The organism is Gemmatimonadaceae bacterium, from assembly GCA_035533015.1.
Taxonomy (GTDB): domain Bacteria; phylum Gemmatimonadota; class Gemmatimonadetes; order Gemmatimonadales; family Gemmatimonadaceae; genus JAGWRI01.
In genome coordinates this window covers 1-56027 of the sequence record DATLUQ010000054.1, presented here as the reverse complement: position 1 = coordinate 56027, position 56027 = coordinate 1, and the positions used below count along the sequence as shown (strand labels likewise).

The following is a 56027-nucleotide window of genomic DNA, read 5'->3' as shown; positions in this document are numbered from 1 at the left end:
GCGGTCCTCGCACAGGGAGGCCTACTTGGACTGCCAGCGAGAAGCCAAACGCCACTAAGATTTTGTGACATTGCGGGGATTGCCGGGAGCGTCCCCGGGCCAGTAATCGGTCGGCCGCAAAGCGAATTGCGGTCTCGACCTCGCGGGGAAAATTGCGTGGAAAACCGAGGCGGATTTCGCCGTCCAACAGCGGCGCATCGCGGTGGGTCGTGGTCAGGCCACCGGTATCGCGGCCCCCTGCGACGACGGATGAAGAAGCGCGAAAGTGGCGCAACTCGCCGCATCGCGATGGGTGGGGTCCGTCTGACTTAAAATCCCTTGGGGGCAACCCCATCCGGGTTCGAGACCCGGCCCCGGCATTCCCATGTCACGACTACGTAACTCTCCATCGCGGGGTACCCCTTGCGGCCGCCGCGCGTATTTTTCGAAATGCCGTCGTTCCTCGAACTCCGTCAGGCCGGCGCATCCGCACTGGCCTTTGTGCTGCTGAGCACTGTCCCCGTCGCGCCTGCCGTGGCCCTGACGCCGACGCCCAAACCGTCCGCGAAACTCCCCAAGCTCTGGTCGGGCGGCGCCCTGGCCAACGCCAGCATCTTCTTCGGCAACACGCAGCAACAGGTGCTCGGCGCCGATGGCAGGTTGGCCCGGGTCGACTCCGCGCTCGGCGTCAGTGCCGAGTTGCAGACCCAGTACGGCGAAGCCTCTGTCCAATCGGGTCCCCGCACGGTCATCAAGCGGCTCTGGCTCGGCACGGTGGCCATGACCTTCCGCCCCCTCGCGCCCTTCTCGAGCTTCGTCACCACGACCTTCGAGTCGAACCTCGAGAAACGCATCGCGTCCCGGTACAGCCTGGGCGCGGGCGCCAAATGGAACATCCAGCAAACCCCCGCCAGCGCCGCGAGCCTCAGCCTGTCGCTGTCCGCGGAGCAGACCACCCCGCTGGACAGCAGTGTCCACTTTCCCGACGAGCGGATCGCCCGCTTTTCCTGGCTGGCCAAGTACCACCACGCCTTCGACGACCGGGTGCAGATTACCCACGCCACGTCCTGGCAACCGAGCGCCACGGGAGTCTCGCAGTTCCTGGTCAGTTCGAGTACGGAACTGCGGGAGAAGATGAACGGGACGGTCTCGCTTTCGCTGGCCTTCACCGACAACTACGACAGCGGGGCCCTTGCCCGCGGCGCCCACTCGTACAACGACGGCCAGATGCTGTTCGGGATAGCGGCGGGGTGGTAGCTCCCGTGGCGCCTCCAACCTGATAAGTTTGGCGGATGACCGACGTCGTCGCCCTCGCCGCCGAATTGCTGGCCATCCAATCGACCAGCGGCGCCGAATCCGGCGCCGTCGACTTCGTTTCCCGCTGGCTCGTGGCCCGCGGTTGGAACGTGGAATTGCAGGAAGTCGCGCCCGGACGCGCGAACGTCTGGGCAGCGCGGTCGGGTCAGGGCGTCACCCTGTCCACGCACCTCGATACCGTGCCACCCTACGTGTCGCCGCGGCTCGAAGGCAACCGCCTCTATGGTCGCGGCGCCTGCGACGCCAAGGGCATCGCCGCTGCCATGATGGTCGCGGCCCAGCAGCTCGCCGACGAAGGCGAGCACCGGGTGGATCTGCTGTTCGTGGTGGGCGAGGAGAAGAACTCCGACGGCGCGCGCGCCGCCAACCATCTGCCCGCCACCAGCAACTGGCTGATCAACGGCGAACCCACCGAGAGCAAGCTCGCCAGCGGCGCCAAGGGCTCGCAGCGCGTCATCATCCGCACCCGCGGGCGCGCCGCACACTCGGCGTACGCGCACCTGGGCCAGTCGGCCATCGAGCCCATGCTCGGTCTGCTTGCGACGATTCACGATCTCGAACTCGCGTCCGATCCGGTGCTCGGCGCCAGCACGTTCAACATCGGCACCATTCACGGCGGGACCGAGGCCAACATCGTTCCCGCGCTGTGCGAGGTGGAGATCATGTTCCGGCTCGTGGGCGACGTGACGCCGTTGCGCGCCCAGGTCGAACGATGGGCCAAGGACAGGGCCGAACTCGACTGGGGATCGCACATCCCGCCGCAGCGCTTTCACACGCTTCCTGGATTCGAGACGGCGGCGGTTTCCTACACGTCTGACATCCCGCTCCTCGATCGGTGGGGAACGCCATTGCTCTATGGGCCAGGATCGATCACCGTCGCCCATACGCCCGACGAATTCGTGGACGTCGCGGAACTCCGCGGTGCCGTCGACGCCTACGCGCGCATGACGCGCGCGCTCCTGCAGTCCTGACCCGCCGCCCATGACCTCCGCTCCCTCGCAGAAGCGCCGCGTGGCCATTCTCGGCGCCACCGGCGCCGTCGGCCAGGCCTTCGTCCGACTGCTCGCCGATCACCCCTGGTTCGAGATCGCCGCGCTCGCTGCCTCGGAGCGTTCGGCCGGGAAGTCCTACGCGGAAGCCGTACGTTGGGTGGGCGACGATGCGCCGCCGGCCGGCGTGGCGGGCATGCCGGTGCTGCCGTGCGACCCAGCGGCGCTGGACGCCGAACTGGTGTTCTCGGCGCTCGATGCCACAGCGGCCGGCGAGGTGGAACCGGCGTTCGCCCGCGCCGGGCGCATCGTGTTGAGCAACGCCAAGAACTACCGGATGGAGTCGGACGTGCCGCTGCTCATCCCCGAGGTGAACCCGCACCACCTCGAGGTGCTGCCGGCGCAGCGCGATCGCCACGGCTGGACGGGGGCGATCGTCACCAACGCGAACTGCGCCTCCATTCCCGCCGCGATGGTCCTGGCGCCCCTGCACCAGAAATTCGGCGTGCGGCGGCTGTTCATGGCCACCCTGCAGGCCGTCTCGGGGGCCGGCTATCCGGGCGTGCCCAGCCTCGACATCCTTGGCAACGTCATCCCGTTCATACGCGACGAGGAGCCGAAGATCGAGATCGAGGTGAACAAGATGCTCGGCCACGTGAGCCAGGGCGCCATCCGGCCGGCGCCATTCGCCGTGACCGCGCACGCCAATCGGGTGCCGGTGGAGCACGGGCATACCGTCTGCATGTCGGTGGAGTTCGAGCAGAGCGCCGGCCCGGACGAGGTGAAGGCGGTGCTGCGCGAATGGACGGGCGCCGAGGAGGCCCGCCATCTGCCCACCTCGCCCGCGCGCGCCCTCGTGCTGCGCGATGAGCCCGACCGCCCGCAACCGCGGCGCGACCGGATGGAGGGCAACGGCATGGCGGTCGTAGTGGGCCGCGTGCGGCGCGATCCGGTGTTCCACGTGAAGCTGGTGGCGATGGCCCACAATATCATCCGCGGAGCGGCCGGCGCGTCGGTGCTGAACGCCGAACTCATGGCTGCGCGCGGGCTGCTCGGGCGGCCGTGATCGTCCTCAAGTTCGGGGGCACGTCCGTGGCCGATGCCGCGGCGATCCGGCGCGCCGCCGCGATCGTACAAACGCGGCGCGGGCGCGCGCCGATCGTCGTCGTGTCGGCGCTGGCGGGGGCCACCAACCTGCTGCTCGAGATCGCCGACCAGTCGGCGCGCGGACAGCTCATCATCGCCCTGCGCAGCGTCGAGGCGCTGCGCAAGCGGCATCTCGACGAAGCCGAAGCGCTGCTCGGCACCGGTCGCGAGGCCAACGACGTGATGGGCGAGATGAGCGCCATGTTCGACGAACTGGCCAGTCTGGCCGGGGCGCTCTCGGTGCTCGGCGATCTGACGCCGCGCAGCCAGGACGCCATCGCGGCCGTCGGCGAGCAACTCTCGTCGCTACTCTGCACCGCCGCGTTCTGTCGCGCCGGGCTGCCGGCCGCGCACGTCGAAGCTCGGCGCGTGATGATCACCGACGACACGTTCACCAAGGCCGAGCCGGACCCCGACGCGATCGCGGAAGCCGCGCAACGCGTGGTCGCGCCGGTGGTGCGCAATGGGGAGATCCCGGTGCTCGGCGGATTCATCGGGTCGTGCAGGAGCACCGGCGTCACGACCACGCTGGGGCGTGGGGGCGGGGACTACAGTGCGTCCCTGTTCGGCGCCGCGCTGCAGGCCGAGGCCATCGAGATCTGGACCGACGTGGACGGCATGCTCACCGGCGACCCGCGCGTCGTACAGGGGACGAAACTCATCGAGCGGGTGGGGTTCGACGAGGCCTCGGAGTTGGCCTCGTTCGGCGCGAAGGTGCTGCACCCGAGTACGATTGCACCCGCCGTGCGCTTGGGCATTCCCGTGTACGTGCTCAACGCGCGCCATCCGAAGTCACCCGGCACGATGATCACGTTCGACGCGCCGCGCCGGCCGGTCACGGCCATCGCGGGCAAGAGCGGGGTGAGCCTGGTGAAGGTGCGGTCGCCCCGCATGTTGCTCACCGAGGGGTTTCTGCGCACCCTGTTCGAGGTGTTCGAGCGTCACAAGACGTCGGTCGACGTCGTGGCCACGTCGGAGGTGTCGGTATCGCTCACCGTGGACGACGCGTCCCATCTCGACGCGTTGATCGTCGATCTGCGCGCGTTGGGCGACGTGGCCATCGAGCGGAATCGCGGCATCGTCGCCGTGGTCGGCGCCGGGCTGAGCGACGGCGGCCTGTCGATGTCGCGCGCGTTGCAGGCGCTGGGAGACGTGCGGGTGTACATGTTGTCGTTGAGCGCCACCGGCATCAACCTGACGATCGTGGTGGAGGACGATCAGGTGAACCCGGTGATGCGGCGGCTTCACGCCGAATTCTTCGGAGGGGGGAACGGGTCATGACGCGCCTGGCGATCATCGGCATGGGCAAGATGGGCCGGGCGGTGGAACAGCTCGCGCCGGCGCATGGGTTCGAGGTCGTGGCCCGCATCGACAAGTCGGGGGGCGACGCCCGCGAGGTCACCGCCGAAACGCTCAACGGCGCGGAGGTGGCGGTGGAGTTCACCACCGCGCAGGCGGCGCCCGAGAACATCCGCGTGGCCGCTGCCGCGCGCTGTCCCATTGTGGTCGGCACTACGGGGTGGAACGCGGAACGACCCGCCGTGGAGCGGTTCGTCCGCGAGGTCGGCGGCGCGCTCCTCGCGGCCCCCAACTTCTCGCTCGGCGTGGCGGCGTTCATGCTCACCGTCGAAGCGGCGGCCGGGGCCATGCGCCTCGCCCCGGGCTTCGACGTGCACCTCATCGAGACCCACCACGCGCAGAAGCAGGACGCGCCGTCGGGCACCGCGATCGCTCTTGCGCAGGTGGCGGCTGCCAAGCTCGGGCACGACGTGCCGATCACCAGCGTGCGCACCGGCTCGGTGCCGGGTATCCACGAACTCATATTCGACGCCCAGTTCGAGCAGATCCGCCTGGTCCACACGGCGCGCGACCGGCGCGTGTTCGCCGAGGGCGCCCTGCTCGCGGCCAAGTGGCTCGTCGGGCGTCGCGGCATCTACGCGCTGCGCGATGTCCTCACCGATACCGGAGGCTCGTCCACATGACCGCCGCCAGACTCACCGGGTGCGGCACCGCACTCGTCACCCCGTTCACCGCCGCCGGCGCGGTGGACCAGGAGGCGCTCCGCCGCCTCGTGGAATGGCAGATCGTCGAGGGAATCCATTTTCTCGTCCCCTGCGGATCCACCGGCGAGGCGGCGACGATGACGGTGGACGAGCACCGCCGCGTGGTCGAGATCGTCGTCGAGCAGGTGAACGGCCGCGTCCCCGTGGTGGCCGGTGCGGCGTCCAACGACACGAAGAAGGCGATTGCCCTGTCGAGAGAGATGGAGGCCGCCGGCGCGACGCATCTGCTGCACGCCTCGCCGATGTACAATAAGCCGCCGCAGCGGGGCATCATCGCGCACTTCGAGGCCATCGCCCGCGAGACCTCGCTCCCCATCGTCATCTACAACGTCCCGGGCCGCACCGGCAGCAACGTCGAGGCAAAGACCACGCTGGCCCTCGCCCAACACCCGAGCATGACGGCCGTCAAGGAAGCGTCGGGCAATCTCGGCCAGATCACCGACATCCTGGCCGCGCGGCCGGAGTCGTTCAGCGTGCTCTCGGGCGACGACGAGATGACGCTGGCCATCATGGCCGCCGGCGGCGACGGCATCATCTCCGTCGTATCCAACGCCACCCCGCGGCTCATGGCGCAGCTGTGCGAGCGCGCCGCAGCCGGCGACTTCGCCGCGGCGCGCGACGTCCACTTCACATTGCTGCCCTGGATGCGCGCCGCGTTCATCGAATCCAACCCGCTCGCCGCCAAGGCCGCGCTGGCCATGATGGGGCGCATCCAGAACGTGCTCCGATTGCCGCTCGTGCCGCTCGATGCCAAGCACGCCGCCGCCGTCCGCGCGGCCCTCGAACACGCCGGCGCGCTGCCCTGATGCCCACGCTCGCCGAACGGATCGACGAGTTGGCCGCCACGCCCGCGGGCATGGAACTCCCCGCGCACGCCCGCGACGTGGTGCGCGAGTTGCTCGACGCGCTCGAACTCGGCGCCGTGCGCGCGGCGGACCGCGACGCTGGCGGGCGGTGGCGCGCCGTGCCCTGGGTCAAGCGCGGCATCCTGCTCGGCTTCCGGGCCGGCAAGATCGCCGACATGTCCGTTCCCGAGGGGGCCGGCGTCCGCTTCAGCTTCGTGGACAAGGATACGTTTCCCGCGCGAACCTTCGCCCCCGCCGATGGCGTACGGGTGGTCCCGGGAGGCTCGAGCATCCGCCGCGGCACGTACGTCGCGCCGGGCGTGGTGTGCATGCCACCGATGTTCGTGAACGTCGGTGCGTGGGTGGGCAGCGGCACGATGATCGATTCGCACGCGCTCGTGGGATCGTGCGCGCAGATCGGCGAACGCGTGCACCTGAGCGCGGCCGCCCAGATCGGGGGCGTGCTCGAACCCGTGAACGCCAGCCCCGTGGTGATCGAAGACGACGTGCTGGTGGGGGGCAACTGCGGCGTGTACGAAGGCACCGTCGTGCGCGAGCGGGCAGTGCTCGCGGCGGGCGTGGTGCTCACGCGCGGCACGCCGGTGTTCGACCTCGTGCGCGAGACGGTGTACCGCGCCCTCGGCGACGACCCCCTCGAGATTCCCGCCGGCGCCGTCGTCGTGCCCGGAGCCCGCGCGGTCACGGCAGGGTGGGGGGCCGACCACGGGCTCGCGCTCCAGGCGCCGATGATCGTGAAGTACCGCGACGAGAAGACCGATCTCGCCACGGCGCTCGAAGCGTGGCTCCGGTGATCGGCCACCGCCAGCCATGAACGTTCGCGGGAGTGTCCGCGTCCCGGGCGACAAGTCGATCTCGCACCGCGCGCTCATCCTGTCCGCCCTCGGAGCCGGCACGTCGCTCGTGCGGGGCATCCTCGATTCGCACGACGTGCGCTCCACGGCGACGGTACTCCGCGCCCTGGGAGTGGACGTGCCCGCGCTCGGGCCGAGCATTGCCATCGCCGGCGTGGGCCCGGCCGGCCTGCGCTCTCCGCCGGGCGATCTCGACTGCGGCAACAGCGGCACCACGACACGCCTCATGGCCGGCGTGGCCGCGGCCCGTCCATTCACCTCCCGTTTCGTGGGAGACGAGAGCCTCAGCCGCCGCCCGATGCGGCGCATCATCCGCCCACTGGAGGCGATGGGTGCCCGCGTGCACTGCGAGCGCGGCGACGGCCTGCCCATGGTCGTGTATGGTGCGATGCTGCACGGCGTGGACTGGTACACCGAGGTGGCCAGCGCGCAGGTGAAGAGCGCCGTCCTGCTCGCCGGTCTCGTGGCCGGGGTGCCCGTGTCGGTGCGTGAACCGCTCGCCTCTCGCGACCATACCGAACGGATGCTCGCCGCGCGCGGCGTCCCGGTCCGTACGGGCGACCACGGGGTGTCATTGGAACCCGTGACCTCGCTTCCCGCCGCCGACGTCGACGTGCCGGCAGATCCGTCGTCGGCCGCTTTCTTCGCCGCCCTCGCGGCGATGGCGGACAGCGGCGAGCTGCTCCTGCGCGACGTCTGCGTGAATCCCACCCGCACCGGGTTCCTCCAACTGTTGCGCCGCATGGGGGCGCGCGTCGAGTTTGTCGAGGAGACCGTGCGTGGGGGGGAGCCCGTGGCCACACTCCGCGTGACCGCGGGCGCGCTCGTCGGAACCGACATCGGCAGCGACGAGGTCCCGAGTATGATCGACGAGCTGCCACTGGCCGCGTGTCTGGCCGCGCGCGCCGAGGGCACCACGCGCATCACCGGAGCCGGGGAGCTGCGAGTGAAGGAGAGCGACCGCATCGCGACCGTCGTGCAGAACCTGCGAGCCCTTGGCGTGGACGCCGAGGAGCTTCCCGACGGCATGGTCATCAACGGCACACGTGCGCCGCTCCGCGGGGCGGTGACCACGCGCGGCGACCACCGTATCGCGATGGCGTTCGGCGTGCTCGGTGCGTCCGACGGGGCCGAAGTGGAGATCGACGACCGCTCGTGCGTGGACGTGTCGTTCCCCGGGTTCTGGGGCCTGCTGGCTGGGGTGGTATCCGGATGAGCGTCGGGACGCCTCGATTGGTGATCGCCATTGATGGTCCGGCGGCCGCTGGCAAGTCGTCCACCGCCCGGTGGGTGGCCGACCGACTCGGCTTCCGGCACGTGGATTCCGGATCGCTCTACCGCGCGGTCACGGTTGCCGCGCTGGCGGCCGACCCGGCCCCCGAGGCCTGGAGCGAGACCGACGTGCTGACCCACGCCCCGAGGGTCACCCTCGAGCCGGCCGGTGGCGGTTCGTTCCTGCCGCTCATCGACGGTCGAGCGGTCGGCGACGAGATCCGCTCGCCTGAGGTGACGCGCGCGGTGTCGTTGGTGGCTCAGATGCCGGGCGTTCGGGCTTGGGTGAACGGGCAGGTGCGGAATGCGGCCCGGGACCACGACGTGGTGGTGGACGGTCGGGACATGGGGACCGCGGTGTTCCCCGAGGCGCTACTCAAGGTGTTTCTGGTGGCCGACCCGTGGGAGCGGGCCCGCCGGCGGCTGGTGCAGCGGCTGGGGCGTTCGCCCACCGACACCGAGGTGGCCGAGGAGACCGACCGGCTGGTGCAGCGCGACGCGAAGGACGCGACGCAGACCGTACCGGCGCGCGATGCCGTGGTGGTGGATACGACCTACATCACGCAGGAAGAGCAGGTGGAGCGGATCGTGGCGCTGGCCAGGGCCGTAACTCACCGCGAGGACGTCACTTCCGACGGTTGACGTCACGTTCTGTCCAAACTAGCTTATATGATTCGGCTCGGACCGCTATCAGTAGAAGATGGCGATCTGGCACTCGTTGTCGTCACCCTCAACCTCGCCGCGGCGAGCGACCCATCCGCGAATTTGGAGATTTTTCAATTCTTATGACCGAGCTCGATACCACCACAACCGGCAGTGTGACCACGCTGCGTGAGAAGCGCGATGCGCAAAAGGCGCAGCTGCGTCCGCTTGCCAACCGCCGTCCTGAACTGTACGACGAAGACGAGTACACCTCCGCCGACTACGAGCGGATGCTGGACTTGTACAACGGGACCCTGGCCTCGATCGAGGAAGGGGAGATCGTCAAGAGCAAGGTGCTCGAGATCCGCGACAACCTCGTCGTGCTCGACATCGGGTTCAAGTCCGAAGGCAGCGTGCCGCTCGAGGAGTTCAAGGACTTCCCCGACCTCAAGCCGGGCGACGAAGTCGAGGTCCTGCTGGAGCACCTCGAAGACCAGGAAGGCTCGGTCGTCCTGTCCAAGAAGAAGGCCGACTTCATGCGCGTGTGGGAACGCATCCGCGTGGCCTACGAGACCGACCAGCCGGCTGAAGGCACCCTGATCAAGAAGATCAAGGGCGGCGTGGTGGTCGACCTGATGGGCGTCGACGCGTTCCTGCCGGGATCGCAGATCGCGCTCCGTCGCGTGCCCAACATCGACGAGCTGCTCGGCCAGAAGTTCGAGTTCAAGATCATCAAGCTCAACAAGCGCCGCCGCAACATCGTGGTGTCGCGCCGCGTGATCCTGGAGACCGAGCGCGCCGGCAAGCGCGAGAAGCTCATGAAGGAGCTCCAGAAGGACCAGGTGCGAAAGGGCGTGGTCAAGAACATCACTGACTTCGGGGCGTTCATCGACCTCGGCGGCGTGGACGGCCTGCTCCACATCACCGACATGTCGTGGGGCCGCATCTCGCACCCCTCGGAAATGGTGCAGATCGGCCAGGAACTCGAGGTCAAGGTCCTCGACATCGACTGGACCCGCGAGCGCATCTCGCTCGGCCTCAAGCAGCTCCAGAGCTACCCGTGGAAGGACGTCGCCGAGAAGTATCCGGTGGGAACCCGCGTGACGGGCAAGGTTGTCTCGATCACGAACTACGGCGCCTTCATCGAACTGGAACCGGGCATCGAAGGCCTCGTCCACATCAGCGAGATGAGCTGGACGCGCAACGTCCGCCACCCGTCCAAACTGGTGTCGATCGGCGAGACCATCGAGGCGGTGGTGCTCAAGGTCGATCCGGGTGAGGAAAAGATCTCGCTCGGCATGAAGCAGACCGAGCAGGACCCGTGGATGGTGCTGCCGTTGCGCTACCCGGTGGGAACGCGCATCAACGGCAAAGTGCGCAACCTCACGAGCTTCGGCGCATTCGTGGAGATCGAGCCGGGCATCGACGGCCTCATCCACATCTCCGACATGAGCTGGACCAAGCGCGTGCAGCATCCGTCGGAAGTGGTGAAGAAGGGCGACGCGGTGGACGTGGTCATCCTCAACATCGACAGCGAGAACAAGCGGATCTCGCTCGGTCTCAAGCAGGCCGAAGAGGATCCGTGGCTCAAGATCGGCGAGACCTACCCGGTGGGCACGGAGCTCCAGGGCAAGGTCGTGCGTCTGATGGACAAGGGCGTGGTGGTCGATATCGGCAACGATATCGAAGGCTTCGTGCCGATCTCGCAGCTGTCGCCGACCGAGAAGGAGGTGAACAGCCCCGCCGACCTCGTCTACGAGACGATGAATCTCGATATGCGTGTGCTGGAAGTGGATCCCATTCACCGCCGCATCGTACTCGGCGTGACGAACATTCCCGAGGAACAGCCGCCGCGTCCCGAAACGCCGTCCAAGGTGCACACCGAGGACGAGGAAGTGGTGCCGGTGCCGGTGGACCTGAGCGCCGTGATCGAGGAAGAGGAGACGGTGGAAGCCGAGCCCAAGATCGAGGGCTGAGCCTCGGAATCGAGGTCGGCGCGCGACGCGCGGCGGGGTACTCCAGGGCAACTCCCCGCGCTTGATGTGCGGATGCTCCGGATGCGACCATAGGACGCCGCAAGAAGCGAAAGAACCAGGGGGGACTACACCGCCATCGCGGCTCGTTCGCGATCTCGATGGCGGAGTGGTTCCCCTTCTCTTCTTCATGGTAAGGCGTCCTTCCCCGCGGTTTCGATCCGGAGCATGCGCCAGATCCGGAGCCTCTGGTCCGCACGGCACGGCGCCCCGTTCTCTAAACGGGCTGAATGCGGGTGCACCGTTGCCCAGCCGCGGGCGCACCAGCGTCTGGAAGCTGCCGCATCCGCGAGCTACCTTTTGGCTCCATGACCATGCGTGACAAGCTCGACCTCCTGGAGAAGCGCCGCGCCGAGTCGGAACAGGGCGGGGGCGCCAAGCGCCTGAAGCTGCAGCACGACAAGGGCAAGCTCTCCGCACGCGAACGGCTCGAACTGCTCCTCGACGAGGGCTCGTTCGTCGAGTTCGATCGGTTCGTCACACACCGTTCCACCGACTTCGGGCTCGATGAACAGATCGTCTATGGCGACGGCGTGGTCACGGGCTACGGCCGCATCGAGGGCCGTCTGGTCTACGCCTTCTCGCAGGACTTCACCGTGCTCGGCGGCTCGCTGTCCGAAACACACGCCGAGAAGATCTGCAAAGTGATGGACCTCGCCGTGCGCAACGGCGCTCCCATGATCGGCCTGAACGACTCCGGCGGCGCACGCATCCAGGAAGGGGTGGTCTCATTGGGCGGGTACGCCGACATCTTCCTGCGCAATACGCTCGCATCGGGGGTCGTGCCGCAGATCTCGGCCATCCTCGGTCCATGCGCTGGCGGGGCCGTGTATTCGCCCGCCATCACCGACTTCACCTACATGGTCCGCGGCACGTCGTACATGTTCGTCACCGGGCCCAACGTGGTGAAGACGGTCACACATGAGGACGTGACCATGGAACAGCTGGGGGGCGCCGACACCCACGCCAGCACGTCAGGCGTGGCGCACTTCGCATTCGACTCCGAACCCGCCTGTCTCCAGGCCATCCGCGACCTGTTCCGGTTCGTGCCGTCGAATAATCTGGAGACGCCGCCGCGCGGGCCCGCCACGGATCCGCGCGACCGCCGCGACGAGGCACTGCTCGACATCGTGCCCGACAGCGCGAACAAGCCGTACGACATGCACGACGTGCTGCGCCGGGTGGTGGATGACGGCGAGTTCTACGAGGTGCAGCCCGACTTCGCCACCAATATCATCTGCGGGTTCGCCCACCTGGGTGGGTTCAGCGTCGGCATCGTGGCCAATCAGCCGGCCGTGCTCGCCGGCGTGCTCGATATCAATGCGTCGATCAAGGCCGCCCGGTTCATTCGATTCTGCGATGCGTTCAACATCCCCGTCGTGACCTTCGAGGACGTGCCGGGATTCCTGCCCGGGCTGACGCAGGAGCACGGCGGCATCATCAAGCACGGCGCCAAGCTGCTCTACGCATACTGCGAAGCCACGGTACCGAAACTCACCGTGATCACGCGCAAGGCCTACGGTGGCGCGTACGACGTGATGAGTTCCAAGCACATCCGCGGCGACTTCAACGTGGCCTGGCCCACTGCCGAAATCGCGGTCATGGGGCCCAAGGGTGCGGTGGAGATTCTATTCAAGAAGGAAATCGCGGACGCGCCCGATCCGGCGGCCGCCATGGACGCCAAGGTGGCCGAATACTCGGCCAAGTTCGCCAACCCGTACGTGGCGGCGTCGCGCGGCTACGTGGATGACATCATCGACCCGCGCGATACGCGACCGCGGCTGATCGACGCTCTGGAGACGCTTCAGACCAAACGCGACCGCAATCCGCCCAAGAAGCACGGAAACATCCCGCTGTGACCGCGCGTCGCCGCACGGCCGCTGCGGCGGCCGCTTCCGCACCTCACGCCGCGGCCGTTCCCGGGGCGCGTCCGTTCGCCAAAGTCCTCGTGGCCAACCGCGGCGAGATCGCCGTGCGCATCATCCGCGCCTGCCGCGAGATGGGCATCGGTTCGGTGGCCGTATACAGCGACGCCGACGCGCGCGCCCCGCACGTACGTGAAGCCGACGAAGCCGTCCATATCGGCGGAGCCGCGGCTGGCGAGAGTTACCTGCGCGGCGATCATATAATAGATGTGGCTGCTCGTGTGGGGGCCGAGGCCATCCATCCCGGATACGGCTTTCTGTCCGAACGTGAGTGGTTCGCGCGTGCCGTGCGCGATGCCGGTCTGGTGTTCATCGGCCCGCCAGCGGAAGCGATCGCCGCGATGGGCAGCAAGACTGCGGCGCGTCAGCTCGCGCAGCGGGCCGACGTGCCCATCGTGCCGGGCACCACCGATTCGGTAGCCGATGCCGACGCCGCCCGCACGGCCGCCGAGCAGTTCGGATATCCGGTGCTGCTCAAGGCCGCAGCGGGAGGCGGGGGCAAGGGCATGCGCGTGGTGCAAACGCCTGCCGACATGGGGGGGGCGCTCGATGCCGCGCGGCGCGAGGCGAAGAACGCCTTCGGCGATGACAGCGTGTACGTGGAGAAGTACATCGCGGGTCCGCGGCACGTGGAGATTCAGGTGCTGGCCGATCACCACGGCCGCTGCGTGTCGCTGGGCGAACGCGAGTGCTCGGTGCAGCGGCGCCATCAGAAGATGATCGAGGAAGCGCCGAGCGTGGCCGTGAGCCCCGAACTTCGCCGCGCCATGGGTGACACCGCCGTGCGCATGGCCCAGGCGGCCGGCTATCGCAACGCCGGTACGTGCGAGTTCCTACTCGACCCCGACGGGAACTACTACTTCCTGGAGATGAACACGCGCCTCCAGGTGGAACATCCGGTCACCGAGTTCGTCACCGGCATCGACCTCGTGCAATGGCAGCTCCGCGTGGCCGCCGGCGAGGCCATCCCCGAGTCGTTCGAGCGGCTCACGCCGCGTGGCTGGGCCATCGAGTGCCGCATCACGAGCGAAGACCCCGCCAACGGGTTCCTCCCATCCACCGGGCGGATCTCGTATCTGCATGTGCCGGCCGGACCCGGCGTACGGTGGGACGGCGGGGTGGAAGTGGGGAGCGAGGTCGGGCTGCACTACGATCCGATGCTTGCCAAGCTCATCGTATGGGGCGCTGATCGGAACGCCGCCGTGGCGCGCATGCACCGCGCACTGCTGGAGTTGGCGGTGGACGGCATCGAAACGTCGCGCGACTTCCACCTGCGCGTCATGGAAGACGAGGAGTTCCGGCGCGGGGCGATCGAGATCCAGTGGCTGGAACGCCGGCTGGCTTCGCTCACCCAGGCCGGGCCTCCGGCCGAAGGGGTGCGGGTGGCGGCGATCGCCGCGGCGCTGCTCGCCGAGCGGGACCGCCAGGCGCGGCGGCCCAACGGGGGCGCGGCCAGAGGGACAACGGACGCGGACTCGCCGTGGACGCGTGCCGCGCGGCTGGACGGCGGCCTGTGACGCCGGAGACCGTCGAACTGGACATCCACGCCATCGCCGCCGGCGGTGACGGCGTGGGGCGCGTGGACGGGCTGGTGGTATTCGCTCCGCGTACGGCGCCGGGCGATCACGTGCGGGCCACCATCGAACGCGGCAAGCGGTTCGCTCGCGCAAGTCATACGGAAATACTAACGCCATCCTCCGACCGCGTAGCGCCGGCCTGCCGGCACTACGACGGGGACGCGTGCGGCGGCTGCCAGTTGCAACATTTGAGCGATGGCGCGCAGCGCCGGGCCAAGGCGGGGATGATCCGCGATGCGTTCACGCGGATCGCCAAGCGTCCGCTCGACCTGCCCGAGGTGCGGCACGGCCGCTCGCCCTGGCGGTACCGCGCCAAACTCACGCTCGCCCTGCGTCGTACATCCGGCGGCTGGACCGGCGGCCTGCACCGGTTCGACGATTCGGCCGCGGTCTTCGCGCTCGACGACTGCCCCATTACCGATCAGCGAGTGCTGGCGGTGTGGCGTGACGTGCTCGCGCACGGCGTGTTGCTTCCCGACGCGCCATCGCTGCGCGGGTCGGTGCGCCTGCTCGGCGACGGGGCCGCGTTCGTGGTCCAGGGTGGCTCGGCGTGGGAGCGGGCTGCGGACCTGCTCGAGGCGGTCCCGTCGCTCGTGGCCGTCTGGTGGGTGCCCGAGGGAGACGGTGCCCTCGGCAAGCGGAGGTATATGGCTGGCCGCGGACCGGGTGAGGAGTACGGGGCGTCGTTCACGCAGGTCAACGCCGAAGTGGCCGAGATGATGCGCGCGCACGTGCTGGCCCTGGTGCGGTCGCGCGCTCCACGGCGCGTGGTGGACGCCTATGCCGGCGTGGGTGACACTGCAGAGCCGATCGCGCGCGAAGGAGCCCACGTAGTAGCCATCGAACTGGATCGCGACGCGAGCCGCGCGTGCGCGGCGCGGCTGCCGGCAGGGTCGCGTGCCGTGGCTGGAACGGTGGAGGGATCGCTCCCCGGGCTGTTGCCGGCCGATCTCGTGCTCCTGAATCCTCCGCGGGCCGGCGTGGCCGACGCGGTCACCCGGGCACTCGAGGCCGCGGTGCCACGAGCGGCATCGATCATCTACGTGAGCTGCGACCCCGCCACGCTCGCCCGCGACGTGGGCCGGCTGCCCTCCTATCGGGTATCGTCGGTCACGGCTTTCGATATGTTTCCGCAGACGGCGCACGTCGAGACCGTGTGCGAACTGCGCCTGGAGGGCACGCCGGCGTGAAGTACTTCGTGACCGTGAACGGCGAGGAGCACGAGGTGATGCTCGACGGGGAGGGAGTGCACGTGGACGGCCGCGACGTCCGGGCGCACGTGGCCGACGTCGAGGGCACGCCGGTGCGGCTGGTGACGATCGGCGATGCGGTGCACCGCGTGCTCGTGCGGCGGGGAGCGCGGCGTGGCGTCTATACCCTGTCGATCGACGGCCACCGTTACGAGGTGGATGCGCTCGACGAACGGGGCCGTACGATCCGCGAATTGTCGGGCGCCTCGGCCGCCGCCGCCGGCCCGGCCCCGCTGGTCGCGCCGATGCCGGGGCTGATCGTTCGCATCCACGCCAAAGCGGGAGACCAGGTGCAGGCCGGGCAGGGGCTGGTGGTGATGGAGGCCATGAAGATGGAGAATGAGCTCCGCGCCACGACGACGGCCAGGGTGAGGGCGGTGCTCGTGACGGTAGGCGCGGCGGTGGAGAAGGGAACCGTACTGTTGGAGATGGAATAGCGCACGGCAAACAGCCCGGGGGGACGGACATGGCACGGTCGATCGGTTTGGCACTCGCGGCAACTCTGGCGGCCTCAGCGCTCGCAGCGCAGAGTGCGCCGCCGAGCACCGACATCTATCTCGTGCGGCTGCGTGGCAGCGGCGGCACGTCGATCAGCGATCCCCCGGTGAACCTCACGAACCGCGCCGGCTACGACAACGAGCCGGCGTTCACGCCGCACGGCCGCTCCATTCTCTTCACATCCATCCACGAAGGCGGGCAGGCCGACGTCTACCGCATCGACCTCGCGTCGCGGGCCGTCACGCGCGTTACCAACACTCCGGAGAGCGAGTACTCGCCCACGCCGCTGCCAACGGGCACGGGGTTCAGCGTGGTGCGTGTGGAGATGGACTCCACCCAGCGCCTCTGGGCGTTCAACGACAGCGGCGCCGCGCCGGTGCTGCTCCTGCCCGGCATCGCGCCGGTGGGCTACCACCTCTGGCTGGACGATCGCACGTTGGCCCTGTTCGTCCTGGGCAATCCGAATTCGCTGGAGATTGCCGACACGCAGACGGGCGACGCGCACGCGATCGCGCACGACATCGGCAGATCGCTGCAGCGAGTGCCGGGTGGTTCCCGCTTCTCGTTCCTGCACCGCGTGGACGGGGCCTGGTATCTCGAGACTGCCGACCCGGCAGCGAGCGACGGCGCCATCCAGCGCGTGACCGCCATGCCCCGCGGCGCGGACTACGTGGTGTGGGAGTCGCCGACGGCCGTGCTCACCGCCACCGGCACCGACATTCTCCGTCTTGATCTGTCGGCCGGCGCCAGCGCCCAGTGGACGCCGATCGCCGACTTCAAGGAAGAAGGGCTGCGCAACCTCTCGCGTCTCGCGCTGAGCCCCGACGGGGAATGGCTCGCCGTGGTAGCCGAGCCGGTCAAGAACTAGTTCCCGGTGGAGTCGGGGGTCGCCCCCGAGTCTGACTGGTCGGGGGGCGCGGCTGCGGGCCCCGGCGCATTCGCCTTGCGTTCCGCGGGCGGACCCCAGCCTCCGTCCGTCCGCCTCTCCGCGTGGTGCTTGATCTGCTTGCCCTCGGCCAGGAACACGGCGTCCTCGCCGATGTTGGTGGCCAGGTCGGCCACGCGCTCCAGGTTGCGGCTCACGAGCAGCAACTCGAGTGACGCGTTGATGGTGTGCGGATCGGCCATCATGTGCGTGAGCAGGATGCGGAACATCGAGTCGTGGAGCGAGTCCACGGCGTCGTCGGCCTGGCAGACCGCGCGGCCCAGCGCGCCGTCGGCACGCACGAAGGCGGTGAGCGCGTCGCCGAGCATGCGGCGAGCCCGGCGCGCCATGTCGGCGATCTCGGGGTCCGGCGTGATGCGCGTGCGCATCGCGGCCAGCCGGAGCGTGCTCTGGGCGATGTTCACGGCGTGGTCGCCCACCCGCTCGAGGTCGCTCGAGACCTTGATCGCGCTCACGAGGAACCGCAGGTCGCGGGCCATCGGCTGCTGCAGGGCGAGCAGCCCTACGGCGCGATCCTCGATCTCGAGTTCCATCGCGTCCAATTCACGGTCTCCAGCCAGCACCGCTTCGGCGGCGCTCGGGTCCCGCGAGAGCAGGCCGTCCACCGCGAGGTCGATGAGCGACGTGGCGCGGTCGGACATGTCGAGCAACCGCTGGGTGAGTTCGGCGAGCTGTTCGTGAAAGTGGCGATACGTGCCGGATGCGTCGGCTGGGCTCATCCGAACCTCCCCGTGATGTATGCTTCGGTCCGTTCGTCCGAAGGCGCCGTGAAAATGGTTTGCGTCGGCGCGACCTCGATCAGCTCGCCGAGAAAGAAAAAGGCCGTGTGGTCCGAAGCGCGTGCTGCCTGTTGCAGATTATGCGTGACGATGACGACGGTCAACGATCCCCGCAGTTCGAACAACAGTTCTTCGATCTTCTGCGTCGAGAGGGGATCGAGCGCGCTGGCCGGCTCGTCGAGCAGCAGGACCTCCGGCTGGTTGGCCAGGGCGCGGGCGATGCACAGCCGCTGCTGCTGGCCACCGGAAAGCCCGAGGGCGCTCTGGCGCAGCCGGTCCTTGACCTCGTCCCAGAGCGCGGCTCGGCGGAGCGACGTCTCAACGATCTCGTCGAGCTTGGACGTATCGCGGGCGCCGTTGATGCGCGGGCCGTAGGCCACGTTCCCGTAGATCGTTCGGGGAAACGGGTTCCACCGCTGGAACACCATGCCCACCCGCCGGCGCAGCGCGACGACGTCCACCCCGGGGGAGTGAATCTCGGTCCCGTCCAGGCGGAGCTCGCCTTCGTGTCGCGTACCCGGGATGATTTCCTGCAGCCGGTTGATCGAGCGCAGAAACGTCGACTTGCCGCACCCCGACGGCCCGATGAGTGCCGTGATCTGTCCCGCCGGCACGCTGATCGTGACATTCTTGAGTGCCTGCGTCTCCCCGTACCAGAAGGAGAACTGCTCGGCCTGGATCTCTCCGGTCATCCGAACCGTCCGGTGACGTAGGCTTCCGTGCGCGGATCGGAGGGCGTCGTGAACAGCTTGTCCGTGGGCGCCACTTCCACCAGTTCGCCGTCGAGCATGAACGCCGTACGGTCGGACACCCGGGCCGCCTGCTGCATGTTGTGGGTCACGATGATGACGGTGACCTTCGTGCGGAGGGCGTATACCAGTTCCTCGATCTTCTGCGTGCTGAGAGGGTCGAGCGAGGCGGTGGGCTCGTCGAGGAGGAGCACCGATGGCGATGTGGCCAGGGCGCGGGCGATGCACAGCCGCTGTTGTTGTCCGCCGGAAATGCCCACGGCGCTCGTGTCGAGCCGGTCCTTCACCTCGTCCCACAGGGCGGCGGCGCGCAGGGCCTGCTCCACGATACGTTCGACTTCCGCCTTGGGCGGCCGCCGGCCGCGGCTCACCGTGCGCAGTCCGGCCGATACGTTGTCGCGGATGCTGAGCGTGGGGAACGGGGTGGGGCGCTGGAACACCATGCCGATGTGGCGCCGCACCTCGATCGGATTCACTTCGGGGGCGTACAGGTCCTGGCCGTGGAATTCGATGCGGCCGGTGACCCGCGCAAGAGGTACCGTCTCGTGCATCCGATTCAGGCAACGCAGCAAGGTGGACTTGCCGCACCCCGACGGGCCGATGATCGCCGTGACTTCGCGCTCCCGGAACCCGAGCGTCACGTTGCGCACGGCATGCAGCGCCCCGAAGTAGGCATTCAGCCCCGAAATGTCGAGCAGGACCTTGCCCGGCTCCTCCATCGGCTGCGGAGCGCGCACCGTCGTGGCGATCGGCCGCGACGTGGGCAACTGGGAGGGTGCCGGAAGAGGCATCGGCGTCTGGAATGGCGTCGGAGCCGTCATCTAGTCCACCGCCTTTCCGAATCTCGGACGCGCCGCGTAGCGCGCCGCGATGCCGATGATGAGTACGAGCGCGATCAGCACCAGAGCGCCGGCCCATGCCTGGCGGTTCCAGTCGTCGTACGGGCTGGTGGCGTAGAGGAACAGCCGCAGGGGCAGCGCGTCGATCGGCTGCGACAAGCGGAGCGACCAGAAATTATTTCCGAGCGCGGTGAACAGGAGCGGGGCCGTCTCACCGGCTACGCGCGCCAACGCAACGAGAGCGCCGGTGACGATGCCGGGCAGCGCGGTCCGCGTGACGATGGACAGCGAGGTCCGCCAATTCGTGTAGCCGAGCGCGAGCGCCGCCTCGCGCAGCGAATTCGGGACCGTGCGGATCATCTCCTCCGTGGTCCGCGCCGTGAGCGGGATCATCATCGCTCCGAGCGCGATCCCGCCGGACAGCGCGGAGAAGTGGTGCAGCGGCTTGACGAGAATCTCCCACGCGAAGATGCCCACCACGATCGACGGCACGCCATTCAGCACGTCGGCCAGAAACCGCACGACGCTGGCGGTCTTGGCCGAGCGGTGCTCGGCGAGATAGATCCCGGCGCCGACTCCCACGGGCAGGCCGGCGACGGACGCGATGAGCAGGAGCACCAGCGTGCCGGCGATGCTATTCGCCATTCCGCCGCCGGTGCTCCCCGGTGGGAGGGGCATCTTGGTGAAGAAGTCGCCGTTGAGGGAAGATGCGCCCTGGACGATGAGGCGTCCGAGGATCAGCACCAGGGGCAGCAGCACCAGCGCCGCTGCCAGCCACATCAGCGCGAGCATCACCACGTTGGCGATCTTTCGGCGAATCATGCGGCGCGCGCCCCCACGCGGGCCACCAGCCACCGGGCGATGATGTTGACCACCAAGGTGATGACCATCAGCGACGCGCCCACGGCCATCAGGGCCGAGGCGTGCTCATTGCTCACGGCCTCGTTGAATTCATTGGCGATGATGGATGCCATGGTGTAGCCGGTGGCGAACACCGACGCCGAGATCTTCGGAGTATTCCCGATTACCATCGTGACCGCCATCGTCTCGCCCAGCGCGCGCCCCAGCCCGAGGACGATCCCGCCCACGATCCCGGAGCGCGCGCCCGGAATCACCGCATCGCGGATCATCTCCCATTTCGTGGCGCCGAGGGCCAGCGCCGCCTCGCGCTGCGAGCGCGGCACGGCCATCAGGACCTCCCGCGTGACCGCGGAGATGTACGGCAGGACCATGATGGCGAGAATGATGCCCGCCGTCAGCATGCCGGGCCCGTATACCGGTCCGCTGAAGATCGGGAGGTTCCCCAGATGAAGGGTCTCTTTGATGAACGGCGCGATGTGTTGCCGCATCATCGGCGCGAGCACGAAGATCCCCCACAGCCCGTACACCACGCTCGGGATCGCGGCGAGCAGGTCGACGAGGAACGACATCGGCTGGCGCAGCCACCGCGGCGCGAGTTCGGCCAGGAAGACCGCGGCCCCGACCGCGAGGGGGGTGGCGATCAGCAGCGCGATGGCAGACGAGACGAGCGTGCCGAAGATCGCCGGCGCCGCGCCGAACACGCTGTGGACGGGGTCCCAGCGGCTCGTCGTGAAGAACGAGAATCCAGCGAGGCGGAACGCCGGCCATCCGGCGATGAATACCTCGATCCCGATGAACAGCAGAAGGGCCGGGACCATGAGGGCGGCGAGCGTCGTCAGCCACCGGTAGATCCGGTCGCCCACGACGGCCCCGGCCATGTGCGGCGCGGCCCGAGACATCGTGACATCCTCGGACCCTTCGGAATGTTCCAACGGCAGAGCCTCCACGTTCGCCTTAGGTGCAGCATCCTAAGTGAACGTGAAGGCTCGCCGTCCGGAACCACAACATGCTGACCGCTCTGTAACGGCCGTGTAACACCCCTGATCGGCTACTTCAGCGTCACCTCGTTCAGGCGCGCCAGCACCATCGTCTGCATGTTCTTGGGCATCGGGGCGTACTGCAGCGACTCGGCCATCCCCTCGCCGCTGTTGATCGCCCACCGAAGGAAGTCGAGCAGCTTCTTCCCCTTCACGGCGTTCGACTGGTTCTTGTAGAGCACGATCCAGGTGAACGAGGAGATCGGGTACGACTTGGCCCCGGGCGCGTTCACGATCGAGATCCGGAAATCCGTGGACTTGGGCAGCCTCGCCGCCGTGCCGGCCGCGGCATTCGTCGCGCCTTCGAGCGACGGGGCCAGATAGGCCGTGCCGTCGGCGTTCTTCATGAGGGCATACGGCAGGTGGTTGAGGGTCGCGTACGCGAGCTCAACGTAGCCGATCGCCCCGACGACCTGCTTGATCTGACCGGCCACGCCCTCGGTGCCCTTGGCCCCGATGCCCACGGGCCACTCGATCGAGATGCTCTTGCCTGGGCCCTTGGCCCATTCCGGGCTGACGTGCGATAGATAGTCGGTCACGATGTACGTCGTGCCGCTGCCCTCGGAACGGTGGACGACCAGGATATCGTCGTTGGGAAGGTTCACGCCCGGATTCAGCTTCTGGATTCGCGCGTCGTTCCACTTCGTGATCTTGCCGAGATAGATGTCGGCGAGCAGAGGGCCGTCCATCTTGAGCGGCACGTGGACGGTCGGCAGGTTGTAGCTGATCGCCACCGCTCCGATCACCGTCGGAATGTGGAAGATCGGGCCGCCCTTGACCTGCGCGAGCTGCTCATCGGTCATCGGGGCGTCGGTGGCGCCGAAATCGACGGTCAATTCGGAGAGCTGCTGGATGCCGCCGCCGGATCCGATGGACTGGTAGTTGATCTTGATGCCCGTCTTGGCGGCGTACGCATTCGCCCACTTGGAATAGATGGGTTGGGCAAACGTCGAGCCCGCGCCCGTGAGGTCTGCGCCCTGCGCGCCGGCGGTGACGCCGACGAGGAGAGCGGCTGCTGCCAGGAGAAAACGCTTCATGGTTCGGTGCTCCTCGGTGTGCGTTGTTGTGATTAGAAGCCGATCACGAAATGAAAGTAGAACGCCTTCGAGTCCGGCGCGTTGGCGGTGTAGTTGTGCCCCTCGACGTCCTGGAAATCGGCGTAGACCGTCGCCTTGCTGCTGATGTCGTAGCCCACCCCACCGATGAGGTAACGCTGGTAGGCGGCAACGCTGTTGTTCGGTTTGTACTGGTCGGCGCGCAGCACTAGCGACCACGGGTCGGTCTTCGTGCCGTTGATGAACGCGAGTGGCCGCACGATCGTGAACGCCGACGTGACCGCTCCCGTGGTCGTCGTGATGTTCGCATTGGTGGTCGAATTCGTGCCGTCGGTGCGGCTGTCGTACTCGCCCACGACGGTCAACCGCGGATCCTTGATCCCCACGTGCAGGCCCCAACGATCCTTCTGCAACCCTGCGGCGTTGGCGTCGAACGCGTTCGTGTTGTACCCCTTCCAGTAGTACGGGCTGATCGCCAGCGTCTGAAAGATCCCGGCGTCGCTGGAACTCGCCAACGGGGTCCAACTCAGGCGGGCGCTCGCGTCCTTGAACCGGTTGGTCTCCGCCGCGCCGTAGCCGCTGCCGTTGTATACCCCCGCCATGATCTGCCCCTGCTTCCCGGGGAGCGTGACGATGGCCACGGCACCGATGTCGGACGACGGTACGAACCCGAGGTAGTCAATCGGCGTGTTGGTGATGCCTCGCTGCCAGAAGCTCTCCATCATGTCGATCTCGGGCGTCTGCGTGAGTCCGAACCGCAGGGTGAGCGCCGCCGGGTCCTTGCCCGTGTCCTTCCACGCCGACCACTCCATGAAGGCGTATTTCATGCGCGCCGTCCAACCGGCGTAGTACGTGCCCGGAGCGGTGTTCTGGAGCACATCCGTCGTAACGCGGATCGTGACATTGTCCCCGGCAGGCATCATGAAGTTCAGGTACGCGCGCGTGAGATCGAACTTGTTCATCGCGCGCTGCGCCTTTGTACCGCCGTTCTGCCAATCGAGAAAGAGGACGCCCGAGAACTTGAGCGGAGTACCGGACGCGGCTTGCGCTGCGGCGCCGGTCGCGCCGACGGCGACGAGAGCAAGCGCGGTGGCCAGACGAGAGAGGAATCGCATGTGTGCTCGCAGGAAGAATGGATGCGGGTGAGCGACGCAGGGGCGGCGGGTCCGACCCTGCGTCGTGAAGCGTAGGCGGCGCCTGTCACGATGCCGGTCGGGGTTCGTAACGGCCGGGTAAAGGCCCCCGGGCACCGTGGCGCCGCTCCGGCGTCCGGCGGCGTCCCTCCCGACGGCGAGAATCGGCGCGCTTCATTGACGGCGCGCGTGTCGGGGGCTACGCTGGCGCCGTCTCCTGGAGGCCCGCATGGGTGTGTTCACCGAGTTGGCGCAGCTCGACCGGCGGCAGCGCAGTGCGTTCCTGGCCAGCTTCCTCGGCTGGACTCTGGACGCGTTCGACTTCTTCCTCATGATGTTCATGCTCCGCGCCATCGCGCAGGAGTTCGGCACCGATGTGAAGACGGTCGCCGTGGCGGTGACGCTGACCCTCGCCATGCGTCCCCTCGGCGCCCTCGCGTTCGGCTTGCTGGCCGACCGCTATGGCCGCCGGCCGATCCTGATGATCGACATCCTGCTGTTCAGCGTGCTCGAACTCGCCTCGGCGTTCGCGCCGTCTCTCGTCGTGCTGATGGTGCTCCGCGCGGCATTCGGCTTCGCAATGGGCGGTGAATGGGGGATCGGGGCGTCGCTGGTCATGGAATCGATTCCCGCCAAGGCGCGCGGACTCGTATCGGGTATTCTCCAGGAAGGCTACGCCTTCGGCTATCTGCTGGCCGCCGTGGTGTATGGGCTGCTGTTCGACCGCATCGGGTGGCGCGGCATGTTTGCCGTAGGGGTCATGCCCGCGCTGCTCGTCATGTACATCCGCCGCAACGTCGAAGAGTCGCCGGTGTGGACCAAGCTGCGCGAGCGGCCCAAGCGAAGCCTGATGGAGTCGGTGGCCCAGAACTGGAAGCTCTTCCTGTACGTCGTGGTGCTGATGACGGCGTTCAACTTCTTCAGCCACGGCACACAGGATCTTTATCCCACGTTCCTCCAGGCGCAGCACCACTTCAGCACCGGAACGGTGAGTCTGATCGCGATCGTGGCCAACGTCGGGGCCATCATGGGCGGCATCTTCTTCGGGACGCTCTCGGAGCGGATCGGACGCCGAACGGCGATTGTTCTCGCGTCGCTGTTCGGGCTCCTGATCATCCCGCTCTGGAGTCTGGCCGGCGGTCCGATGCTTCTGGCCGTGGGCGCCTTCTTCATGCAGGTGGCGGTGCAGGGGGCGTGGGGGGTGATTCCGGCGCACCTCAATGAACTCTCCCCCAACGAGGTCCGCGGCACTTTCCCGGGATTTGCCTACCAGCTCGGGAACTTCCTCGCCTCGGGCAACGCGATCATCCAGGCCTCGATTGCCGAGCGACGCGGCGGAGACTATGGAACGGCGCTGGCCATCGTGGCCGCCATCATGGCGGTGGCCATCGCGTTCCTGACGGCAGTGGGTCCGGAAGCACGCGGGGTGGTGTTCGAGCCGGGAGCCGGGGATGTCGCGAGTGAGTGACCGCGTTGACAGGCGCTAAGTGCTTGCGTAGCTTACAAGTCTGTACAAAACGCCGTTACGGCGGCCGAGACCCGGGTTGCAACCCGCACCGGTGAGGCGCAGCACCCACATCGCACGTCAGGGCAGTCAATGAAGACGTTCAGCGCCACCCCGCGCGACATCGAGCAGCGGTGGTTCATCGTGGATGCCGAGGGGATGATCCTCGGGCGCCTCGCCTCCGAGGTCGCGAAGGTCATCCGCGGCAAACACAAGCCGATCTTCACGCCGCACATGGATACCGGTGACAACGTCATCGTGATCAATGCATCCAAGGTGAAGGTCACGGGCCGCAAGGCCGAACAGAAGACGTACTTCGCGCACACCGGGTACATGGGCCACGAGCGGCACACGCCGTTTGCGAGCATGCTGGCCAAGCACCCCGAGCGCGTGATCGAGAAGGCGGTGCACGGGATGCTCCCCAAGACCGCACTGGGGCGCCAGGTCCTGCGTCGCAAGTTGCGCGTCTATGCCGGCGCCGATCACCCGCACGTGGCGCAGCAGCCGACGCCGCTCACCTTCAAGCAGAGCGAGACGAAGTAATGGCCGACACGACCACGATCCACGCGATCGGCCGCCGCAAAGAGGCGGTGTGCCGCGTCTACCTCAAGCCCGGTTCGGGCAAGTGGGACGTCAACGGGCGCACGCTCGGCGACTTCTTCCCGCGGCCGACGCTGGTGTCGGCCATCCAGCAGCCGTTCACGGCGACCGACACGCTCGGCCGCTTCGACGTCAAGGCGAAGTGCGAAGGCGGCGGCCAGAACGGCCAAGCCGGCGCGCTCCGACTCGCGGTGGCCCGCGCCCTCGTCAAGATCGACGAGGAGCACCGCCGCAAGCTTCGCGACCTGGGCCTTCTCACGCGCGATGCGCGGGCCGTGGAGCGCAAGAAGCCGGGTCGTCCCAAGGCACGCAAGCGGTTCCAGTTCAGCAAGCGCTAACCGATTGCCGGCGGCGGCCCTCGCGGCCCCTGCCGGCGCGGTTGGCGGGTAGTTCATCTCACACGCTTTCTGAGCCCTCGCGGGTGCCGGTTCGCCGGTTCGCGGTGGGCGTTGACGGAAGCGGACGATCACAACCACAGTCACGGGAAGTCTCGCACCATGCCCGATACGCAGCTCACACTCGAGCAGTTGCTCGCCGCCGGTGTCCACTTCGGACACCAGACCCGCCGTTGGAATCCCAAGATGCGCCGGTTCATCTTTGCCGAGCGCAACGGGATCCACATCATCGATCTTCAAAAGACGATGCGGCAACTCGAACTGGCGCAGAAGCTCACGCGCGAGGTCGTGCTCCGCGGGGAGAACGTCCTGTTCGTGTGCACCAAGCCGCAACTCGCCGGCCTCGTCAAGGAAGCCGCCGAACGCTGTGGCGCCATGTTCATCACCGAGCGATGGCTGGGCGGCCTGCTCACCAACTTCCAGACCGTCAAGAAGCAGCTTCGCCGCATGAAGGAACTGGAAGACGGCTCGGAGTCGGGCGGGGAGTTCGAGAACTACACCAAGAAAGAGCAGCTCATGATGGCGCGTGAGCGCGACAAGCTCACCAAGTACCTGGGTGGCATCCGCACGATGACCCGGCTGCCGGGCCTGCTGTTCGTGATCGACTCCAAGAAGGAGCGGATCGCGGTGAGCGAGGCCAACAAGCTCAAGCTGCCGATCATCGCCGTGGTCGACACCAACGCCGATCCGGATCTCATCACGGTCCCGATCGCCGGCAACGACGACGCGATCCGCTCGGTGGAACTGATCGCGAACGCCATCGCCGCCACGATCGGCGAGGCGCGCCGCGAGGCGCCGACGCGCGACGAGGCCCAGGAGGGCGAGAGCTACACGTACAGTTCCGACCGCGGGGCCGAGCCCGCCGAGGGCGAGGCCGAACGCAAGCGCCGCCGCCGTCCGCGGCGTCGCCGTGCCAAGCCCGAAGCCATCGCCGCCCGGCTCAAGACCACCGGCGAGGGCGGCGACGCCGAACCGGCCGCGGAGAGCGACGACTCGACGGCGGCGTCGGAATAGCTCCCGATCGGCGGCCCCCGGCCGCGCGGTTGCGGCGCCTGCCGCAGTACCTTCGACAGACGCCGCCGGCTTCCGCTGGCGGCGTTTCCACGACTCAGACCGTTAGGACGGAAGCAGACATGGCAACGATCACCGCAAAAGACGTCCAGGAACTGCGCCAGCGCACCGGCGCGGGGATGATGGACTGCAAGAAGGCCCTGGAAGAGACGTCGGGGGACATCAACCTGGCGGTCGAGAACCTCCGCAAACGTGGCGTCGCCAAGGCCGAGAAACGCTCCGGCCGCACGACCAGCGAAGGGATCATCGGCCACTACCTTCACCACAACGGCAAGCTGGCCACGCTCGTCGAGCTGAACTGCGAGACGGACTTCGTGGCGCGCACCGACGACTTCAAGGACCTCGCCCGCTCGCTCGCCGAGCACATCGCCGCGGCCGCTCCGCTGGCCGTGGACAAGGACGGCATCCCGCCCGAGACGATCGCGTCGGAGCGCCGCATCGCCGAAGAACAGACGCGTGCGTCGGGCAAGCCCGAGGCCATGATCCAGAAGATCGTCGACGGCAAGATCGAAGCGTTCTACAAGGACGCGACGCTGCTCGCTCAGCCCTGGGTGCGCGAGCCGAAGAAGACGATCGGCGACCTCGTCAAGGAAGTTTCCGCGAAGACGGGCGAGAACATCCAGGTCCGCCGCTTCGTGCGCTTCCAACTCGGCGAGGTCTGAACGCCATGGCCGAACTCCGCTATCCGCGCGTCCTGATCAAGCTCTCGGGCGAGGCCCTTGCCGGAAAGGCGGGGTTCGGCTTTGACTTCGAGACCATCGACCGGCTGGCCGATGAGGTGGTCGCGGTCATCGGGCTCGGGACGACGGTCGGCATGGTGATCGGCGGCGGGAACTTCGTGCGCGGCACCATCCTCTCCAAGATGGGAATGGACCGCGTCACGGCCGACTACATGGGGATGTTGGGCACCGTGATCAACGCCCTCGCCGTGCAGGACGTGCTCGAGCGCAAGGGCATGGCCACCCGGGTCATGACCGCCATCCGGATGGAGGAGCTCGCGGAGCCGTACATCCGGCGGCGCGCCCTGCGCCACTTCGAGAAGGGGCGCAGCGTGATCTTTGCCGCGGGCACCGGGAATCCCTATTTTTCCACCGATACGGCTGCCGTCCTCCGCGCCATCCAGATCAAGGCCGACGTGATCATCAAGGCGACGAACGTGGACGGCGTGTATTCGGCCGATCCCAAGACCGATCCCCACGCCACGCTGTATGAGGAGATCAGCTACCGGGACGTGATGATCGAGGAGCTGAAGGTGATGGACCAGACGGCGGTCACGCTCTGCAAGGAGAATCGGCTGCCGCTCATCGTTCTCAACATTCATCGACCTGGCGCGATCGCGCGTGCCGTGCGCGGGGAGCGCGAGGGGACACTCGTTCAATGAGCACCATCCAGGACCTCCAGAAGGAATGCCGCGCCGCGATGGACAAGGCGATGGACGGCACGAAGAAGGAATTCTCCAGCGTCCGCTCGGGCAAGGCGTCGCCGAACATGCTCGACACGGTGCGCGTGGAGATGTATGGGTCGCTGCTGATGATGAACCAGGTGGCCACGGTGTCGTCGCCCGAACCGCGGCTGCTCATCGTGACGCCGTTCGACAAGAGCCAGGCCAAGGTGATCGAGAAGGCGATCCGCGATTCGGGCATGGGGCTCGAGCCGTCGAACCAGGGCGCCATCATCCGCGTGCCGCTGCCCCAGATGAACGAGGAGCGCCGGCGTGAGCTGGTGAAGATCGTGCACAAGTTCGCCGAGGACGGCCGCATCGCCGTGCGCCACGCCCGCAGTCACGCCCGGGAGGGGTTCAAGAAGCTGTCGGGTGTGTCGGAGGACGAGGTGAAGCACGCCGAGAAGGATGTCCAGAAGCTTCATGACGACTACATCCACCACATTGACGAGCTGATCAAGGCGAAGGAAGCCGAGATCATGGAAGTCTGACGAGAGGGACGGGGCGGTGCCGGACCTGACGAGCGACGAGCTGCTGGGTCGCATCCGGCTGCACGGCCGGATTCCGCGACACGTGGCTGTCATCATGGACGGCAACGGCCGCTGGGCGCGCGAGCGCGTCATGCCGCGCACGTTCGGGCACCGGGCCGGCATGCAGTCGGTGCGCGACGTGGTCGAGGGTGCGATCGAGGTGGGCGTCGGCGCGCTGTCATTATTCGCGTTCTCAAAAGAGAACTGGCAGCGCCCCAAGCCCGAAGTATCGGCGCTCATGTCGCTGCTCGAGGAGTACATCCAGCGCGAGGCCGACGCGCTTCACGACAACGGGGTGCGCGTGCGCGTGTTCGGAGAGACGGACCGCCTCACGCGCGCCGCCGCCGACGCCGTCCGCCGCGTCACGGTCCAGACGGCCGCCAATTCGCGGCTCGATCTCAACCTGTTCATCTCCTACGGCGCGCGTGCCGAATTGGTGCGCGCCGCCCGCGCGCTGGCCGAGGACGTGGCCGCCGGCCGCCTGTCCCCCGCCGACGTGACCGAAGACGCGTTCGCCGGCCGGCTCTACACCGCCGGCATGCCGGACCCCGACCTCCTCATCCGAACGTCCGGCGAACTGCGCATCTCCAACTTCATGCTCTGGCAGCTGGCCTACACCGAGCTGTACGTCTCGCCGGTCAAGTGGCCCGACTTCCGACGCGGACAGTTCTACGAGGCCATCGTGGCATTCCAGGCCCGCGACCGCCGGTTCGGCAAGGTCGGCGTATGATGGGAGAGTTCGCCCGCCGGTTCCTGTTCGCCATCGTCGCCGCGCCGATCGTCCTCGGCATCCTGCTGTGGGGCGGCGCGCCCTTGGCGGCGCTGCTCGCCGTTGCGGCCGCCATCGGTGCCTGGGAGTTCTTCCGCCTCGCCCGCTGCGCCGGCAACCAGCCGCTCGACGACATCGGCATCGGCATCGCCGGCCTCACGCCGCTCGCCGTGCACGCCCGCTATCTCGGCCTCTACGCCACGCGCCCCGTGGATGTGGTCGTGGTGGTGCTCATCGTGTGTACCCTGATCCTCTGGATGCGCGGCTCGAACGGCCAGCCGATGGCGTCGCTCGGCATCACGCTCCTGGGCGCGCTGTACACGGGGGGCACGCTCTCCTTCGCGTACGCCCTGCGCTACCACCCGTACGCCATGGGTGGACGCGAGGTCGAAGTGGGCGGCGTGTCCGTGCTGATCGCCGCCGGCGGGGTCCTCGTCGCCCTCCCGGTGCTCGCCACCTGGGCCACCGACATCGGGGCCTACGCCTTCGGCCGCGCCTTCGGACGGCGCAAGCTCATGCCGTCGGTGAGCCCGGGCAAGACCGTGGCCGGCGCGGTGGGTGGCGTGGCGGCGAGCGTGGTCGTGACGTGGGCGCTCACCTGGTACGTCCTGCGCCCGGTGGCCCAGCTCGGCCTGACGCCGCTGGGCATCGTGACGTTCGGCGTGCTCGCCAGCGTGGCGGCGCAGGTGGGGGATCTGTTCGAATCGTTGCTCAAGCGCGAGGCCCGGGTCAAGGACAGCTCGAGTCTGATCCCCGGCCACGGCGGGCTGCTCGATCGCGTCGACAGCCTGATCTTCGTGCTGCCCGTGGCGTACCTGTTGCTCGGCCTGCTGCTCGTTCCCGCGCCCGCATGACGCATCGCGGGGTGGCCATTCTCGGGTCGACCGGCTCGATCGGGACGACCGCGCTTCGCGTGCTCGCGCGCCAGGGCGACCGGTTCCGCGTGTCCGCGCTCACGGCATACCGCAATGCGGCGCTGCTCGAGCAGCAGGCGGCGGAATTCGAACCCACATTCGTCGGGCTCGTGGAGCACGGCGCCGGCTCGGATCCGCGCTGGCAACGGGGACCGTCGTGCCTGACGCAAGCGGCGGTGCGGGACGACGTGGACATCGTGCTCAACGCCGTCGTCGGATCCATCGGACTCGACGCCACGCTCGCCGCGCTGGAATGCGGCAAGCGCGTGGCGCTGGCCAACAAGGAGTCGCTCGTCATGGGCGGACACCTGGTGGCCGCCGCCGCGCAGCGGGGTGGTGGCGAGATCGTGCCGGTGGACAGCGAACACAGCGCCGTGCTCCAGTGCATCGCGGGGCGCCCGGGCATCGAGGTGCGCCGCATCATTCTCACCGCGTCCGGCGGGCCGTTCCGGGAGTGGTCGCGGGACAGGCTGGGCGCGGCCACCGTGGCCGACGCACTGCGGCACCCCACGTGGAGCATGGGGCGCAAGATCACGGTCGATTCGGCGACCCTCGCCAACAAAGCGCTGGAGGTCATCGAGGCCCACCACCTGTTCGGGCTTCCGTATGACCGCATCGATGTGGTCGTGCATCCGCAGAGCATCGTGCACTCGTTCGTCGAATTCGTGGATGGGAGCGTGCTCGCGCAACTCGGCGTGCCCACGATGGAGCTGCCGGTGCTGTACGCGCTCACGCACCCCGATCGCGTGACGGATCGCGGGGTTCCGCCCTTCGATCCCGTGGGCAACTCGCCACTCACCTTCGAATCCGTGCGCCTGGACGACTTCCCGGCGCTCGCCCTGGGCGTGGCGGCGGGCCGTGCCGGGGGCGCCGCGCCAGCGGTGTACAATGCGGCGAACGAGCAAGCCGTTGCCATCTTTCTGGATGGGGGCATCCCGTTTCCCGAGATCTCCGCCGCGATCGGCGGCGCGCTCGACGCGTTCGGCGCGCTGCCGGGCGACACCCGCAATGCGCTGGAGGCGGCCGATGCCGCAGCGCGCCACTTCGTGAGAGCTCGATTCGGATGCTAGCGCTCCTTGCCCCGATTCTCGTGTTCGGCGTCGTGATCTTCGTGCACGAGTTCGGGCACTTCGTGGCCGCAAAGGCCATGGGGGTGTACGCGCCCCGCTTCTCGATCGGCTTCGGCCCGGCGCTGTGGAAGAAGCGGCGCGGCGAGACCGAATACGTGCTCGCCCTGTTGCCCCTCGGCGGCTACGTCCGCATGGCCTCGCGGCACGACGAGACGGCCGCCTTCCTCGAAGGTGGGAGCGAGGAGCGGAGCGGGTTGCGCGAGGGCGACCCGGACTACGACCCCGAGGCGATGGTGCCCTTCGGACCTCGACCGGTGCCGGAGAACCGGTGGTTCGAGTCCAAACCGCTTCCCGCGCGCGTGCTCATCCTTCTGGCCGGCGTCACGATGAACGCGCTCCTCGCCCTCGTCGTCTCCATCGGCCTGTCGGTGCATTTCGGGCGCACGGTGGTCGCCACCCGAGTGGTGGGGGCGGTGCACGCGATCACGGCGGCACCGGCGCTTGCCGGTCTGCACGCCGGCGATACGCTGTTCGCCGTCAACGGCGACACCGTGCGCGACTGGTCGGATGTGTTGGGCGGCCTCGCGTCCAGCCGCACGCAGGTGGTCTTCACGACGCAGCATGGCAACGTGATCGTGCCGCTGAGCGACTCGGTCACGCCGTCCGACGTGGCCCAGGCCGTGGAGTACCGCGTGCCGCCGGTGGCGGATTCCGTGGTGCCCGACGGGGCCGCGGCGGCGGGCGGGCTGCAACGGGGGGACAGCATCGTTGCCGTCGATGGCCAGCAGATGCCGGGCTTTGCCGAGCTGGTGGATCGGGTGAGCGCGGCGGCCGATTCGCCGCTGGTGTTCCGCGTGCGGCGCGGTGACCGGACGCTGGATCTGCACATCACACCGCGGCCCACTCCGGTGACCGATCCGGTGACCGGCAAGGTCGACACCCTCGGCCGCATCGGCGTGGCCCAGCGCGACGAGGTGCAGCGCGAGCGGCTCACGGTGAGCGAAGCGGTGATCAACGGTGCCCGCTTGACCTGGATGATGGGCGGGGCAGTGGTGGGCACCGTCCACGATCTGATCGTGCGGAAGGTGTCGGTGACCGAGCTGGGCGGGCCGATCGCCATCACGCGGGCCTCGGTGCAGGCGGCGCGGAGCGGGATGGAGACCCTGTTCTATCTCATCGCCCTGTTGAGCATCAACGTGGCCGTGCTGAACCTGATCCCGATCCCGATTCTCGACGGCGGCCAGATCGTCATCAACGTGATCGAGAGCGCCAAGGGGAGCCCGTTCAGCGCTCGTACCCGGGAGTACATCCTGCGCTTCGGACTCCTGGCCATCGGGCTGCTGTTCGCCATCGTGATGTGGAATGATATGAGGGCGTGGTTGGGGCGGTTCTTCTAGAGGGCGGGCGGAGGCGAGGCGCAGGGGTGCGGCCCCGGCGCACCCTTTACAGCGCTCAGAAGTTCCGTTAACTTCATTTGCTGCAAATAATTCGGTTCAATCGTCACATCCGCCATTGGGGCGGGGATCATCACGTCATGTCCTTTCTGAAGTCGCCCGAGATCGCGAAGTACAAGGCCCACGAGACCGACACCGGCTCGACCAAGGTGCAGGTGGCTGTGCTCACCGAGCGCATCAACTACCTGACCGAGCATTTCCGCACGCATCAGAAAGACCATCACAGCCGGCAAGGCCTGCTGAAGATGGTCGGCCAGCGCAAGCGGCTGATGAATTATCTGCGGCGGACCGATGTCGAGAGCTATCGGCAGCTCGTGCAGGATCTCGGCCTACGCTACTAAGATTGGCGTGATGAGCACGCGCGCGGTGCGCCACACAGTGGCCCGCGCGCTTTTTGTATTCCACGAGGCTACAAAGCAATGATGCAACGCATCGAGAAAACCTTCGCCGGCCGCAAGCTCGTCATCGAGACGGGGCGGATGGCGAAGCAGGCGTCCGGCTCGGCCGTCGTCCAGTTCGGCGACACGATGGTGATCGCCGCGTGCACGGTGAGCGACAAGGAAACCACGCTCCCCTTCTTCCCGCTGCTCGTCGAGTATCGCGAGAAGACCTACGCCGCCGGCAAGATCCCCGGCGGATTCATCAAGCGCGAAGGGCGCCCCCACGACCACGAAATCCTGGCCGCACGGGTCATCGACCGCTCCATCCGCCCGCTCTTTCCGGAAGGGTTCAAGAACGAGGTCCAGGTCTTCATCTACGTCGTGTCGGCCGACCAGGAGAACGACGCTGACGTGTTGGCACTCGTCGCCGCGTCGTTTGCCATCAACGCATCGCGCATCCCGTTCATGGGACCCATCGCCGGCGTTCGCGTGGGCCGCGTGCAGGAAAAGTGGGTACTCAATCCCACCTTCCAGCAGCTCGAGTACAGCGATCTGGACCTGGTCGTCGCCGGCTCATCCGACTCGATCGTCATGGTCGAGGGCGGCGCATTGCAGGTGTCGGAAGACGACGTCGTCGAGGCGCTGCAGGTGGCGCACGGCGGCATCCAGGAACTGATCGCGACGCAGGAAGAATTGCTCGCCAAGATCGACCGGCCGGCCAAGATGGCCTGGAAAAAGGCGGAGCTTCCCGAGGGCCTCGAAGCCCGCGTCAAGAAGATCGCCGAGCCCAAGGTCGCCGAGGCGATCAACCAGAAGGACAAACACACCCGCGTACAGGCCGTCGAACGCGTGAAGGATGAGGTCGCCGAGCAGTTGAAGGAGGAGTATCCCGACAACGGCGGCGACGTGAAAGCGGTGCTCGGCGACGTCGAGTACGACTCCCTCCGCTCGCAGGTGCTCGACACCAAGCTGCGCGTCGATGGCCGCAAGGCCACCGAGGTGCGGCCGATCACGATCGACACGCCGGTGCTGCCGCGGGCCCACGGCTCTGCGCTGTTCACCCGCGGTCAGACGCAGGCCCTGGTGAGCGTCACGCTCGGCACGGCCAACGACGTACAGCGGCTGGACTCGATCGACGAACCGTCGGAATCGACCAAGTCGTTCATGCTGCACTACAACTTCCCGCCGTTCTCGACCGGTGAAGTGCGGCCCATGCGCGGCACGTCGCGCCGCGAGATCGGCCACGGCAACCTGGCCGAGCGCGCACTGCAGGCCATGCTTCCCCCGTTCGAAGAGTTCCCGTACACGATTCGCGTCGTGTCGGATGTGCTAGAGTCCAACGGGTCGTCGTCCATGGCGTCGATCTGCGGCGGCTCGCTGGCCCTGTTCGACGCCGGCGTGCCGATGGGCGCCGCCGTGGCCGGCGTGGCGATGGGGTTGATCAAGGAAGGCAAGAAATACGCGATCCTCACCGACATCCTCGGCACCGAGGACCACCTCGGCGACATGGACTTCAAGGTGGCCGGCACCGCGCAGGGCATCACGTCCATCCAGATGGACATCAAGATCGAAGGGCTCGACCTCTCGATCATGAAGGAAGCCCTGGCCCAGGCGCGCGAAGGCCGCCTGCACATCCTTGGCGAAATGGAGAAGGCGCTTGCGACACCGCGCGCCGACCTGTCGCCGTATGCCCCGCGCATCGTCACGATGATGATCAATCCCGAGAAGATCGGCGATCTCATCGGGCCCAAAGGCAAGACCATCCGCGGCATCCAGGACGAGACCGGCGCCGAACTCACGGTGGACGATTCCGGGCTGGTCACCATCGCCGCCGTCGGCGGCGAGGCCATGGAGCGGGCGCGCCAGATGGTTCAGGCGGTCACCGCCGAGCCGGTGGTGGGCGAGGTGTACGAAGGCCCCGTCAAGTCGACGACGGCGTTCGGTGCCTTCATCGAAATCATGCCCGGCACCGAGGGTCTGCTCCACATCTCCGAGATGCGCCACGGCCGCACCGAGAAGACCGAAGACGTGGTCAAGAAGGGTGACCGCGTGAAGGTCAAGCTCATCGAGCGTGACGAACGCGGTCGCCTCCGCCTGTCGATGAAGGCGCTCCAGCCCAAGCCCGAAGGCACGCCGGACGAAGCGCCGGCCGTCGAAGGCAACGGCGCCGAGCCGCGCGCGGAGCGCGAGGATCGTGGAGAACGCCGCGGCGGGCGCCACGGCGACCGTTCCCGCAGGTCGTGAGCGGGCCGGCGCGGCGCGCCGAATCCGGGTTCCGAAGCACCGTTCTCTCGAATGGCCTGACCGTACTCTCGGAGCATATGCCCGGAGTGCGGTCGGTCTCGTTCGGGGCCTGGATCCGGTCGGCCTCGGTGCACGAGCGCGTGGAGGAGATGGGGCTGTCGCACCTGCTCGAGCACATGGTGTTCAAGGGCACGTCGCGGCGGTCGGCCGCCGAGATCGCGCTGTCGCTCGAAGCGGTGGGCGGAGCGCTCGACGCCTATACGTCGCGTGAACACACGGTGTACCAGGCGCGGGTGCTCGACGCGCACCTCGATCTGGCAGCCGACGTGATCGGCGACATGGTCTTCCACCCGGCGCTCCGCGAGGAGGACCTGGCGCTCGAGCGCCGCGTGATCCTCGAAGAGATCGCGATGGTGGACGACACCCCCGATGATCTCGTGTTCGAGTTGCACAACGAAGCCCTGTGGGGGCGACACCCGCTGGGCTACTCCATCCTCGGCACCCGAGAGACCGTGGCGCGCCTCGGCACGGCCGATCTGCGCGCTCTGCACGAACGGGCGTACCACCCCGAACACATCGTCGTGGCGGCGGCCGGCAACGTGGAGCACGAACAGTTGCTGGAGGTCCTCGAGCGCACGGGGTGGACCGGCCGCCCAGCCGGCGGGACCCCGCGGCCGACCGCTCCCCCGGTGGACCTCGTGCCGCCCACGTCGCGCCACGTGGCACGCGAGGGGGCCCAGACGCACATCGTGGTGGGCACGCGAGCCGTCCGCCACGGGGATCCCCGCCGCCACGCGCTCGTGCTGGTGAGCATGCTGATGGGCGGGGGCATGAGTTCGCGCCTCTTCCAGCGGGTGCGCGAGGAACTGGGACTGGCCTACGCGGTGTACACCTTCCAGTCGCTCCACGAGCACGCGGGGGCGCACGGCGTGTACGTGGGCACGGCGCCCGAGAGCGCCGAGCGCGCTCACGAGGCGATCATCGTCGAGCTGGAGCGGGTCGCCAGAGAGGGGCTGTCCAGCGAGGACCTGGCCATGGGGAAGGAGCAGCTCAAGGGACAGCTCGTGCTGTCGCTGGAGAGCCCCGGAGCGCGGATGTACCGGGCCGCGTCGGTGGCGCTCTACGACGAGCCGTATCGGACGCTGGACGAGCTGCTGACCCAGGTGGACGCCGTGGACGAGGCGACGGTGCGGCAGGTGGCCGCCGAGTTCTTCGCGCCCGCGGTCCAGACGGTGTTGTCGCTCGGGCCCGAGACCACCGACTGAGGCGGGTCTCGCCGGGGAACGCCCGGGCGGGGGCCCGGCGCGCACCGCCCCCGATGCACCCGGGTCGCGGTCGCCTTAAGTTTCCCTGCGACCTTCAGCCGGATTCCGCATAGGGGCGCGACCGGCCGGTCAGACAATCTTGCAACCATTCGAGCCATGAAAGTTGGCGTTCCGAAGGAAATCAAGACGAACGAGAACCGCATCGCGCTCGTTCCCGCAGGGGCTGAAGCGCTTGTGGGCGCCGGCCACGAAGTGTTGATCGAGGCTGGGGCCGGCGAAGGCAGCGGCTTTGGCGATGAGATGTACACGGCGGTGGGGGCCAGGATCGCTGCTGATGCCGCCACGGTGTGGCGCGACAGCGAGATGATCATGAAGGTGAAGGAGCCGATCGAGCGTGAGTGGAAGCACATGCGGCGGGGGCAACTCATCTTCACGTACTTCCATTTCGCAGCCGACGAGAAGCTCACCAAGGCACACCTGGACAGCGGCGCGGTGTGCGTGGCCTACGAGACCGTCGAACTCCCGAACCGGGAACTGCCCCTGCTGACGCCCATGTCGGAGGTGGCGGGGCGGATGGCCGTGCAGGAAGGCGCCAAGTATCTGGAGAAGCTCTACGGCGGACGCGGCGTCCTCCTGGGCGGCGTGCCGGGTGTGGCGCCGGCAAAGGTGGTGGTGCTCGGCGGCGGCGTGGTGGGGACGAACGCTGCCAAGATGGCCGCCGGCATGGGGGCCAAGGTCATCATCCTCGATCTGTCGCTGGAGCGGCTGCGTTACCTGAGCGACGTGATGCCGGCCAACGTGCAGCTCATCCACTCCAACCGGCACAACATCCTCGAGGCCATCGAAACGGCGGACCTCGTCGTGGGCGGGGTGCTCATTGCGGGGGCCAAGGCGCCCAAGCTCGTCCGGCGCGAGGATCTCAAGCGGATGCGTCCCGGCTCGGTGATCGTGGACGTGGCCATCGACCAGGGTGGTTGCGTGGAGACCATTCACGCCACGACGCACGAGAATCCGACGTACGTGGTGGACGGTGTGATCCATTACGGCGTGGCCAACATGCCCGGCGGGGTGCCGCGGACGTCCACGCTGGCGCTCACCAACGCGACGCTTCCCTACGCCTTGCAGCTGGCGAACAAAGGCTGGAAACGGGCGCTCAAGGAGAATCAGGCGCTGCTCAAGGGGCTGAACGCCGCCGACGGACAGGTGACGTACAAGGCGGTGGCCGATGCGTTCGGGTTGCCGTACGTGCCGGCGGAGAAGTTCGTGGGGTAAACGGGTGGAGTGAAGACTGCGGGCCCCAGACTTCCGGACCGCGGAGTCCAGCGGCCGAGGTCGGATCGCCGCGGACTCTGGCAACGGGGGTCCGGGTCCGCCGTCCGCCATGGTCTCGGTCTCTTCGACCTTCCGCAGTGGCGTAGGTTAAAGCCAGTCAATATCTTGGTGGCGTAGCGTTGCCGCGACACCTTCACCTTCCACCGCCGCTGGCAGCCCTTGGTGCACCGTCCTTCTTTCCCCCGACTCGGGTCCGAATAACCGGTTGATGCGCTGGCCTTTCTTCAGAGCGGGATCGCTGTTTCCCGCCAACGCGATCGGTGTCGATCTTGGCACGGCGAATACCCTTATCTACGTGAAGGGCGAAGGGATCGTGCTCAACGAACCGTCGGTGGTGGCGATGGACCGCGAGACGAAGAAGATCAAGGGCGTGGGATTGGAGGCCAAGCGCATGCTCGGCCGCACGCCCGACGGCGTGATCGCCGTGCGGCCGATGAAGGACGGCGTGATTGCCGACTTCGACGTCACCGAAAAGATGCTCCGCTACTTCCTGACGCTGATCATCGAGAATCACGTATTCAAGGTGAAGCCGCGGGTGATCGTGTGCGTGCCGTCGGGTATTACGGAAGTAGAAAAGCGCGCGGTGCGCGATTCGGCCATGGGGGCGGGCGCCAAGGAGGTGTTCATGGTGGCCGAGCCGATGGCGGCGGCGATCGGGGTGGGGCTCCCGGTGGAGACGCCCACCGGCAACATGGTGATCGACATCGGTGGGGGCACGACGGAGATCGCCGTGATCGCGCTGTCGGGCATCGTGAGCGACACGTCGATCCGCACGGGGGGCGACGAACTGGATATCGCCATCGTGCAGTTCCTGCGCAAGAATTACAACCTGCTGATCGGCGAGCCCACGGCCGAGCAGGTGAAGATCCAGATCGGCTCGGCCGCGCCGGTGGGTGACGAGCGCGAGATGGATGTGAAGGGGCGCGACCTGGTTTCGGGCATTCCCAAGACGGTCCGCGTGCACTCGAGCGAGATTCGCGAGGCCATCCAGGAGCCGGTGCAGCAGATCGTCGACGCCGTGCGGCGGGCGCTCGAGATCACGCCGCCGGAGTTGGCCAGCGACATCGTCGATCGCGGCATCGTGATGACGGGCGGGGGCGCGTTGATCCGCGGACTCGACCTACTCCTCAGCCAGGAAACGAGCCTGCCCATTCACGTGGACGAGGACCCGCTCACCTGCGTCGTGCGCGGTACGGGGCGGATTCTCGACGACGAGGAGAAGTACTGGTCGGTCCTGAGTAGCTGAGGGCGGCCGTGGCCCGCGCTGCCCGTTCCGGCACCCGATTCGACATCGCGATCCTCGTGCTCTGCGTGGTGCTGTCGCTGTTGACGCTCGCGCTGCCACAACCGATGCGGGCGCCGGTGGCCGGCGCGCTGCGGCGCACCGTCATGGCCCCGCTCGTGACCGTCCAGCGCGGCACCGAGCAGTGGCGCGTAGCGTGGCGGGAATCGGAGCGTCTCGCGCTGGGCCACGACTCACTCGTGCTCGCCGCCGCGAACGCCAACGCCCTGCGCCTGGAGAACGACCGGCTGCGGTCGCTCCTCGGTCTGGGCAGCCGCCTGCAGTGGGGGTTTGTGCCCGCGGAGGCGCTCCAGGCAACGGCCCGGCCGGGCGACGTCATCACGTCGCTCGTGCTCAGCGCGGGAAGCAACGCGGGCATCGCGATGTACAGCCCGGTCGTCGGCCCCGACGGCGTGATCGGGCTGGTGCAGAGCGCCGATCCGACGACGAGCATCGCCATGCTGTTCTCGAACCCGGATTTTCGCGTGAGCGCCATGACGGCCGACGGCGGCGTGTTCGGGATCGTCTATCCGCACGCCGGCTCGGGCGGCGACGGGTACCTGCTCGAGCTGCGCAACGTGGTATTCAGCACGCTGCTCAAGCCCGGCACGCAGATCATCACGTCGGGGCTCGGCGGCGTGTTCCCGCGCGGCATTCCCGTGGGCCGGGTGGTCGCCGAGATCAACACCACCGAGGGTTGGTCGCGCACGTACCTGCTGCGGCCGGCCGTGAACCCCGCCAACGTCACGTCGGTGATGGTGATGACGCCGTACCGCGCGACGCAGGGAGTGGGCAACGTGTGGGCGCTGCCGGCGAGCGCCGAGTCGGCCCAGCGCCGCGTGCTTGGCGCGGCCGATTCGCTGGCCAAGCGGGCGGCGGCATTGGACGCGGCGCGGCGCCTTGCCCGGGCCGACAGCATCAAGGCGGACAGCATCAAGGCCGACAGCGCGCGCGCCGACTCCGTGCGCCGCGCCCGGGCGCCTGGGGGGGGGCCGTCGTGACGGTGGGCGCCGCGTTCCGGACCGCGATCGTGGTGGCCGTGCTGCTGGTCATGCAGTTTGCCGTTCAGCCGCTCATGCCGTGGCGCGTGTCGCCCGACTTCCTCGTCATTGCCCTTCTCTATGCCGCGGTGCGCATCCGACCGGGGTCAGCCGCCGTGCTCGGATTCGCGCTCGGGCTCGTCACCGATTCGCTCAGTCTGGGCGGCTTCGGCGCCGGGGCGCTCGCGCTGACGATCGTCGGCTTCGGCGCGTCGTGGCTCAAGGCGGTGTTCTTCGCCGACAACCTCGCGATCAACGCGGCCTTCCTGTTCCTCGGCAAGTGGGCGTTCGATGTGTTGTACGCGCTGGCCCGGCACACGATGTCGTTGGGTCAGACCCTCGCGCAGATCCTGCTCTGGTCGGTGCTGTCGGCGGCGTTCACGGCGGTGGTGGGTGTGGTGGTGTTGGCGATCCTGCGGCCGCTCGACCCGGCCGAGGCGCGGCCGCGATGAGTTTTCACCCGAACGAGGTGGCGCGGCGTGCGCGGGTGGCGCTGCTGTTCATGGGTGGGGCGTTCGCCGTGCTCATGGCCGCGTTCTTCCGCACGCAGATCATCCGCAACCAGGAATGGGCGTTGCGCTCGGAAGAGAACCGGTTGCGCGAAGTGCCGCTGCCGGCACCGCGGGGCAACATCGTGGATCGCACGGGACGCATCATCGCCGAGAACGTGGTGGGCTACACCGTGTCGCTCCTGCCGCAATCGCTCGATTCGCTGCGCGGCACGCTGCAGCGCGTGGCGGAGATGGTGCCGCTGAGCCGCGGCGAGATGGACGCGGCCGTCCGGCGGTACCGGCGCAGCCCGGTGCGGCCCACCGTGATCCTGCCCGACGCCACGTTCGAGGAGATCTCGGTGCTCGAGGAGCACCGCATCGACTTCCCCAATCTGATCATCCAGTCCTCGCCGAAGCGCTACTATCCGGACGGCCCGGCGGTGGCGGCGTTCGTCGGTACGATCGGCGAGGTCAGCGATTCCGAGCTGGCCTCGCCGGCCTTTGCCGGCTACAAGCCCGGGCAGCTCGTGGGCAAGCAGGGGCTGGAGCGGCAGTACGAGACCACGCTGCGCGGCCGCGAGGGGAGCCGGTTCGTGGAGGTGGATGCCCGCGGCCGAGTGGTCCGCGAGGTGGGGGCGCGCGAGGATCTGGCGCCGCAGCAGGGCACGCCCCTATACACGAACATCGACCTCGACCTGCAGGAGTACATCGCGCAGCTGTTTGGCGACTCGCTGAGCGGCGGGGTGGTGGCGCTCGATCCCCGCACGGGCGGCGTGATCGCGCTGTACAGCGGACCGAGCTGGGATCCCAATCGATTCGTGGGCGGCGTGTCCATCGCTTATTACGATTCTCTGCTCGCCAACCCGCGGACGCCGCTCTACAACAAGGCCACGCAGGGCACCTACCCGCCGGGATCCACCTGGAAGCTCGCCACCGCCGTCATCGGACTCGAAGACAGTCTGGTGACGATGGACAGCCGCATGCCCCAGCCATGCACCGGACGCTTCAAGTACGGCGACCGGTACTGGGCCTGCTGGGAGGCCTCGGGCCACGGCGCGCTCGACCTTAGCCAGGCAATCGAGAAGTCCTGCGACGTCTACTTCTACCAATTGGGCCTGCGGATCGGGCTCACCCGCCTGATCGCCGGCGGCCTGCAGCTGGGGTTCAACGGGTCCAGCGGCATCGACCTGCCCGAGGACAGCCGCCCCCGGTTCCCCGACCGCGTGAAGTATTTCGACGAGAAGTACGGGCCCCGCGGCTGGACACAGGGCGCCACGGTGATGAACATGGCGATCGGGCAGGGCGAGAATTCGCAGACCGTGCTCGGCATGGCCAGGTTCTACACGGCCCTGGCTGAGGACGGCATGGAGGCGACGCCGGAAATCCGGACGATGGCGCCGCAACGCACGCGCATCTTCTCGCTGCCGCCAGAGCAGCTTCAGGCGCTGCGTGCGGCGCTGATGGGCGTGGTGGAGGCTGGAGGCACGGCGGCCAGCGCGCAGATCAAGGGCGTGGTGCTGGCCGGCAAGACCGGAACGGCGCAGAGCGGCGTCCGGCGTAATGGGGTCGAACTCAATCAAGCCTGGTTCACCGGCTTCGCGCCGGCCGATGACCCCCAGATCGTGGTGGCCGTGATGCTCGAGTACGGCGGCCACGGCACGCGGGCGGCGCACGTTGCGTCGTCGATCATCGGCCACTATCTCAAGACCACCCCCACCACGCTGGTGGAGACGGGGGGATGAGGACCAGCGGTCGCATCCGGTTGGACTGGCCCCTGGTGGCAACGGCGATCGTGCTGTCGACCTACGGCATCGCCATCGTGTATTCGGCGGGGCAGACCGACGTGCCGACGGTGGTGGCCCATCTCTACCGCCAGCAGATTGCCTGGTTCGTGCTCGGGCTGTGCGGCGCCTATCTCGTGAGCCGCGCGTCGGTGCGGTTGCTCGAGTGGGCCACCCTGCCGGCGTACGTCGCCACGACGGCCGTGCTCCTGCTGCTCCTGTTCGTCGGCAAGGGATCGGGCACGGCGGCCAGCTCCCGGAGTTGGTTGGCCATGGGTGGCGTGCGCCTGGGCCAGCCCTCGGAGCTGGCCAAGATCACCGTGGTGATGATGCTCGCCAAGGTGCTGGCGGCCAATCGTCAGGCCCCCAAGTCGCTGGTCGAGCTGTGGAAGCCGGCGCTGGTGGTGGGCATTCCGTGGGTGCTGATCATGCTGCAGCCCGACCTGGGTACCGGCATCGTATTCGTCGGCATCTTCTTCACGATGCTGTTCTGGGCGGGCGTGAGCTGGGAGCTGCTCGTGCTCGTTGCCAGTCCCGTGATCAGCCTCGTCCTGGCGTTCAGCACCAGCCTCTGGGGGGCCTGGTTCCTGCTCCTGTTGGCGTTAGTAATCTGGTATAAGCCCTATGTATGGGAGAGCGTGTTCCTGGTGGGCGCGAACGTCGTCTCGGGGGGAATCGCGCCGCTGCTCTGGGCCCACCTCCAGCCGTACCGGCAGGCGCGGCTGCGCGTGTTCCTCGATCCGTCCAGCGATCCGCTCCGCACGGGCTACCACGTGATCCAGTCCCAGGTAGCCATCGGGTCGGGGGGCTGGTTCGGCAAGGGGTTCACGATGGGCACGCAGAAACGCCTCGCCTTCCTTCCGGAGCAGCACACCGACTTCATCTTCGCGGTGGTCGGCGAGGAACTGGGGTTCGTGGGCGTCACCATCGCGTTGGCCCTGTTCGCGTTCCTGTTCTACCGCGTGGTGCGCGTGGCCGCCCGGGCCAGTGATTCGTACGGCAGCCTCGTCGCCTTCGGCCTGCTGGGGCTCTGGCTCACCCACGTCGTCGAGAACGTGGGCATGACGCTCGGCCTCACCCCCGTCACTGGGATTCCGCTGCCCTTCTTCAGCTATGGGGGATCATTCATGTTCTCCTGCTGGCTGGCGGTGGGCGTCCTGGCGCGGATATCGAGCGAGGGGCGGGGCGGGGGCGGGGAAGCGCAGATCGCTCTCTAGGGCGGGCCTCTTCCCCCCCCTCGCCACCGCTACCAGATTTGACCAATGGCTTGGTTCCGGAAGGAAAAGAAGGCCCGCCAGCCGCGGCGGGAGAAACTCGAGATCCCAGCCGACGCGTGGGAGAAGTGCGAAGCATGCGGCCATACGGACATCCGCGAGAAGTTTGTGCGGAATCTCAACGTCTGTCCCAACTGCGACCACCACCGGCGCATCCGGGCCCAGGAGTACGCCGCCATCCTGCTCGACGACGGCACGATCGAGGAACTCGAAGTCGATCTGCGCTCCACCGACCCGCTCGGCTTTCCCGAGTACCCGGCGCGGCTCAAGAAGGCCACGAAGAATGCCGGTGACAGCGATGCCCTGCTGGCCACGAGCGGCATGCTGGACGGCGCACCGGTGAACCTGGGCGTCATGGACTTCGCGTTCATGGGGGGGTCGATGGGTTCGGTGGTGGGCGAGAAGATCGCCCGGCTCGGCCAGCGGTCGCTCGAACGCAAGTACCCGCTCATCATCGTCTCGGCGTCGGGCGGCGCGCGCATGCAGGAAGGCGTGCTCTCGCTCATGCAGATGGCGAAAGCGGCGGCCATGCTGGCCCAACTCGCCGAGCGGCGCATTCCGTACATCTCGGTCCTCACCAATCCCACCACGGGAGGCGTGAGCGCCAGTTACGCGATGCTCGGCGACGCGATCATCGCCGAGCCGGGCGCCGTGATCGGATTCGCCGGCCCGCGCGTCATCAAACAGACCCTCGGCCAGGATCTCCCGGAGGGGTTCCAGACCTCGGAATTCCTGCTCGACCACGGCATGTTGGATACGGTCGTGCACCGCAAGGAACTCAAGCAGACGGTGAGCCAGCTGCTCCGTCACATGACCGGGAAACCGGCGGCCTCGGGGTGGACGTCGACCTGACCCAGTACCAAGCCGCGCTCCAGTATCTCTTTGCCCGCACAACCGGCGGATACAAGTTCGGCCTGGAGCGGACCCTCACACTGCTCGACGCGCTCGGCAACCCGCATCGGGGCGTGCCGGCGCTGCACGTGGCCGGAACCAATGGCAAGGGGAGCGCCGTGGCCACGGCCGCCGGGTTGCTGCGTGCCAAGGGACTGCGCGTAGGCACCTACACCTCGCCCCACCTCGTGGACTTCCGCGAACGCATCGTGGCCGACGACGCGCCGATCTCCGGGGAGCGCGTGGTGGAGTTTGTGGAGCGGTGGACGCCACTCGTGGAGCGCATCGGCGCGACCTTCTTCGAGGCGACGACCGTACTCGCCTTCGCCTACTTTCGGGAACAGGCGGTGGACGTGGCGCTCATCGAGACCGGGTTGGGTGGCCGTCTCGACACGACGAACGTGGTCGATCCGGTGTCGGCCGGCGTCGTGTCGATCGGGTTCGACCACATGGAGTACCTGGGCGACACCCTGGAAGCGATTGCCGCCGAGAAGGCGGGGATCTTCAAGCCGGGGCGTCCAGCGGTGATCGGCGAGCCCGATCCGCAGATCCGCGCCCTGCTGGCCCGCCTGGCGCGGGAGGCTGGTGCTTCGAGCGTGCGGGTGGTGGCCGAACGCACACGCATCGACGACCTGCGGGTGGATGCGCACGGCACCGAGTTCACGCTCGCGGCGCTGGGCGACCGGCGCCGGCTGCGCACGCCGCTCACCGGGGTGCACCAGGCGCCGAACCTCGCCTTCACGCTGGAGTGGCTCGACGCGGCCGGACCGCGCTATGCGGTGTCGCTGGCGGACGCCGAAGCGCACCTGGCCGCGATCTCGATTCCCGGACGGTTCCAGCAACTGGGCCGGTACCTGTTCGACGTGGCGCACAACGCGGACGGCGCGCGCGTCCTGTCCCAGACCCTGTCCCGGGTGCGTCCCCCCACGCCGGTGGTGGCGGTGGTTTGCGCCCTGCGCGACAAGGAATGGCGTGACATGCTGCTGGCCCTGCGCGCTCAGGTGGCCGGATTCGTGTTGACCAACGCGCCCACGGCCCCGGAGAGCCGCGCCTGGGACCTGGCGGAGGTGGCGGAGTTCGCGCGTCGCGAACAGCTGCCGTTCGCCGTGGAGCCGGACTTCGACCGGGCGCTGGCCCTGGGGGCGGAACAGGGAGCAACGGTGCTGGTCACGGGGTCCTTCCACACGGTGGGCGACGCCATGGCGCGCTTGCACGTATCTCCGCTTGCCCAATAGCTTTAGGAATGGCCAAAGGCGCCCTTCCCGGATTCCGGGATTTCTACCCCCAAGAGTTCGCCGAACGGGCGTACATCCTGCGCACGTGGCGGGACGTCGCCCGCCGGTTCGCGTTCGTGGAGTACGACGGGCCCCCGCTCGAGCCGCTCGAGTTGTACACCAAGAAGAGCGGGGACGAGATCGTCGGGCAGTTATACAATTTTACCGATAAGGGCGGGCGCGAGGTGGCGCTCCGGCCGGAGATGACGCCGACGTTGGCGCGCATGGTGGCCGCCAAGGCCAACGCCCTGCGCAAACCCGTGCGCTGGTTCAGCGTGCCGCAGCTGTTCCGCCACGAGCGCCAGCAGAAGGGGCGGCTGCGCGAGCACTTCCAACTCAACGTGGACCTGGTGGGCGAGCCCGACGTGACGGCCGATGCGGAACTGCTCGCCGTGGCCATCGAGATCGCGCGCACGGCAGGCCTCACGCAGAACGACGTGCGGGCGCGCGTGTCCGACCGCCGGCTGCTGCGCGCGCTGCTCGCCACCCTCGGCGTGAGCGAGGACCAGACCCCGGGGGTGTTCGCGGTGCTCGACAAGATCGAGCGGCAGCCGCTGGAGGTGTCGCGCGAGAAGCTGGCCGGCCTCGGGCTCGCCGAGGGGCCCGTTGAGCGCGTGGTCGGTCTAAGCGGGCGCGTATCGATCGACGGTCTGCGATCCGAGTACGGCGGCGACGCGGCGGTGGCGGAGCGGCTCGCCGAGATGGACCGCTACTTTGGCTACCTGGCCGCCATGGGCGTGGCCGATTGGGTGGATCTGGATCTCAAGATCGTGCGCGGGTTGGCGTACTACACCGGCATCGTCTTCGAGTTGTTCGACGCGCACGGGGAGTTCCGGGCGATTTGCGGCGGTGGGCGGTACGACACGCTGCTCCAGTCGCTGGGCGGCGTGGACCTGCCGGCGCTTGGCTTCGGCATGGGCGACGTGGTGTTGGGCGAACTGCTCCGCGCCCGGGGACTCATGCGAGCCGAATCGACGGCGCCCGATTATTGGGTGGCGTACGGCGAGCCGGCGCAGCTTGCCGAGGCGATGCGAGTGGCCCAGGTGCTCCGCCGTGGCGGCGCGAGCGTGGAATACGCGCTCCGCGCCCAGCAGCTTGGGCGGCAGCTCAAGGCGGCCGCGGCGGCTGGAGCACCGGAGGCCGTGATCGTGCGCGAAGACCACACGCTGATCCTCAAGTCCCTCGCCTCGGGTGAAGAGCGAGCCGTTAGATTGACCGAAGGCCGGCTGGTGTGAGCCGGCTCCCTCCACCGCAACCCACGCATGGCTGACGACAAGAAGCTGACGACCCGCGCCGAGGACTTCAGCGCGTGGTACAACGAGGCGGTGCTCAAGGCCGAGTTGGCCGACTACTCGCCGGTGCGCGGCTGCATGGTCATCCGCCCCAACGGCTACGGCATCTGGGAGCGGATGCAGCGTGCGCTGGACGACAAGTTCAAGGCGACGGGCCACCAGAACGCCTACTTCCCGCTGCTCATCCCACAGAGCTTTCTGCAGCGCGAGGCCGCGCATGTCGAGGGATTCGCACCGGAGACGGCCGTGGTCACGCACGGCGGGGGCAAGAAGCTCGACGAGCCGCTCGTCATCCGGCCCACCTCGGAGACCATCATCTACGAGATGTTCTCCAAGTGGGTGCACAGCTATCGCGACCTGCCGCTGCTGATCAACCAGTGGGCCAACGTGGTGCGATGGGAGATGCGCACGCGGCTATTCCTGCGCACGCTGGAGTTCCTGTGGCAGGAGGGGCACACGGCGCACGCCACGCACGATGAGGCAGAGGCCGAGGCGCGCAAGATGCTGGGCGTCTACCGCGATTTCATGGAAGGGTGGATGGCGATGCCGGTGGTCACCGGCCGCAAGACCGACTCGGAGCGGTTCGCGGGGGCGGTGCGCACGTATTCGTGCGAAGCGATGATGCAGGACAACAAGGCGCTGCAGGCCGGCACGTCGCACGACCTCGGACAGAACTTCGCCAAGGTGTTCGACCTCAAGTTCCAGAGTGAATCGGGGAGCATCGAATATGCCTGGAACACGAGCTGGGGTGTCTCGACGCGGCTCGTCGGCGGGTTGGTGATGACGCATGGGGACGACGTCGGACTGCGCGTGCCGCCGCTGCTCGCGCCGATCGAGGTGGTGATCGTTCCGATCTACAAGACCGACGAGGACCGCGTGCGCGTGCTCGAGGCGGCCGACCGGATCGTGGAGAGTTTCGGCGCGTGGGAGCAGCGCGAACCTGGCCGCCTGCGGGTACACGTCGACGCCCGTGAGGGCATCAAGCCGGGGGCCAAGTACTTCGAGTGGGAACTGCGGGGCGTCCCGGTGCGCATGGAGATCGGCCCCCGCGACCTGGACAAGAACCAGGTCGTGCTCGTGCGGCGCGATACGCGCGAGAAGCGCCCGGCCTCGCTCGACACGCTGGGCGAGGACGTGGCCGAACTGCTGTCGCGCATCCAGGCTGACATGCTCATCGTGGCCCGGGAACGGCGGGAGCAGCACAGCATTCGTGAACCCATCACCTACGATCGGTTCCGCGAGCTGATGGAGGGGGAAGGGGGGTTCGTGTACGCGGGCTGGTGCGGCGACGGGGCGTGCGAAGCCCAGATCAAGGCCGACACCAAGGCGACGATCCGGGTGCTCCCGGACGAGGAATTCCGATCGGCGGACGCGCCGAAGACCTGTCTCCGGTGCGGGCGTCCGGCCAGCACCGAGGCGGTATGGGCCAAGGCGTACTGACCGCCGGTTTTCCGCGCGTCGACGGGACGCTCCTGGCGGAGGGCGTGCCGCTGGCGCGCATCGCCGAACAGGCGGGCACGCCGGCGTTCGTGTACAGCGCGGCGTTGGTGCGTGAACGGTACCGGGCATTGGACGCGGTGCTCTCCCCCGTGGCGCACCGCGTGCACTACACGCTCAAAGCAAATTCCAACCTCGCCCTGCTGCGGCTGCTCCGCGAGATGGGGAGCGGGGTGGACGTGGTGTCGGGGGGCGAGCTGTACCGCGCGTTGCGGGCGGGGTTCTCCGGCCATGACATCATCTTTGGCGGGGTGGGAAAGACCGACGACGAACTGCGTGAGGCACTGGCCGCCGGCGTCGCGCTGATCAATGCCGAGTCGGAGGCCGAAGTGCGGGCCATCGACCGCATCGCCGCGGAACTGCGGGTCGACGCGCGCGTGTCGCTGCGCGTCAATCCCGAGGTGACCGTGGACGCCGCGCACCACTACATCAAGACCGGGGAACGCGGTCACAAGTTCGGCATTCCGTTCGACGAGGCGCTGCGCGTGGCGCGGGTGGCGGCCGGGTTGCCGCGCGTGACGCTGGCCGGGCTCGACATGCACCTCGGGTCCATGTTGACGCACGTGGAACCGTACCGCGCGGGGGCCGCGCGGCTGGCCGAGCTCTGTGCCGCCGTCCGTGGCGCCGGGGTGGACACCCTGCGCCACCTGGACGTGGGGGGCGGGTTGAGCGTACGCTACGCCGACGAGACGCCCATCGACCTCGACGAGTTCGCGGCGGCGGTGCTTCCCGTGGCGCGGGCCACCGCGCTCGATCTCGTGGTGGAGCCGGGGCGGTTCATCGTCGGCAACGCCGGCGTGCTGCTCACCCGTGTGCTCTACCGCAAGCACAGTGGCGGGCGGGAATACGCGGTGGTCGACGCCGGGATGACCGAGTTGATCCGGCCATCATACTACAAGGCATATCACAGGATCGAGATGGTGCGCCCGGCCGACGGCCAGGGCGTGCTGGACGTGGTGGGCCCGGTGTGCGAGACGGGGGATTTCCTGGCCCTCGACCGCACGATGGACGACCCGGCGGCGGGCGATCTGCTCGCCGTGTTCGACGCCGGCGCCTACGGCTCGGTGATGGGATCCAACTACAACAGCCGGCGGCGGCCGGCCGAAGTGCTCGTGGACGGCGACCGGTTCGCCGTGGTCACCGAACGGGAATCGTACGAAGATCTCGTGCGGCGCGAGGTCGACCACCCAGACTGGAGGCAGTGATGCGCGTAGGCGTGATGGCCGATTCGCACGACCGCGTACCCGCGGTGGCGGAACTGCTGCGTCAGATGGCGTCGGCGGGCGTGAGCATGGTGTTGCACGCGGGGGATTTCTGCTCGCCGTTCGTTCTCAAGCCGTTCGAGGATGCGCACGTGACGTTGGCCGGCGTGTTCGGCCGGAACGACGGCGATCCCGAAGGCCTGCGCACACGCGCCAGCGCGGGACTGGGCCTGGAACTGTTCGAATCGCCACACAGCTTCGACGTGGGCGGCCAGCGCATCCTGATCGTGCACGACATCGGCGACGTCCAGAAGCGGTCGCTCGAATCGCACACCGTCGTCGTGCACGGCTCCACGCACCAGCAGGAGATGAAGACGCGCGGGGATACCCTCATCCTCAATCCTGGCGAAGCGTGCGGATGGTTGCACGGCACGCCCCAAGCGGCGATCCTCGACCTCGACACCAAGAACGTGGAGTTCCTGACCCTCGATCCCGCCGAGTGGAAGCGGTAGCCCCTTCGACCTTCGTCCCGACCCAGCGCTCCGTGCCTTCCCGCATCCTGATCATCGATTACGGCTCGCAGTACACCCAACTCATCGCGCGGCGAGTGCGCGAGGCGCGGGTGTACTCGGAGATCCACCCGCCCACGCGCACCGCGGAGTGGATCCGCGAGTGGCATCCCACGGGCATCATTCTGAGCGGCGGGCCCAACTCGGTATACGATGCCGGCGCCCCCACGCTCGACCCCGCAGTGCTCGACATCGCCCCGGTGCTCGGCGTCTGCTACGGCATGAACCTCATCGCCCACGTCGCCGGCGGCGAGGTCACCCACGCCCCGCACCGTGAATACGGCCGGGCCGATGTATCAGTGCTCGAAGATACGGGGCTGTTCGCCGGGTTCGCGCGCGCCGAGTCGTTTGCGGCGTGGATGAGCCACGGCGATCAGGTCACGGCGTTGCCCGAGGGGTTCCTGCCCATCGCGCGCACCGCCAACTCGCCGATCGCCGCGTATCGGCATGTCACGCGCCCGCTGTTCGGGGTGCAGTTTCATCCCGAGGTGGCCCACACCGCGCGCGGCACCGACATCATCGCGAACTTCCTGTTCGCGATCTGCCGCGCCGAGGCGTCGTGGACGCCGGGCACGTTCATCGAGGATGAGGTGGCCAGGGTACGCGAGCTCGTGGGCGGCGCGCGCGTGATCTGCGGGCTCTCCGGGGGCGTCGATTCGGCAGTGGCCGCGGCGCTCGTGCACCGCGCGATCGGCGACCAGCTCACCTGCGTTTTCGTGGACACCGGGCTCCTGCGCCAGCACGAGCGCGAGCAGGTGGAGCGCACCTTCCGCGCCCAGATGGCCATCGATCTCGTGACCGTTGACGCGTCGCGGCGTTTTCTCGACGCGCTCGCGAACGTCGAGGATCCCGAGCGGAAGCGCACGATCATCGGGCACACGTTCATCGACGTGTTCGAGGACGCCACCGACCTCCACGCCAGGGGCGCCGAATTTCTGGTGCAGGGCACCCTCTACCCCGACGTGATCGAGTCGGCTTCCCCCAGCGGCGGCCCGTCGGTGACGATCAAGACGCATCACAATGTGGGCGGGCTCAAGCCCGACATGCGGTTCAAACTCATCGAACCGTTGCGGGAACTGTTCAAGGACGAGGTGCGCAACGTGGGGCGGGAGCTCGGGCTGCCCGAGGAGATGGTGGGACGCCACCCCTTTCCGGGGCCTGGGCTGGGCATTCGCGTCCTCGGACCGGTCACCGAGCCAGCGCTCGACGTGCTTCGCCGGGCCGACGCCATCTACCTCGAGGAGATTCGCGCCGCCGGGCTGTACGACGAGATCTGGCAGGCGTTCGCGGTGCTGCTGCCCATTCGCAGCGTGGGTGTGATGGGCGACTATCGCACGTACGAGAACGTGGTGGCGCTCCGCGCCGTGACCAGCACCGACGGCATGACGGCCGACTGGTTTCCGTTTCCGCACGACGTGCTGGCGCGGATCTCCAATCGCATCATCAATGAAGTGCGTGGCGTGAATCGCGTGACGTACGATGTGAGTTCCAAACCCCCGGCCACGATCGAGTGGGAGTGAGGGAGTGACCGGCGAGCCCGCGCGGGGGTGGGGGCGCGTCGCGGCGACGCTGCGGGCGCTGGTGTTCCATCCGGGGTCGCTCACCCGTGAGGAGTTGGCGGGGCGCCCGGCGGACCACCTGCCGCTCGTCTGGGTGCTCCCCGTGTTGGCGACGGCCTTCTTCGCGCTCACCTCTCTCCAGCAGCGAAGGGCCGCGGTGCCGTCGTCCGACGTCGCCGCGACGTGCGCCGGATCGAAGGGTGACGCGTCCGGGCTGTCTGCGCTGCTCGGGGTCGCGGGCACCCCGGGCACCACGGCCGGACTCTCCCCCGAGGCGGTCGGGGCTCTCCACGTAGCGAGCGAGGTACTCTGCGACCCCGGGCCGTTGACGCGCGCGTTGGCCTTTGCGTTCCCCATCGCGCTGTTGCTGCTCATGCCCCTCTCGGCCGGATTGATGCAGGCCGCGTTCCGGCGACAGATGCCGGGATTCCGCGCCAACTGGGTGTACGGGCTCGAGGTGCACTCCGCGCTGTTTCTGCTGCTGTCGGCGCTGGCGCTGCTGAGCTTCGCTGGGTCGTTCCTGCTCGGCTTCGTGGCCTCTGTGGGGGGCCTCGTGTACACCAGTTGGAACCTGGTGCGCGGCGTGCAGACCGCGTACGGCGTGAGCGAGCGCGCCGCGGTATGGCGAACCACCGCGGTCGGGGTGGTCTACGCGCTTTTTCTGATCGTCGCCGTGTTCGCGGTGATGTGGGTGCTGCTGGCGCCCGCCAACCGCTGAAGGCTTAGACGCCCTTCTCTTCGAGCAGCGCCAGGAACTGCTTGGGCTCGGTGATCTCCATCAGACGCCCCGGCACGTCGGGCTCCTTGCTGAACTGGGCGATCTTTCCCAGCACCGGCAAGTACTGATTGGAGACCTCGAGCGGAGGCGCCACGATCAGGAAAAAGAAATGGACCGGCTTCTCGTCGATCGCCTTGAAGTCCAGCCCTTCGCGCTTGCGGCCGAAGGCGACGCGCAGCTTGTTGACGACGAGCGAGCGGCAGTGTGGGATGGCGATGCCGCGACCGATCCCCGTCGAGCCAAGATTCTCGCGCCGTTTGAGCATCTTGAAGAGCATGCCGTCGGACTTCTCGTCGAGCTTGAGGAGGCCGATCAGCTCCTTGAGCACGTCGTCCTTGGTGGTGCCTTCTATTTCCAGCTTGATCGCGTCTTCGCTGAAGAATTCGCGCAATTCCATGGACCCCAGTCCCCGCACGGTAAGAGCATCGGCGCCGATGCGCCGGATACGCGCGTAACGTTGTGAACTTGCGAAGTTAACGGAATCGCCCAAGTCGTGTCAAATCGCGGCGTTGCACGCATTTCGGGGCGCCGTTAGCTTGGGCAATAATATACTTGACACACCCAAGGTTGCGCCCTAGATTCAAGGCATGACCAATACTACATCGCCCACCTCGCTCCGCGAAGCTGTGCTGTACTTCGCCAACAAGGACCGTGCCTTGGCCTTCATGGTCGAGATGCGCTGGCCCGCTGGCGTCCGCTGTCCGCATTGCGACGCCGAGAAGCCGTCCTTCCTGAAGTCCCGCTCCATCTGGAAGTGCCGCGACTGCCGAAAGCAGTTCTCGGTGAAGGTCGGGACGGTCTTCGAGGACTCGCCCCTTGGCTTGGACAAGTGGCTTCCCGCCCTGTGGATGTTGGCGAATTGCCGGAACGGCATCAGCTCGTACGAACTCGCCCGCGACCTCAAGGTCACCCAGAAGACCGCGTGGTTCATGTTGGCACGTATCCGCCTCGCCATGCAGACTCCAACTTTCCAGAAGATGCAGGGCGTCGTGGAGATGGACGAGACCTACGTCGGCGGGATTGCGGAGAACATGCACAAGAAGCGCCGTCGCCGCGTCATCAAGGGCCGGGGGCCGACCAACAAGACCGGCGTCTTCGGAGCCGTCGAGCGGGATTCCGTGCGCGGGAAGCGCCGCGTGCATGCCGAGGTGATGCGGTTCGTGGGCGCCTATCCGATCAGCAACGCCATTCACCAGCGGATCGAGCCGGGGTCCACCGTCTACACCGACGAGTCCAACAACTACCAGCGCGGACTGGGGAAGGCGTACGAACACGACACCGTGAACCACCGGGCCAAGGAATACGTCCGGGGCGTCGTCCATACCAATAGCGTCGAGAACTTCTGGTCGGTCTTGAAGCGTGGAATCAAAGGCACCTACATCAGCGTGGACCCGTTCCACCTGTTCCGGTATGTCCATGAGGCCGTCTTCCGGTACAACATCCGGGGCGAGAGCGAGCACGGACGGTTCAGCGCCGTGGTCAAGGATATTGTGGGGCGTCGCCTGACCTACGCGCAGTTGATCGGCAGGGGTATGCAACCCGCTACGACGTGAGAAAAGAAGTAAGCCACACTTACTCAGAGGTCGGAGACGACGTGGCAAGAACCCGAAATAACGAACCCCCGGCGCAACCCACGCCGGGGGCATCGTCGCTTGATCGAATGGCGGACCTGACACGGCGCATCATTGCCGTGAAGAAGTCGGAGATGACTGCTCCGACCAAGAAGCGGAAACGCAGAAGGGCGACCTAGGGGGAGGGCAGGTACTGGTGTATACCCCAGCACCTGCTTAGCTTGCGACTCGGCGGGCTCTTACACCCGTTGCAATCGTTCGCGCTCGTCGTCATTAGATCGGTCGGCCGACCTCACCAAATCAGACGGTCCCCGTAGGTCTTATTTCAGGAAGCCCGCCTGCGAGCGGGCTTTTCTGTCTCTAGGTCCCTGCTTCTTCCTCCGGATAGATCCAGTTAACGGTCGCGGTGAACGCGGCGATCATCGCCGCTCGCTTCTTGGTGCTGATCGGGGTGTCCGCAGGAGGCAAGTCCCTGAAGATCCCGAAGATCGCGTCTGGAACGTTGAGCCCACCAGAAATCGCGCTTCCACCTGAGCGTGGTACGGCGTCAACAGACGGAGTGGCGTGGGGGCTACGCGATTCCGCAGGAGTACTGGACGAAGTCCCCTTCGCCGGGGGCCCAATAATCGGCTCGACCATTCGGCTCCGACTTCCGGATACTCGGAACAATCCGGCCTGCTCAGCAGAGTCCAGGAGGACCGCCACAGTCGGCCCGACCCGACCCGCGGCGACGCCGTATTTTCCAGACAG

At 67.7% G+C, this 56027-nt stretch carries 52 protein-coding genes; 44 read left to right on the top strand and 8 right to left on the bottom strand.

The window, feature by feature from the left end; genetic code table 11:
- Positions 1-429: 429 nt before the first annotated feature.
- The 15 genes from VNF92_11750 to VNF92_11680 all read left to right on the top strand — a co-directional run bounded on the left by VNF92_11750 (position 430) and on the right by VNF92_11680 (position 17276).
- A complete protein-coding gene (locus tag VNF92_11750; GenBank protein HVA58551.1) occupies positions 430-1236 on the top strand; it encodes a DUF481 domain-containing protein in 807 nt (268 codons plus the stop codon).
- A gap of 35 nt (positions 1237-1271) precedes the next feature.
- Positions 1272-2267, top strand: coding sequence for a M20/M25/M40 family metallo-hydrolase (locus VNF92_11745; protein ID HVA58550.1), 996 nt, complete (start codon positions 1272-1274; stop codon positions 2265-2267).
- A 10-nt stretch (positions 2268-2277) separates the two neighbouring features.
- Positions 2278-3351 carry an aspartate-semialdehyde dehydrogenase gene (gene asd / locus VNF92_11740; protein HVA58549.1) on the top strand — a complete coding sequence of 358 codons (1074 nt, stop codon included), beginning with the start codon at positions 2278-2280 and terminating at the stop codon, positions 3349-3351.
- Positions 3348-4712, top strand: coding sequence for a lysine-sensitive aspartokinase 3 (gene lysC, locus VNF92_11735; GenBank protein HVA58548.1), 1365 nt, complete (start codon positions 3348-3350; stop codon positions 4710-4712). Before asd ends, lysC begins: the two co-directional genes overlap by 4 nt.
- Positions 4709-5413, top strand: a complete 705-nt coding sequence (locus VNF92_11730) for a dihydrodipicolinate reductase C-terminal domain-containing protein (GenBank protein HVA58547.1) — start codon at positions 4709-4711, stop codon at positions 5411-5413. Before lysC ends, VNF92_11730 begins: the two co-directional genes overlap by 4 nt.
- The gene (gene dapA / locus VNF92_11725) at positions 5410-6300 is read left to right on the top strand and encodes a 4-hydroxy-tetrahydrodipicolinate synthase (GenBank protein HVA58546.1); all 891 of its coding nucleotides are present in this window, start codon (positions 5410-5412) and stop codon (positions 6298-6300) included. The genes VNF92_11730 and dapA overlap by 4 nt, the downstream gene beginning before the upstream one ends.
- Complete coding sequence (locus tag VNF92_11720) at positions 6300-7151, top strand: 2,3,4,5-tetrahydropyridine-2,6-dicarboxylate N-succinyltransferase (protein ID HVA58545.1); 852 nt, start codon at positions 6300-6302, stop codon at positions 7149-7151. The genes dapA and VNF92_11720 overlap by 1 nt, the downstream gene beginning before the upstream one ends.
- Positions 7152-7167: 16 nt before the next feature.
- Entirely contained in the window at positions 7168-8427 is a 1260-nt protein-coding gene (gene aroA, locus VNF92_11715) for a 3-phosphoshikimate 1-carboxyvinyltransferase (GenBank protein HVA58544.1), read from the top strand.
- Positions 8428-8447: 20 nt separating this feature from the next.
- Positions 8448-9125 (top strand): (d)CMP kinase, encoded by a 678-nt coding sequence (gene cmk / locus VNF92_11710; GenBank protein ID HVA58543.1) that lies wholly within the window; start codon positions 8448-8450, stop codon positions 9123-9125.
- Between the two features lie 143 nt (positions 9126-9268).
- A complete protein-coding gene (locus tag VNF92_11705) occupies positions 9269-11101 on the top strand; it encodes a 30S ribosomal protein S1 (GenBank protein ID HVA58542.1) in 1833 nt (610 codons plus the stop codon).
- Between the two features lie 365 nt (positions 11102-11466).
- On the top strand, positions 11467-13017 hold the full coding sequence (locus VNF92_11700; protein ID HVA58541.1) for an acyl-CoA carboxylase subunit beta: 1551 nt from the start codon (positions 11467-11469) through the stop codon (positions 13015-13017).
- Positions 13014-14600 (top strand): acetyl-CoA carboxylase biotin carboxylase subunit, encoded by a 1587-nt coding sequence (locus VNF92_11695; protein ID HVA58540.1) that lies wholly within the window; start codon positions 13014-13016, stop codon positions 14598-14600. Before VNF92_11700 ends, VNF92_11695 begins: the two co-directional genes overlap by 4 nt.
- Positions 14597-15850 (top strand): TRAM domain-containing protein, encoded by a 1254-nt coding sequence (locus VNF92_11690; protein ID HVA58539.1) that lies wholly within the window; start codon positions 14597-14599, stop codon positions 15848-15850. The genes VNF92_11695 and VNF92_11690 overlap by 4 nt, the downstream gene beginning before the upstream one ends.
- A complete protein-coding gene (locus tag VNF92_11685) occupies positions 15817-16347 on the top strand; it encodes a biotin/lipoyl-containing protein (protein HVA58538.1) in 531 nt (176 codons plus the stop codon). The genes VNF92_11690 and VNF92_11685 overlap by 34 nt, the downstream gene beginning before the upstream one ends.
- Positions 16348-16376: 29 nt before the next feature.
- Positions 16377-17276 (top strand): hypothetical protein, encoded by a 900-nt coding sequence (locus VNF92_11680; GenBank protein ID HVA58537.1) that lies wholly within the window; start codon positions 16377-16379, stop codon positions 17274-17276.
- On the opposite strand, the gene phoU is transcribed toward VNF92_11680, so the two are convergent.
- The 7 genes from phoU to VNF92_11645 all read right to left on the bottom strand — a co-directional run bounded on the left by phoU (position 17273) and on the right by VNF92_11645 (position 23789).
- Complete coding sequence (phoU, locus tag VNF92_11675; protein ID HVA58536.1) at positions 17273-18073, bottom strand: phosphate signaling complex protein PhoU; 801 nt, start codon at positions 18071-18073, stop codon at positions 17273-17275. The two genes, VNF92_11680 and phoU, sit on opposite strands and share 4 nt — an antisense overlap.
- Positions 18070-18825: a phosphate ABC transporter ATP-binding protein PstB gene (gene pstB, locus VNF92_11670; protein ID HVA58535.1), complete on the bottom strand. Its 756-nt coding sequence runs from the start codon at positions 18823-18825 to the stop codon at positions 18070-18072. Before pstB (VNF92_11670) ends, phoU begins: the two co-directional genes overlap by 4 nt.
- Positions 18822-19673, bottom strand: coding sequence for a phosphate ABC transporter ATP-binding protein PstB (gene pstB / locus VNF92_11665; protein ID HVA58534.1), 852 nt, complete (start codon positions 19671-19673; stop codon positions 18822-18824). The genes pstB (VNF92_11670) and pstB (VNF92_11665) overlap by 4 nt, the downstream gene beginning before the upstream one ends.
- Positions 19674-19703: 30 nt before the next feature.
- Complete coding sequence (gene pstA / locus VNF92_11660; GenBank protein ID HVA58533.1) at positions 19704-20543, bottom strand: phosphate ABC transporter permease PstA; 840 nt, start codon at positions 20541-20543, stop codon at positions 19704-19706.
- Entirely contained in the window at positions 20540-21481 is a 942-nt protein-coding gene (pstC, locus tag VNF92_11655) for a phosphate ABC transporter permease subunit PstC (protein HVA58532.1), read from the bottom strand. The genes pstA and pstC overlap by 4 nt, the downstream gene beginning before the upstream one ends.
- A 149-nt stretch (positions 21482-21630) precedes the next feature.
- Complete coding sequence (pstS, locus tag VNF92_11650) at positions 21631-22656, bottom strand: phosphate ABC transporter substrate-binding protein PstS (GenBank protein HVA58531.1); 1026 nt, start codon at positions 22654-22656, stop codon at positions 21631-21633.
- A 32-nt stretch (positions 22657-22688) separates the two neighbouring features.
- Entirely contained in the window at positions 22689-23789 is a 1101-nt protein-coding gene (locus tag VNF92_11645; GenBank protein ID HVA58530.1) for a hypothetical protein, read from the bottom strand.
- A gap of 247 nt (positions 23790-24036) precedes the next feature.
- Here VNF92_11645 and VNF92_11640 point away from each other — a divergent pair, with 247 nt between their 5' ends.
- The 28 genes from VNF92_11640 (at position 24037) to VNF92_11505 (ending at position 53646) form a co-directional block, all read left to right on the top strand.
- The gene (locus VNF92_11640) at positions 24037-25275 is read left to right on the top strand and encodes an MFS transporter (GenBank protein HVA58529.1); all 1239 of its coding nucleotides are present in this window, start codon (positions 24037-24039) and stop codon (positions 25273-25275) included.
- Positions 25276-25404: 129 nt separating this feature from the next.
- On the top strand, positions 25405-25854 hold the full coding sequence (rplM, locus tag VNF92_11635) for a 50S ribosomal protein L13 (GenBank protein ID HVA58528.1): 450 nt from the start codon (positions 25405-25407) through the stop codon (positions 25852-25854).
- Positions 25854-26249, top strand: a complete 396-nt coding sequence (rpsI, locus tag VNF92_11630) for a 30S ribosomal protein S9 (protein ID HVA58527.1) — start codon at positions 25854-25856, stop codon at positions 26247-26249. The genes rplM and rpsI overlap by 1 nt, the downstream gene beginning before the upstream one ends.
- Before the next feature lie 159 nt (positions 26250-26408).
- Positions 26409-27320 (top strand): 30S ribosomal protein S2, encoded by a 912-nt coding sequence (gene rpsB / locus VNF92_11625; GenBank protein HVA58526.1) that lies wholly within the window; start codon positions 26409-26411, stop codon positions 27318-27320.
- A 119-nt stretch (positions 27321-27439) separates the two neighbouring features.
- Positions 27440-28039 carry a translation elongation factor Ts gene (tsf, locus tag VNF92_11620; protein ID HVA58525.1) on the top strand — a complete coding sequence of 200 codons (600 nt, stop codon included), beginning with the start codon at positions 27440-27442 and terminating at the stop codon, positions 28037-28039.
- Positions 28040-28044: 5 nt separating this feature from the next.
- Positions 28045-28758 carry a UMP kinase gene (gene pyrH / locus VNF92_11615; protein ID HVA58524.1) on the top strand — a complete coding sequence of 238 codons (714 nt, stop codon included), beginning with the start codon at positions 28045-28047 and terminating at the stop codon, positions 28756-28758.
- On the top strand, positions 28755-29309 hold the full coding sequence (gene frr / locus VNF92_11610; protein HVA58523.1) for a ribosome recycling factor: 555 nt from the start codon (positions 28755-28757) through the stop codon (positions 29307-29309). The genes pyrH and frr overlap by 4 nt, the downstream gene beginning before the upstream one ends.
- A 16-nt stretch (positions 29310-29325) precedes the next feature.
- On the top strand, positions 29326-30078 hold the full coding sequence (locus VNF92_11605) for an isoprenyl transferase (GenBank protein ID HVA58522.1): 753 nt from the start codon (positions 29326-29328) through the stop codon (positions 30076-30078).
- Complete coding sequence (locus VNF92_11600) at positions 30075-30971, top strand: phosphatidate cytidylyltransferase (GenBank protein HVA58521.1); 897 nt, start codon at positions 30075-30077, stop codon at positions 30969-30971. The genes VNF92_11605 and VNF92_11600 overlap by 4 nt, the downstream gene beginning before the upstream one ends.
- A complete protein-coding gene (gene dxr, locus VNF92_11595) occupies positions 30968-32101 on the top strand; it encodes a 1-deoxy-D-xylulose-5-phosphate reductoisomerase (GenBank protein ID HVA58520.1) in 1134 nt (377 codons plus the stop codon). Before VNF92_11600 ends, dxr begins: the two co-directional genes overlap by 4 nt.
- Positions 32095-33498, top strand: coding sequence for an RIP metalloprotease RseP (rseP, locus tag VNF92_11590; GenBank protein HVA58519.1), 1404 nt, complete (start codon positions 32095-32097; stop codon positions 33496-33498). The genes dxr and rseP overlap by 7 nt, the downstream gene beginning before the upstream one ends.
- A 137-nt stretch (positions 33499-33635) precedes the next feature.
- A complete protein-coding gene (rpsO, locus tag VNF92_11585; GenBank protein ID HVA58518.1) occupies positions 33636-33896 on the top strand; it encodes a 30S ribosomal protein S15 in 261 nt (86 codons plus the stop codon).
- Positions 33897-33974: 78 nt separating this feature from the next.
- Positions 33975-36179: a polyribonucleotide nucleotidyltransferase gene (locus tag VNF92_11580; GenBank protein HVA58517.1), complete on the top strand. Its 2205-nt coding sequence runs from the start codon at positions 33975-33977 to the stop codon at positions 36177-36179.
- Positions 36176-37444, top strand: coding sequence for a pitrilysin family protein (locus VNF92_11575; protein HVA58516.1), 1269 nt, complete (start codon positions 36176-36178; stop codon positions 37442-37444). The genes VNF92_11580 and VNF92_11575 overlap by 4 nt, the downstream gene beginning before the upstream one ends.
- A gap of 156 nt (positions 37445-37600) precedes the next feature.
- Positions 37601-38716 (top strand): alanine dehydrogenase, encoded by a 1116-nt coding sequence (ald, locus tag VNF92_11570; protein ID HVA58515.1) that lies wholly within the window; start codon positions 37601-37603, stop codon positions 38714-38716.
- A gap of 268 nt (positions 38717-38984) precedes the next feature.
- A complete protein-coding gene (locus VNF92_11565) occupies positions 38985-40022 on the top strand; it encodes a rod shape-determining protein (protein HVA58514.1) in 1038 nt (345 codons plus the stop codon).
- 8 nt (positions 40023-40030) lie between these two features.
- Positions 40031-41059: a rod shape-determining protein MreC gene (gene mreC, locus VNF92_11560; GenBank protein HVA58513.1), complete on the top strand. Its 1029-nt coding sequence runs from the start codon at positions 40031-40033 to the stop codon at positions 41057-41059.
- Complete coding sequence (mreD, locus tag VNF92_11555; protein HVA58512.1) at positions 41056-41550, top strand: rod shape-determining protein MreD; 495 nt, start codon at positions 41056-41058, stop codon at positions 41548-41550. The genes mreC and mreD overlap by 4 nt, the downstream gene beginning before the upstream one ends.
- On the top strand, positions 41547-43331 hold the full coding sequence (gene mrdA / locus VNF92_11550; GenBank protein HVA58511.1) for a penicillin-binding protein 2: 1785 nt from the start codon (positions 41547-41549) through the stop codon (positions 43329-43331). Before mreD ends, mrdA begins: the two co-directional genes overlap by 4 nt.
- Positions 43328-44587: a rod shape-determining protein RodA gene (rodA, locus tag VNF92_11545; GenBank protein ID HVA58510.1), complete on the top strand. Its 1260-nt coding sequence runs from the start codon at positions 43328-43330 to the stop codon at positions 44585-44587. The genes mrdA and rodA overlap by 4 nt, the downstream gene beginning before the upstream one ends.
- 45 nt (positions 44588-44632) lie before the next feature.
- Positions 44633-45496, top strand: a complete 864-nt coding sequence (gene accD, locus VNF92_11540) for an acetyl-CoA carboxylase, carboxyltransferase subunit beta (GenBank protein HVA58509.1) — start codon at positions 44633-44635, stop codon at positions 45494-45496.
- Entirely contained in the window at positions 45481-46770 is a 1290-nt protein-coding gene (locus VNF92_11535; GenBank protein ID HVA58508.1) for a folylpolyglutamate synthase/dihydrofolate synthase family protein, read from the top strand. Before accD ends, VNF92_11535 begins: the two co-directional genes overlap by 16 nt.
- An 8-nt stretch (positions 46771-46778) precedes the next feature.
- Positions 46779-48044 carry a histidine--tRNA ligase gene (hisS, locus tag VNF92_11530; GenBank protein HVA58507.1) on the top strand — a complete coding sequence of 422 codons (1266 nt, stop codon included), beginning with the start codon at positions 46779-46781 and terminating at the stop codon, positions 48042-48044.
- Positions 48045-48071: 27 nt separating this feature from the next.
- Positions 48072-49541 carry a proline--tRNA ligase gene (gene proS / locus VNF92_11525; protein ID HVA58506.1) on the top strand — a complete coding sequence of 490 codons (1470 nt, stop codon included), beginning with the start codon at positions 48072-48074 and terminating at the stop codon, positions 49539-49541.
- On the top strand, positions 49523-50803 hold the full coding sequence (gene lysA, locus VNF92_11520; protein HVA58505.1) for a diaminopimelate decarboxylase: 1281 nt from the start codon (positions 49523-49525) through the stop codon (positions 50801-50803). Before proS ends, lysA begins: the two co-directional genes overlap by 19 nt.
- Positions 50803-51312 (top strand): metallophosphoesterase, encoded by a 510-nt coding sequence (locus VNF92_11515; protein HVA58504.1) that lies wholly within the window; start codon positions 50803-50805, stop codon positions 51310-51312. Before lysA ends, VNF92_11515 begins: the two co-directional genes overlap by 1 nt.
- A 32-nt stretch (positions 51313-51344) precedes the next feature.
- Entirely contained in the window at positions 51345-52889 is a 1545-nt protein-coding gene (gene guaA, locus VNF92_11510; protein ID HVA58503.1) for a glutamine-hydrolyzing GMP synthase, read from the top strand.
- A 4-nt stretch (positions 52890-52893) separates the two neighbouring features.
- A complete protein-coding gene (locus VNF92_11505; GenBank protein ID HVA58502.1) occupies positions 52894-53646 on the top strand; it encodes a hypothetical protein in 753 nt (250 codons plus the stop codon).
- 4 nt (positions 53647-53650) lie between these two features.
- On the opposite strand, the gene VNF92_11500 is transcribed toward VNF92_11505, so the two are convergent.
- Positions 53651-54103, bottom strand: coding sequence for a PTS sugar transporter subunit IIA (locus VNF92_11500; protein ID HVA58501.1), 453 nt, complete (start codon positions 54101-54103; stop codon positions 53651-53653).
- Positions 54104-54293: 190 nt separating this feature from the next.
- Between VNF92_11500 and VNF92_11495 the strand changes: the two genes are divergently transcribed.
- Positions 54294-55259, top strand: coding sequence for an IS1595 family transposase (locus tag VNF92_11495; GenBank protein ID HVA58500.1), 966 nt, complete (start codon positions 54294-54296; stop codon positions 55257-55259).
- Positions 55260-56027 lie beyond the last annotated feature (768 nt).

Excerpts from the sequence above, each read along its gene's own strand:
- pstS (HVA58531.1), bottom strand. The coding sequence starts at position 22,656 with ATGAAGCGTTTTCTCCTGGCAGCAGCCGCTCTCCTCGTCGGCGTCACC.
- rpsO (HVA58518.1), top strand. The coding sequence starts at position 33,636 with ATGTCCTTTCTGAAGTCGCCCGAGATCGCGAAGTACAAGGCCCACGAG.
- mrdA (HVA58511.1), top strand. The coding sequence starts at position 41,547 with ATGAGTTTTCACCCGAACGAGGTGGCGCGGCGTGCGCGGGTGGCGCTG.
- phoU (HVA58536.1), bottom strand. The coding sequence starts at position 18,073 with ATGAGCCCAGCCGACGCATCCGGCACGTATCGCCACTTTCACGAACAG.
- VNF92_11720 (HVA58545.1), top strand. The coding sequence starts at position 6,300 with ATGCCCACGCTCGCCGAACGGATCGACGAGTTGGCCGCCACGCCCGCG.
- VNF92_11640 (HVA58529.1), top strand. The coding sequence starts at position 24,037 with ATGGGTGTGTTCACCGAGTTGGCGCAGCTCGACCGGCGGCAGCGCAGT.
- rodA (HVA58510.1), top strand. The coding sequence starts at position 43,328 with ATGAGGACCAGCGGTCGCATCCGGTTGGACTGGCCCCTGGTGGCAACG.
- VNF92_11600 (HVA58521.1), top strand. The coding sequence starts at position 30,075 with ATGATGGGAGAGTTCGCCCGCCGGTTCCTGTTCGCCATCGTCGCCGCG.
- VNF92_11515 (HVA58504.1), top strand. The coding sequence starts at position 50,803 with ATGCGCGTAGGCGTGATGGCCGATTCGCACGACCGCGTACCCGCGGTG.
- VNF92_11580 (HVA58517.1), top strand. The coding sequence starts at position 33,975 with ATGATGCAACGCATCGAGAAAACCTTCGCCGGCCGCAAGCTCGTCATC.
- pstC (HVA58532.1), bottom strand. The coding sequence starts at position 21,481 with ATGTCTCGGGCCGCGCCGCACATGGCCGGGGCCGTCGTGGGCGACCGG.
- pstB (HVA58534.1), bottom strand. The coding sequence starts at position 19,673 with ATGCCTCTTCCGGCACCCTCCCAGTTGCCCACGTCGCGGCCGATCGCC.
- rseP (HVA58519.1), top strand. The coding sequence starts at position 32,095 with ATGCTAGCGCTCCTTGCCCCGATTCTCGTGTTCGGCGTCGTGATCTTC.
- VNF92_11745 (HVA58550.1), top strand. The coding sequence starts at position 1,272 with ATGACCGACGTCGTCGCCCTCGCCGCCGAATTGCTGGCCATCCAATCG.
- rpsB (HVA58526.1), top strand. The coding sequence starts at position 26,409 with ATGCCCGATACGCAGCTCACACTCGAGCAGTTGCTCGCCGCCGGTGTC.
- pyrH (HVA58524.1), top strand. The coding sequence starts at position 28,045 with ATGGCCGAACTCCGCTATCCGCGCGTCCTGATCAAGCTCTCGGGCGAG.
- pstA (HVA58533.1), bottom strand. The coding sequence starts at position 20,543 with ATGATTCGCCGAAAGATCGCCAACGTGGTGATGCTCGCGCTGATGTGG.
- ald (HVA58515.1), top strand. The coding sequence starts at position 37,601 with ATGAAAGTTGGCGTTCCGAAGGAAATCAAGACGAACGAGAACCGCATC.
- frr (HVA58523.1), top strand. The coding sequence starts at position 28,755 with ATGAGCACCATCCAGGACCTCCAGAAGGAATGCCGCGCCGCGATGGAC.
- rplM (HVA58528.1), top strand. The coding sequence starts at position 25,405 with ATGAAGACGTTCAGCGCCACCCCGCGCGACATCGAGCAGCGGTGGTTC.
- dapA (HVA58546.1), top strand. The coding sequence starts at position 5,410 with ATGACCGCCGCCAGACTCACCGGGTGCGGCACCGCACTCGTCACCCCG.
- accD (HVA58509.1), top strand. The coding sequence starts at position 44,633 with ATGGCTTGGTTCCGGAAGGAAAAGAAGGCCCGCCAGCCGCGGCGGGAG.
- VNF92_11680 (HVA58537.1), top strand. The coding sequence starts at position 16,377 with ATGGCACGGTCGATCGGTTTGGCACTCGCGGCAACTCTGGCGGCCTCA.
- lysA (HVA58505.1), top strand. The coding sequence starts at position 49,523 with ATGGGCCAAGGCGTACTGACCGCCGGTTTTCCGCGCGTCGACGGGACG.
- proS (HVA58506.1), top strand. The coding sequence starts at position 48,072 with ATGGCTGACGACAAGAAGCTGACGACCCGCGCCGAGGACTTCAGCGCG.
- dxr (HVA58520.1), top strand. The coding sequence starts at position 30,968 with ATGACGCATCGCGGGGTGGCCATTCTCGGGTCGACCGGCTCGATCGGG.
- VNF92_11730 (HVA58547.1), top strand. The coding sequence starts at position 4,709 with ATGACGCGCCTGGCGATCATCGGCATGGGCAAGATGGGCCGGGCGGTG.
- VNF92_11565 (HVA58514.1), top strand. The coding sequence starts at position 38,985 with ATGCGCTGGCCTTTCTTCAGAGCGGGATCGCTGTTTCCCGCCAACGCG.
- VNF92_11705 (HVA58542.1), top strand. The coding sequence starts at position 9,269 with ATGACCGAGCTCGATACCACCACAACCGGCAGTGTGACCACGCTGCGT.
- VNF92_11495 (HVA58500.1), top strand. The coding sequence starts at position 54,294 with ATGACCAATACTACATCGCCCACCTCGCTCCGCGAAGCTGTGCTGTAC.
- VNF92_11700 (HVA58541.1), top strand. The coding sequence starts at position 11,467 with ATGACCATGCGTGACAAGCTCGACCTCCTGGAGAAGCGCCGCGCCGAG.
- hisS (HVA58507.1), top strand. The coding sequence starts at position 46,779 with ATGGCCAAAGGCGCCCTTCCCGGATTCCGGGATTTCTACCCCCAAGAG.
- aroA (HVA58544.1), top strand. The coding sequence starts at position 7,168 with ATGAACGTTCGCGGGAGTGTCCGCGTCCCGGGCGACAAGTCGATCTCG.
- asd (HVA58549.1), top strand. The coding sequence starts at position 2,278 with ATGACCTCCGCTCCCTCGCAGAAGCGCCGCGTGGCCATTCTCGGCGCC.
- pstB (HVA58535.1), bottom strand. The coding sequence starts at position 18,825 with ATGACCGGAGAGATCCAGGCCGAGCAGTTCTCCTTCTGGTACGGGGAG.
- VNF92_11500 (HVA58501.1), bottom strand. The coding sequence starts at position 54,103 with ATGGAATTGCGCGAATTCTTCAGCGAAGACGCGATCAAGCTGGAAATA.
- tsf (HVA58525.1), top strand. The coding sequence starts at position 27,440 with ATGGCAACGATCACCGCAAAAGACGTCCAGGAACTGCGCCAGCGCACC.
- rpsI (HVA58527.1), top strand. The coding sequence starts at position 25,854 with ATGGCCGACACGACCACGATCCACGCGATCGGCCGCCGCAAAGAGGCG.
- VNF92_11750 (HVA58551.1), top strand. The coding sequence starts at position 430 with ATGCCGTCGTTCCTCGAACTCCGTCAGGCCGGCGCATCCGCACTGGCC.
- VNF92_11645 (HVA58530.1), bottom strand. The coding sequence starts at position 23,789 with ATGCGATTCCTCTCTCGTCTGGCCACCGCGCTTGCTCTCGTCGCCGTC.